39 protein-coding genes (1 of these 39 only partly in view) are annotated in these 40799 nt (G+C 69.0%); 16 read left to right on the top strand and 23 right to left on the bottom strand.

What is annotated here, in order from left to right; all coding sequences use genetic code 11:
* Positions 1 to 349: 349 nt before the first annotated feature.
* Positions 350 to 967, top strand: coding sequence for a GNAT family N-acetyltransferase (locus tag ACFRAC_RS08280; RefSeq protein ID WP_382922374.1), 618 nt, complete (start codon positions 350 to 352; stop codon positions 965 to 967).
* Positions 968 to 1085: 118 nt separating this feature from the next.
* Here ACFRAC_RS08280 and trxA read toward each other — a convergent pair whose 3' ends face one another.
* From trxA to ACFRAC_RS08245, 7 genes are all read right to left on the bottom strand, one after another.
* Entirely contained in the window at positions 1086 to 1418 is a 333-nt protein-coding gene (trxA, locus tag ACFRAC_RS08275; protein WP_361351561.1) for a thioredoxin, read from the bottom strand.
* Positions 1419 to 1459: 41 nt separating this feature from the next.
* The gene (gene trxB, locus ACFRAC_RS08270; RefSeq protein ID WP_382922371.1) at positions 1460 to 2428 is read right to left on the bottom strand and encodes a thioredoxin-disulfide reductase; all 969 of its coding nucleotides are present in this window, start codon (positions 2426 to 2428) and stop codon (positions 1460 to 1462) included.
* A gap of 169 nt (positions 2429 to 2597) precedes the next feature.
* Positions 2598 to 3518 carry a hypothetical protein gene (locus tag ACFRAC_RS08265; protein WP_382922369.1) on the bottom strand — a complete coding sequence of 307 codons (921 nt, stop codon included), beginning with the start codon at positions 3516 to 3518 and terminating at the stop codon, positions 2598 to 2600.
* Positions 3515 to 4249: an RNA polymerase sigma factor SigM gene (gene sigM, locus ACFRAC_RS08260; protein WP_382922367.1), complete on the bottom strand. Its 735-nt coding sequence runs from the start codon at positions 4247 to 4249 to the stop codon at positions 3515 to 3517. Before sigM ends, ACFRAC_RS08265 begins: the two co-directional genes overlap by 4 nt.
* 25 nt (positions 4250 to 4274) lie before the next feature.
* Entirely contained in the window at positions 4275 to 5999 is a 1725-nt protein-coding gene (locus ACFRAC_RS08255) for a serine/threonine protein kinase (protein ID WP_382922365.1), read from the bottom strand.
* A gap of 136 nt (positions 6000 to 6135) precedes the next feature.
* Positions 6136 to 8376: a murein biosynthesis integral membrane protein MurJ gene (gene murJ, locus ACFRAC_RS08250; protein ID WP_382922363.1), complete on the bottom strand. Its 2241-nt coding sequence runs from the start codon at positions 8374 to 8376 to the stop codon at positions 6136 to 6138.
* 45 nt (positions 8377 to 8421) lie between these two features.
* Positions 8422 to 10830, bottom strand: a complete 2409-nt coding sequence (locus ACFRAC_RS08245; RefSeq protein WP_382922361.1) for a DUF6049 family protein — start codon at positions 10828 to 10830, stop codon at positions 8422 to 8424.
* 268 nt (positions 10831 to 11098) lie between these two features.
* On the opposite strand from ACFRAC_RS08245, the gene ACFRAC_RS08240 reads away from it, so the two are divergent.
* Positions 11099 to 12541: a CCA tRNA nucleotidyltransferase gene (locus tag ACFRAC_RS08240; RefSeq protein ID WP_382922359.1), complete on the top strand. Its 1443-nt coding sequence runs from the start codon at positions 11099 to 11101 to the stop codon at positions 12539 to 12541.
* A gap of 125 nt (positions 12542 to 12666) precedes the next feature.
* Here ACFRAC_RS08240 and ACFRAC_RS08235 read toward each other — a convergent pair whose 3' ends face one another.
* From ACFRAC_RS08235 to ACFRAC_RS08220, 4 genes are all read right to left on the bottom strand, one after another.
* Entirely contained in the window at positions 12667 to 13155 is a 489-nt protein-coding gene (locus ACFRAC_RS08235) for a hypothetical protein (protein WP_382922357.1), read from the bottom strand.
* Positions 13156 to 13264: 109 nt separating this feature from the next.
* Positions 13265 to 14542 carry an MFS transporter gene (locus tag ACFRAC_RS08230; protein ID WP_382922355.1) on the bottom strand — a complete coding sequence of 426 codons (1278 nt, stop codon included), beginning with the start codon at positions 14540 to 14542 and terminating at the stop codon, positions 13265 to 13267.
* Positions 14543 to 14708: 166 nt separating this feature from the next.
* Entirely contained in the window at positions 14709 to 15791 is a 1083-nt protein-coding gene (locus ACFRAC_RS08225; RefSeq protein ID WP_382922353.1) for an inositol-3-phosphate synthase, read from the bottom strand.
* Between the two features lie 43 nt (positions 15792 to 15834).
* On the bottom strand, positions 15835 to 16518 hold the full coding sequence (locus ACFRAC_RS08220) for a PadR family transcriptional regulator (RefSeq protein WP_382922351.1): 684 nt from the start codon (positions 16516 to 16518) through the stop codon (positions 15835 to 15837).
* A 352-nt stretch (positions 16519 to 16870) separates the two neighbouring features.
* Between ACFRAC_RS08220 and ACFRAC_RS08215 the strand changes: the two genes are divergently transcribed.
* Positions 16871 to 19489, top strand: a complete 2619-nt coding sequence (locus ACFRAC_RS08215; protein ID WP_382922349.1) for a transglycosylase domain-containing protein — start codon at positions 16871 to 16873, stop codon at positions 19487 to 19489.
* Positions 19490 to 19767: 278 nt separating this feature from the next.
* Positions 19768 to 21270 carry a glycosyltransferase family 87 protein gene (locus ACFRAC_RS08210; RefSeq protein WP_382922347.1) on the top strand — a complete coding sequence of 501 codons (1503 nt, stop codon included), beginning with the start codon at positions 19768 to 19770 and terminating at the stop codon, positions 21268 to 21270.
* A 91-nt stretch (positions 21271 to 21361) separates the two neighbouring features.
* On the opposite strand, the gene ACFRAC_RS08205 is transcribed toward ACFRAC_RS08210, so the two are convergent.
* The 3 genes from ACFRAC_RS08205 to ACFRAC_RS08195 all read right to left on the bottom strand — a co-directional run bounded on the left by ACFRAC_RS08205 (position 21362) and on the right by ACFRAC_RS08195 (position 24139).
* Entirely contained in the window at positions 21362 to 22393 is a 1032-nt protein-coding gene (locus ACFRAC_RS08205) for an alanine racemase (protein WP_382922345.1), read from the bottom strand.
* 98 nt (positions 22394 to 22491) lie between these two features.
* A complete protein-coding gene (gene femX, locus ACFRAC_RS08200) occupies positions 22492 to 23610 on the bottom strand; it encodes a peptidoglycan bridge formation glycyltransferase FemX (protein WP_108707771.1) in 1119 nt (372 codons plus the stop codon).
* 220 nt (positions 23611 to 23830) lie between these two features.
* A complete protein-coding gene (locus ACFRAC_RS08195) occupies positions 23831 to 24139 on the bottom strand; it encodes a hypothetical protein (protein ID WP_382922343.1) in 309 nt (102 codons plus the stop codon).
* 260 nt (positions 24140 to 24399) lie between these two features.
* On the opposite strand from ACFRAC_RS08195, the gene rpsF reads away from it, so the two are divergent.
* The 4 genes from rpsF (at position 24400) to rplI (ending at position 26104) form a co-directional block, all read left to right on the top strand.
* Complete coding sequence (rpsF, locus tag ACFRAC_RS08190) at positions 24400 to 24690, top strand: 30S ribosomal protein S6 (protein ID WP_005482942.1); 291 nt, start codon at positions 24400 to 24402, stop codon at positions 24688 to 24690.
* A 68-nt stretch (positions 24691 to 24758) separates the two neighbouring features.
* A complete protein-coding gene (locus tag ACFRAC_RS08185; RefSeq protein WP_382922341.1) occupies positions 24759 to 25343 on the top strand; it encodes a single-stranded DNA-binding protein in 585 nt (194 codons plus the stop codon).
* Positions 25344 to 25402: 59 nt separating this feature from the next.
* Positions 25403 to 25639 (top strand): 30S ribosomal protein S18, encoded by a 237-nt coding sequence (gene rpsR, locus ACFRAC_RS08180; protein ID WP_003949403.1) that lies wholly within the window; start codon positions 25403 to 25405, stop codon positions 25637 to 25639.
* A gap of 18 nt (positions 25640 to 25657) precedes the next feature.
* Positions 25658 to 26104, top strand: a complete 447-nt coding sequence (rplI, locus tag ACFRAC_RS08175) for a 50S ribosomal protein L9 (protein ID WP_361351605.1) — start codon at positions 25658 to 25660, stop codon at positions 26102 to 26104.
* Between the two features lie 144 nt (positions 26105 to 26248).
* Here rplI and ACFRAC_RS08170 read toward each other — a convergent pair whose 3' ends face one another.
* Positions 26249 to 27586 carry an MATE family efflux transporter gene (locus ACFRAC_RS08170; RefSeq protein ID WP_382922338.1) on the bottom strand — a complete coding sequence of 446 codons (1338 nt, stop codon included), beginning with the start codon at positions 27584 to 27586 and terminating at the stop codon, positions 26249 to 26251.
* 457 nt (positions 27587 to 28043) lie between these two features.
* On the opposite strand from ACFRAC_RS08170, the gene dnaB reads away from it, so the two are divergent.
* Together dnaB and ACFRAC_RS08160 are read left to right on the top strand one after the other, a co-directional pair.
* Positions 28044 to 29522 (top strand): replicative DNA helicase, encoded by a 1479-nt coding sequence (gene dnaB / locus ACFRAC_RS08165; protein ID WP_382922336.1) that lies wholly within the window; start codon positions 28044 to 28046, stop codon positions 29520 to 29522.
* 104 nt (positions 29523 to 29626) lie between these two features.
* A complete protein-coding gene (locus ACFRAC_RS08160) occupies positions 29627 to 31018 on the top strand; it encodes a serine hydrolase domain-containing protein (RefSeq protein WP_382922334.1) in 1392 nt (463 codons plus the stop codon).
* An 80-nt stretch (positions 31019 to 31098) separates the two neighbouring features.
* On the opposite strand, the gene ACFRAC_RS08155 is transcribed toward ACFRAC_RS08160, so the two are convergent.
* Both ACFRAC_RS08155 and ACFRAC_RS08150 read right to left on the bottom strand, forming a co-directional pair.
* Complete coding sequence (locus ACFRAC_RS08155; protein WP_382922332.1) at positions 31099 to 31551, bottom strand: GNAT family N-acetyltransferase; 453 nt, start codon at positions 31549 to 31551, stop codon at positions 31099 to 31101.
* A 9-nt stretch (positions 31552 to 31560) separates the two neighbouring features.
* Positions 31561 to 32019 carry a MarR family winged helix-turn-helix transcriptional regulator gene (locus ACFRAC_RS08150; RefSeq protein ID WP_382922330.1) on the bottom strand — a complete coding sequence of 153 codons (459 nt, stop codon included), beginning with the start codon at positions 32017 to 32019 and terminating at the stop codon, positions 31561 to 31563.
* 140 nt (positions 32020 to 32159) lie between these two features.
* Between ACFRAC_RS08150 and ACFRAC_RS08145 the strand changes: the two genes are divergently transcribed.
* Both ACFRAC_RS08145 and ACFRAC_RS08140 read left to right on the top strand, forming a co-directional pair.
* Complete coding sequence (locus ACFRAC_RS08145; RefSeq protein WP_382922328.1) at positions 32160 to 33374, top strand: MFS transporter; 1215 nt, start codon at positions 32160 to 32162, stop codon at positions 33372 to 33374.
* Between the two features lie 83 nt (positions 33375 to 33457).
* A complete protein-coding gene (locus tag ACFRAC_RS08140; RefSeq protein WP_382922326.1) occupies positions 33458 to 33880 on the top strand; it encodes a heme-binding protein in 423 nt (140 codons plus the stop codon).
* Positions 33881 to 33965: 85 nt separating this feature from the next.
* On the opposite strand, the gene ACFRAC_RS08135 is transcribed toward ACFRAC_RS08140, so the two are convergent.
* The 6 genes from ACFRAC_RS08135 to ACFRAC_RS08110 form a co-directional block, all read right to left on the bottom strand.
* Positions 33966 to 34832, bottom strand: coding sequence for a GNAT family N-acetyltransferase (locus ACFRAC_RS08135; protein WP_382922324.1), 867 nt, complete (start codon positions 34830 to 34832; stop codon positions 33966 to 33968).
* A gap of 159 nt (positions 34833 to 34991) precedes the next feature.
* Entirely contained in the window at positions 34992 to 35474 is a 483-nt protein-coding gene (locus ACFRAC_RS08130; protein ID WP_361347772.1) for an NUDIX hydrolase, read from the bottom strand.
* An 88-nt stretch (positions 35475 to 35562) separates the two neighbouring features.
* On the bottom strand, positions 35563 to 36468 hold the full coding sequence (locus ACFRAC_RS08125) for a LysR family transcriptional regulator (RefSeq protein ID WP_382922321.1): 906 nt from the start codon (positions 36466 to 36468) through the stop codon (positions 35563 to 35565).
* 217 nt (positions 36469 to 36685) lie between these two features.
* Entirely contained in the window at positions 36686 to 37840 is a 1155-nt protein-coding gene (locus ACFRAC_RS08120) for a cystathionine gamma-lyase (RefSeq protein ID WP_382922319.1), read from the bottom strand.
* Positions 37837 to 38328 carry a low molecular weight protein-tyrosine-phosphatase gene (locus ACFRAC_RS08115; protein WP_382922317.1) on the bottom strand — a complete coding sequence of 164 codons (492 nt, stop codon included), beginning with the start codon at positions 38326 to 38328 and terminating at the stop codon, positions 37837 to 37839. Before ACFRAC_RS08115 ends, ACFRAC_RS08120 begins: the two co-directional genes overlap by 4 nt.
* Positions 38329 to 38335: 7 nt before the next feature.
* Positions 38336 to 38713: a phage holin family protein gene (locus ACFRAC_RS08110; RefSeq protein WP_382922315.1), complete on the bottom strand. Its 378-nt coding sequence runs from the start codon at positions 38711 to 38713 to the stop codon at positions 38336 to 38338.
* Positions 38714 to 38771: 58 nt separating this feature from the next.
* On the opposite strand from ACFRAC_RS08110, the gene ACFRAC_RS08105 reads away from it, so the two are divergent.
* The 4 genes from ACFRAC_RS08105 to ACFRAC_RS08090 form a co-directional block, all read left to right on the top strand.
* Positions 38772 to 39089 (top strand): cupin domain-containing protein, encoded by a 318-nt coding sequence (locus tag ACFRAC_RS08105; RefSeq protein WP_382922706.1) that lies wholly within the window; start codon positions 38772 to 38774, stop codon positions 39087 to 39089.
* A gap of 159 nt (positions 39090 to 39248) precedes the next feature.
* The gene (locus ACFRAC_RS08100; RefSeq protein WP_030857134.1) at positions 39249 to 39461 is read left to right on the top strand and encodes a DUF5326 family protein; all 213 of its coding nucleotides are present in this window, start codon (positions 39249 to 39251) and stop codon (positions 39459 to 39461) included.
* Between the two features lie 347 nt (positions 39462 to 39808).
* The gene (locus ACFRAC_RS08095) at positions 39809 to 40534 is read left to right on the top strand and encodes an IclR family transcriptional regulator (protein ID WP_382922705.1); all 726 of its coding nucleotides are present in this window, start codon (positions 39809 to 39811) and stop codon (positions 40532 to 40534) included.
* A 96-nt stretch (positions 40535 to 40630) separates the two neighbouring features.
* A protein-coding gene (locus tag ACFRAC_RS08090) for an SsgA family sporulation/cell division regulator (protein ID WP_382922312.1) crosses the window boundary here: on the top strand, positions 40631 to 40799 show its start. It continues 269 nt past the right edge of the window; 169 of the gene's 438 nt are visible here — the first part of the coding sequence; its start codon is at positions 40631 to 40633; its stop codon lies beyond the right edge, outside the window.

The following is a 40799-nucleotide window of genomic DNA, read 5'->3' as shown; positions in this document are numbered from 1 at the left end:
TCTCCGCGTGTTGTGCCCCCCGGGCCTCCCTTTAGCTGTCGGTTTTTGGGGTTCGGGGGGGTTTTGGGGGGTGGTGGGCGGGTGCCCCCCCCCCACGACCCGCACTTTGCTTTTATGCGGTATCGAGGGAATCGCATCGTGGATACGATGCGTTCGGGTATGGCGCATCCACTGGGCAAGACCTCTAAGGGGAGGCGGGGTCCATGCGAACGGTGAGCCGCACCGGATTGGTGAGCGCGGCCCTGGGCGTGGGGGCGGTCGGCGGCTTCGTCGGCAGCCTGCTCAAGGAGCGGAGCGCCTTGACAGCCGCCCGCGACGCCGCGGGCGAAGGAAGCGAGGAACAGGCTTCATGGGGCGTCGGCTCGTACCGCTCACGCTGGACAACCTTCCGGACATTCCCAAGCGCTGCCGCTCGTGCGTCTTCTGGGAGCTCGACCCGGTCAGCGGTGAGGCAGCGGTAAAGGCGGGTACCGCCGCTCTGGAGAAGGAAGCCTGGATCTCCGCCGTTCTGCTGGACTGGGGCTCCTGTGGCCGCGTTGTCTACGTCGACGAAGTTCCGGTGGGGTACGTGTTGTACGCACCTCCGGCGTATGTCCCGCGCTCGACGGCGTTCCCCACGAGTCCGGTGTCCCCGGACGCGGTGCAGCTGATGACCGCGTTCATCCTGCCCGGCTATCAGGGGCAGGGGCTGGGCCGGGTCATGGTCCAGACGGTCGCGAAGGATCTACTGCGACGGGGCTTCAAGGCGATCGAGGCCTTCGGGGACGCGAGGTGGAAAGAGCCCGCGTGTGTGCTGCCTGCCGATCATCTCTTGGCCGTGGGCTTCAAGACGGTCCGGCCGCATTCCTTGACGCCTCGTCTGCGGCTGGAGTTGAGGACGACGCTGTCGTGGAAGGAGGACGTCGAGATGGCGCTCGACCGGCTCCTCGGGGCCGTACAGAAGGAACCTGCGTTGCGGCCCCTCTAAGTGGCGTTCGTAGCTGGCGTCCGGGGCCGCGAGGCTATTCGGACCCGTAGCGCGGGCCACGTGACACGAAAATGGGCCAACCCTCTCGGGTTGGCCCATTCGTGTTTCACGTGAAACATCACTCAGCGATGAAGTCCTCGAGGTCGCGGACGATCGCGGCCTTCGGCTTCGCGCCGACGATGGTCTTGGCGACCTCGCCGTTGTGGTAGACGTTCAGCGTCGGGATGGACATGACGCCGTACTTGGCGGCCGTACCCGGGTTCTCGTCGATGTTCAGCTTGACGATCTCGATCTTGTCCCCGTGCTCGGCGGCGATCGCCTCGAGGGACGGAGCGATCTGGCGGCACGGACCGCACCAGGCGGCCCAGAAGTCCACCAGGACGGGCTTGTCGCTCTTGAGGACGTCCTGCTCGAAGGAGTCGTCGGTCACGTTCTTCAGGGTGCCGGCCACTGAGGGCTCCTTAACTAGTGATGCGTGGGGCGGGTGGGGGTTCAGACTGCGGTCTTCTCGGGCTCGGGCTTCTCCCCGTCCGCCAGAGCGGCGAGGAAGCGCTCAGCGTCCAGAGCGGCGGAACAGCCGGTGCCGGCGGCGGTGATGGCCTGGCGGTAGGTGTGGTCCACCACGTCACCAGCGGCGAAGACGCCGGTCACGTTGGTGCGCGTGGAGGGGGCTTCCACCTTGAGGTAGCCCTCCTCGTCGAGCTCCAGCTGACCCTTGAACAGCTCCGTGCGCGGGTCGTGGCCGATCGCGATGAACAGGCCGGTGACCGCCAGCTCCGAGAGCTCGCTGGTCTTGACGTTGCGCAGCTTCAGGCTGGAGAGCTTCTGCTCACCCTGGACCTCGGCCACTTCGCTGTCCCAGACGAACTTGATCTTCGGGTCGGCGAAGGCGCGGTCCTGCATGGCCTTGGAGGCGCGCAGCGTGTCACGGCGGTGCACGATCGTCACGGACTTGGCGAAGCGCGAGAGGAAGGTCGCCTCCTCCATGGCGGTGTCACCACCACCGATGACGGCGATGTCCTGGTCCTTGAAGAAGAAGCCGTCACAGGTGGCACACCAGGAGACGCCGCGGCCCGACAGGGCGTCCTCGTTCGGCAGACCGAGCTTGCGGTGCTGCGAGCCGGTGGTGACGATGACGGCCTTCGCGCGGTGGACGGTGCCAGCGGTGTCCGTGACGGTCTTGATCTCACCGGTCAGGTCGACGTTGACGACGTCGTCCGGGACCAGCTCGGCACCGAAGCGCTCCGCCTGGGTGCGCATGTTGTCCATGAGCTCGGGGCCCATGATGCCGTCCGGGAAGCCGGGGAAGTTCTCCACCTCGGTGGTGTTCATGAGCGCACCACCGGCGGTGACGGCGCCCTCAAACACCAGCGGCCTCAGCGACGCGCGCGCAGTGTAGAGCGCCGCCGTGTAGCCGGCAGGCCCGGAGCCGATGATGATCACGTTTCGGACGTCGCTCACAGCTTGATTCCTCGTCTCTGGAATACGTCGTCGAACCGGTGGGAGCTCCCTTCAGAGCTCTCACCCCACCCAACGGATCCTAAGGGGCGCGCATTCCCGCTGTGTCAGGGCACACGGTGATGCCCCCTCTACGGGTTGCCACGCCGGAGGACGACCAATCGCCGGGTGTTCAGGAACGCGCGTAGGACTTCGTCAGAAGGATCTTGGCCGCGCTCGCCGTCGGGTGCTTCACGCAGGTCGCATCCATCAGATAGGCGGTGACCCGGGTGACATCGGTGGCATCCGGCAGGACGACGAGCAGGGCGTCCTTGCCTTGGTAGACGCCTTCCTCGGCAGCGAGCGCGTTCTCGTCGCGGTCGATGCCCTTCTGGACACAGTCCGGGACGTCGACCTCGCGCAGGATCTTCGGGCTCTTGGTGTCGACCCCGCCTTCCACACCCATGCTCCGGTTGGAGCCCCGCGGGGACGGTGCGGCTGGCGCCGTTTTGTCGAGGAGGTCGGCGACCTTGCTCTCCAGCTTCGCTGCGGAGAACGTGTCGGAAGCCGTCTGATCCCCTTCGGCCGTGGGGCTGGACCCGCCGCCGTTCACCGCGAAAACCAGAAGCACCGAGCCGAGACCCAGTCCGACGGCCGTGAAAGCGGCCCCCAGGGCCACCCTGCGGTTCCCTGCCCTCTTCCGGCCCTTGCGGCCGGGGCCCGTGGTCGACGGGCGCGCGCGTCCCGCGGACCGGTCGGCTGCGGGCGATGTTTCACGTGAAACATAGGAGCCGGCGGAAGCGGGCTCGTCATCGCTGTCCTCGCTCAGAGCCGCCGTGGAGGAATCACCTGGCGCCGCGGAACGAGCCAGAGACTCTGCCGCCAAGGCGGCATCGATACGTGCGGCGACATCGTCGGGCATCCCCGAGGGGACCGGCACCGAGCCGAGCAGTCCCCGGATCTCCTCCAGCGAGTCATGGACGTCCGCACACAGCTCGCAGTCCTCCAGGTGCCGCTCTATGTCGGCGGCCCGGGAGGGAGAGAGCAGGCCCTCGGTGAGGTCGGAGATCTCGGTGACGTCCGGGTGCCCGGCCTTGCCCGTCGTGGATGTCACGCTCGCCCACCTCCGCCCTTCACTGCGGCTGAATCACTCGGACCGTTGTCGCGTGGCTCCGTGTCCTGATCCGTGGTGGCACGTGGACCCGCTGCCGATGGGACGGATGTCCCCTGCGCCCGGTTCCGCCTCTCGCCGGAGTCCTTGCCCGCGCGCTCGGGCCGTAGATGGGTGAGCAGAGGCAGCAGCCGGGCTCTGCCCCGCGCGCAGCGGCTCTTCACGGTGCCGGTGGGGACGTCCAGGACCTGGGCCGCCTCCGCGACCGGGTAGCCCTGCATGTCCACCAGGACGAGAGCCGCCTGCTGGTCGGGTGGCAGTGTGCCGAGCGCCTCCAGCAGCTGGCGGTGCAGATCGTTGCGCTCGGCGGGCGCCGAGGCCGACTCGTGCGGCTCCAGGAGCTGCTCGAGCCGTTCGGTGTCGTCGATCGGCGAGGTCTTCCGGGAGGCGGCCTTGCGGGCGCGGTCCAGGCAGGCGTTCACCGTGATCCGGTGCAGCCATGTGGTGACGGCCGACTGGGCGCGGAAGGTATGGGCGGCCCGGTAGGCGGAGACGAGGGCGTCCTGGACGGCGTCGGCGGCCTCCTCGCGGTCCCCGAGCGTGCGCAGTGCCACCGCCCAGAGACGGTCGCGGTGGCGTCGCACGATCTCGCCGAAGGCGTCGGGGTCGCCGGCCACGTGCAGGGCGAGGAGGTCCTGATCGCTCGCGTCGCCGTGAGCGGTGCGATCTGTCACGCGGACCCCCTCCCCTGGGACGCAGTCAGCCGGCGAACTTCACTTCGGTGATGGCCTGCTTGTATCCAGGCTGACTGTAGTTGGTGGAGTCGGCGCCGGAGTACGGCATCGCGGTCAGCCACACCAGCACGTAGCGGGTCTTCACCGGCTTGTCGACGCTCACCTTGGCGGAGGTGCCGCTCGTCGTCGCCCGGCCCAGCTCCTTCATCGAGCTCAGCGGCGTGGACGAGTCGAGTGTGTCGGTGGCGAAGAACTGGACGGTGGTGTGATCGCCGCCGTACCGGAGGGACAGCGTGGCGGCCGACACCTCCTGCGCGGAGCCGAGATCGTAGACGATGCCGACGCCGGGCTTGATCACTATCTTCGGACCGTCCTTGTAGCTGTTGGTCCGCCATCCCGTCGACGCGTTGTTGTCGTATGTCAGGTCGACGTCGTTGGGATGTTGGGCGTCGCCCTCGGCCACGTACTCCTGGGAGCCCGTGATCTTGAGTGGTTTGGACGGCTTGTTCTTGCCGCTGTTCTTCTCGCCGCCGTCGTTCGTCTGTGTCTGGTTGGGGTCGTCGGACTGCTTGCCCCGGTCCATGAGGGCGTCGGCGAGCTGCCAGCTGCCCAGGCCCAGGGCAGCGATCAGGAGGGCCGAGACGGCCCACTTCAGGGCCTTGCCGGTGCGGCTCTGCAGCGCTGGCGGCGGGGTGGGCATCTGCTGCGTGGCACCCGGACGGGGCGCCGGACGGCCGTAGGTGCCCTGCTGGTAGGTGGTGCGCTGGTAGTCCGGCGGGGCGGTGAACGCGGGCTCCGGCGGGCGGATGCGGGGCATCTCGCCGATGGCCTTCACCAGCTCCTCCGGAGTGGTGCAGGCGGCCTCGTGGCGGGAGGCGGTCGCGCCGTCGTTGGCGAGCGCGCGCATGGCGAGCTCGGACAGCCCGCGGTGGACGCCGGCCCGCACCTGGTCCGGGGCGATCAGCCCGACGTCCTTCGGGAGCCCGGACAGGCCGTAGGCGTCGCTCTCGTAGGGCCAGCGCTGGGTGAGCGAGGCGTACAGCAGGGCGCCGATGGCCTCGGTGTCCGCGCGCTGCGGGGTGTCGGAGCTGATGCCCCGCAGGGCGGCGTTCACCGCGAGGCCGCGGATGCGCCACTGCCCGGTGGACGTACGCAGCACGGCGTTCGGGTTGAGGCGCAGGTGGGCCAGGCCCTCACGGTGCGCGGCGGCCATGGCGGCGGACACCTGCGTGACCATCTGGTAGGCGTCGTACACCTCCAGCGGGCCCGCGGCGAGGAGGGTCGTCAGCTCGGTGGCGTCGGGGAGCCATTCGTGGACGACGTAGACGACGTCGTCCTCCTCGACGGCGTCGAGGACCTGGACGAAGCGGGGGTCGCCGAGCAGCGCGGAGGAGCGGGCCGCGGCCAGCACGGCACGGGCCCGCGCATGGTCCGCGGGCAGGATGTGGACGCCGACGGCGCGACGCAGTTTCTCGTCGACGGCACGCCAGCTGCTGAAACCGTCCAGACGGGTGACGCACTCCTCCAGGCGGTACCGTCTGGCGAGCTTGTGACCGCTGTGCAGCTCGGGTGCCGAGGCATTCCCGGGGCCCTCCGGCCCGCCACTCCCCTGTGCCTCGTCGATGTCCGTGCCCCGCTCCCGATTCGTGGCCACCCCGTCGGCCGTGGACGACTCGTCCGCCTGAGCGGTCAGCGGCTCGTCACCGCTGTTGTCTGCCACGTCGACGGCAGCCGTGCTCCGTTCTGCCACCGTCGTTCCTGCCTCCCCATTCAATGCGCGCCGCCACACCTCGTGCGCGCCGTCCGACGCCGAACCAATTGTGCCCACAGTCCGCCGCTATGCACGACACACGATGACGGACGATGGTTGTGCGCCTACCCCCACCTCAGCGACCCAGGCGCCCGCGGACCATGCCCACGAGCGAGTTCAGTTCCTCGATGCGCATCCGGCGGGCGGCCACGAAGAAGACGCCGAGCAGTACGGCCCCACCGGCCAGGAGGGCGACGAACGAGCCGGCGACGCCCTGGCCGAGGACCCGACTGATGCCGTAGCAGGCCGCCCCGCTGACCAGCGCGGCCGGGACCGACGCGATGCAGAGCCGCGCGTAGGTCCGCGTCACGCGGGCGCCGTCCAGATCACCGCCCAGCTTCACCCGCAGCCGTCGCCAGGCCACCCCGACGCCGATCGCGTACGCCAGGCCGTAGGAGGCCGCCATGCCCACCACGGCCCAGCGGGCGGGCAGGACGAGGTAGCACAGCCCGGAGGCCGCGGCGTTGCCGGCCGCCACGATGACCGTGTTGTAGAAGGGGGTGCGGGTGTCCTCGTACGCGTAGAAGGCGCGCAGGACGACGTACTGCACGGAATAGGGGATCAGGCCGAGGCCGAAGGCCATCAGCATGTAGCCCATGTTGGTGGCCTGGCTGGTGCCGGACGAGCCGAACATCAGGGTGCACATCGGGATGCCGAGCGCCACGAATCCGAAGGCGAGCGGCACGATCGCCACCGCGGTGGTGCGCAAGCCCTGCGAGATGTCGTCGCGAACGGCGCCGGCGTCGTTCTCGGCGGCCGAGCGGGAGATACGGGGCAGCAGGGCGGCCATCAGGGAGACGGTGATGATGGCCTGCGGCAGACCCCAGATCAGCTGGGCGTTGGCGTAGGCGGCGAAGCCGGTGCCCTCATCGTCCGACGCGATACCGGCCGCGGTGGACAACTGGGTGACGACGAGGGCGCCGGCCTGGTTGGCCAGGACGAACAGGATCGTCCACTTGGCGAGCATGGCGGCCTTGCCGAGGCCGTGACCCCGCCAGTCGAAACGCAGCCGCAGCCGGAACCCGGTCTCCCGCAGGTACGGGATCATGGCGAGGGACTGGACCACCAGGCCGAGCAGGATGCCGATGCCGAGGAGCCGCTGCCCCTCCGGCGGGATGCTCGTGACCGACATCCCGGAGCGCTCTGAGGTGCCGTACACCCAGATGAACATGCCGAGCGTCACGATGATGACGATGTTGTTCAGGACCGGGGTCCACATCATGGCGCCGAAGCGGCCGCGGGCGTTGAGGATCTGGCCCATCACGACGTGGACGCCCATGAAGAAGATCGAGGGCAGGAAGTAGCGCGTGAAGGTGACCGCCACCCCGTTGGCGGCGTGGTCGCTGGCGACCTTGGTCGACAGGGCGCTGACCAGGAGCGGCGCCGCGAACATCGCCAGTGCCGTGAGGGCGGCGAGCGCGACCATGACGAGCGTCAGCAGACGGTTCGCGTAGGCCTCGCCCCCGTCCTCGTCGTCCTTCATGGCGCGCACGAGCTGCGGCACGAAGACGGAGTTGAGGCCACCGCCGACGGTCAGGATGTAGATCATCGTCGGCAGCTGGTAGGCGACCTGGAAGGAGTCGCCGAGCAGACCGAGGCCGAGAGCCGAGACGATCAGCATCGACCGGACGAACCCGGTGAGGCGGGACACCATCGTGCCGGCCGCCATGACGGCGCTGGACTTCAGCAGACCGCCGACCCGACCGCCCTTCTTCGCGACGGGCGCCGGGGCCGGGGCGGGCGCCGGCTCGTCGCTCTCGGGGACCGCGACCGATGCGGCTGCCTGCTGCGGGCCCGGAGCGGGCGCGGGGGACGGACCGGGGACCGTCGTCTGCTGGTACTGCTGCTGGCCGCCGCCCTGCTGCTGGTCCCGGAAGAGGTGCGCGAACGCGTCGTGCTCCGGGCGCTCCTCCGACGAGTGCGAGACGAGGTCGTCGACGCCCACGTACTGGGTCGTCCGGGGGTCGTCCCCGTACGGCAGGTACCGGGTCGGGCCCTCCGGCTCGGGCGCCGGTGTCTGCGCCCACACGCTCGGGTCGGGGGCGTACGGCGACTGCGGCGGCTGGGAGTAGAGCGGCTGCTGGGGCTGGTAGGTGCCCGGCGGGGGTGGCGGGTGCGCGGCACGGTCGTACAACGCCTCGGCGACCGGGTCCTGGGCGGTGATGTCCTGCCCCTGGTAGGGGTCCTGGTCGTAGGCGTCCTGGAGGTACATGTCCGCCGGGTGCTGCGGCGGTACCTGGCCCTCGGGCGGCGGGCCCTCGGGGTGCCCCGAGCTGCCCGCGGCCTGGCCGCGGTCACCGTCGTACGGCGCGTTCATGGCTACCCCACCTCATCGTCCCGGGCCCACCGGCCACGACTTCGCTCAACGGTCCACTCTCTCACCCGCGCCGGACGGGTCGGCGTTTTCCGCTGCGGTGTCCGGGGTCGGGTCACTCGGCTGCTCGGAGGCGCTTCCCCGGGCTCCGGCGCCCGACTCCTCGTCGGCGAGTTCCTCGTCCGTGAGACGTCCCGCAGCGCTTTCCGGGTTCTCCGGATCGTCCTCGGACTCGTTCGTCTGCTCGGCCCCGTCCTCCGCGGCCGCCCGCGCCGCCGCGCGCTTGCGCTGCGTGTACATACGGAATCCGGCGAGGACGAGCAGCAGGAAGCCGCCGCCGATGACCAGCATCACCGTGGCCGTGAACTCGGTGACCTTCACGTCGAACTTGACGGGGTCGCCGTACTTCCGGCCGTCCTCGGTGTACAGCTGGGCGATCACGGTCGCCTTGCCGTTGGCCTGGGCGGACGCCGTGAACTTCACCGTCTGGCTGTGGCCGCCGGAGACCGCGACCTGCTGCTCGGTGTACGACTGGTCGTCGATCTCGAGGCGCCTCGGGGCGGTCGACGTGAGCCGCAGGACCAGGTGGTCGACCCCCTGCACCAAGTTGTTCGTCACCGTCACCGGGATCGTGGCGCTGCGGCCGGACAGCTTGGTCTCCGACTTGTCGATCAGCGTGACCTGGCCGGCGAGGGAGTCGACATACGCCTCCACACCGTTGCGGAAGTCCGCCGCCGTGCTCTCACGGCCGCGCCACGACGTCGACATCGTCCGGTTCATGGCCCGCCCGAAGGGGGTCACGACCCGTGACTGGTTGGTGAGGATGACCTTGAACCGGTCGAGCTTGTCCTGGGTGGTGGCGATCTGCGCGAAGGCGCCCCGGGGCAGCTCCTGCTTGCGCAGGGCGGAGGGGTACCGGGAGGCCGGCGGGACGCGTGTGGTGGCGGCCGGGTCGGGCTTGGCCGAGGCGGCTGCCGTGAGGTCCTGCGCCTGCGACCAGGAGCCGCCCTGCATGGCCCGCACGGCCTCGGCCACGGTCTGGGCCTGGCTCGCGGTCGGCATGCGCTGCGGAGCGACGACGATGTTGCGCTGCTTGCTCGTCTGGAGGTTCAGGGTCAGGCTCTGCGCGAGGAACCGCTGCACGGCGAGCGTCGAGGTCGACGCCCGGCTCAGATTGCCCTGGAACAGCGTCGAGAGGCGGGCGTCGGCGACGACGGCGCTGGTGCCGCCGCCGATCGGGCGGGCGGCGGAGGGGGTGTACGGGAGGCTGCTGTCCTCCGCCAGGCTGTCGCTGCGGGCGATCACCTTGTCCGCGCCGGCGGAGGTGGCGACCTTGACGATCGACGGGTCCACGGCGCCCTCGACCGGCCAGGCGAAGTCGGTGGCCGGTTCCACGTGGAGGATCGACTCGACGGTTTCCCCGGCCACGTCGGTCGCCTCCTTGAAGTGGTTCAGGGAGCCGGTGACGTTCGTGCCGTTGTGCGCCAGGGAGGCCAGGTCGGGGTCGCCGAAGGGCAGTGCCACGACCTCGTTGTCGTGTACCGCCTCCTGCAGGTCGGAGAGCCACTGCTTGGCGACACCCTGGTGAGTGCCCGGCGTCGTCGTCTCGCCCTCGCCCTGGATGCTGTAGCGATCCGTCATCGCGTCCACGGAGGCGAGCAGGTCGGGGTCGATCACCCAGGTGACGTCGAGTTCCTTACCCAACGCCACCATCTGCTGGAGGCGGCCGCCGGGGGCGATCTCCTTGGCGAGGTCGTCGTCACGGAAGACGGGCGTCTGTGACTCGTCCGAGCCGGTCTCGGCCGTCATGTGCGAGGTCGAGATCAGTGGCCACAGGACAGTCGTCCGCGTCTTGGTCTCCGCCTCGCCGGGCTGCCACGGCAGGAAGGTGCGCTGGATGCCGAGTACCTGCGACCAGGGCCGGTCCGCCGTCTCCCCGGACAGGGAGACGGAGAACTGGTACACGCCCGCATCGTCGAGGCTCAGCTTGTCGACCGGCACCGCGATGCTGAAGCGCTGCGAGATGCCCGGTGCCAGCTTGGCGAACTCCTTGACGTACTTCCCGCCCACCGGGGCGCCGTCGAGGGCGGGCCGGAAGGTGGTGCGGCGGGAGATCGTGTCGATGGCCGAGCGGGTGTTCACCGCCCGGCCCAGGATCAGATCCACCTGAGCGTCGGTGACCGTCCGCTTCCCCTTGTTGGTCACCGTGCCGGTGACCGTGACGGTGTCGCCCTCCCCCGGGACGCTGGGGGTGAGGGAATCCACAGCCACGTCGACCGAGCCGGGGCCCGATACGGCGCTCAGGGAGTCCTGTACGGCCGCCTGCGCGGACGGGGAGGCGGACAGCTGGAGCAGACCGGCCAGCAGAGGCGCGCCGGCGAGCAGTGCCCCGGTGCGCCGCAGCCACCGGCGGGCAGGTGAGGGACTGGTCCCCTGGAAGTCTGCCGCCTCGGCCACGCGCTCGTCCGTCCCTAGTCGTCGTGAGTGGTCGTCGGAATGTGCGTCCAGGCATGGTAACGATGCGCGCTGAGGGGAAGTGCCGCGGTCTCCCTCAGCAAGATCGATTCCTGCGACCATCCTGTCCTTTATATGCCTGTATAAGGGGGAGGGCTTCCGTACGGGGCAAGAGCAGACCTTGCGCCTGTATCGATGGAGGTGTCCGCCCCGCAGAGGGCGCACCACATAGGGAGCGGGCGGTCGCCCGGGCCACGTACCCTCTTCTGTTGTGCCGAACGCCAACGAAGACAAGCCCAGCGCCCTGAGCGAGGCGCAGCACCGTGCGGTCAGTGAACTGCTGCGGGTCGCGCCCGTCGCCGACGATCTCGCCCGCCGTTTCCAGGAGGCCGGGTTCTCCCTCGCCCTGGTCGGCGGATCGGTACGGGACGCACTGCTCGGCCGGCTCGGCAACGACCTCGACTTCACGACCGACGCCCGTCCCGAGGACGTGTTGAAGATCGTGCGCCCGTGGGCGGACGCGGTGTGGGAGGTCGGGATCGCGTTCGGCACGGTCGGGGCGCAGAAGGACGGCTACCAGATCGAGGTGACGACGTACCGCTCGGAGGCGTACGACCGGACCTCGCGCAAGCCCGAGGTGTCGTACGGCGACTCCATCGAGCAGGACCTCGTCCGACGTGACTTCACCGTGAACGCGATGGCCGTCGCCCTCCCCGAGAAGGAGTTCGTCGACCCGCACGGAGGGCTCGAGGATCTCGCCGAGCGGGTCCTGCGGACGCCCGGTACACCTGAGGAGTCGTTCTCGGACGATCCGCTGCGCATGATGCGCGCTGCGCGTTTCGCGGCCCAGCTGGACTTCGAGGTGGCGCCCGAGGTCGTCACGGCCATGACGGACATGGCCGGGCGCATCGAGATCGTCTCCGCGGAGCGGGTGAGGGACGAGCTGAACAAGCTGATCCTCTCCGACCACCCCCGCAAGGGCCTGACGCTGCTGGTCGACACCGGGCTCGCCGACCACGTCCTGCCCGAGCTCCCGGCCCTTCGGCTGGAGAGCGACGAGCATCACCGACACAAGGACGTCTACGAGCACACGCTGATCGTGCTGGAGCAGGCGATGGCCCTCGAGGAGAACGGTCCCGACCTGACGCTGCGGCTGTCGGCGCTGCTGCACGACATCGGCAAGCCGCGGACGCGCCGCTTCGAGAAGGACGGTCGTGTCTCGTTCCACCACCACGAGGTGGTCGGCGCGAAGATGACCAAGAAGCGTATGACGGCGCTGAAGTACTCCAACGAGCTCGTGAAGGACGTCTCGCGTCTCGTCGAGCTCCACCTGCGCTTCCACGGCTACGGCACCGGGGAGTGGACGGATTCGGCGGTGCGCCGTTATGTCCGTGACGCCGGCCCGCTCCTCGAGCGCCTGCACAAGCTGACCCGCTCGGACTGCACGACGCGCAACAAGCGCAAGGCGGTAGCACTCTCCCGCGCCTACGACGGCCTGGAGGGGCGCATCGCCCAGCTCCAGGAGCAGGAGGAGCTCGACGCCATCCGCCCGGACCTCGACGGTAACCAGATCATGGAGATCCTCGGCGTCGGACCGGGCCCGGTGATCGGCAAGGCGTACCAGCACCTGCTGGAGCTCCGGCTGGAGCATGGACCGATGGAGCATGACGCGGCGGTGGCGGCACTCAAGGAGTGGTGGGCCACACAGGACTGAGGGCTGCGGGGAGGCTGTGTTTCACGTGAAACACAGCTGCGGACGCACCGAGGGGCGATGTTTCACGTGAAACATCGCCCCTCGGTGTGGAAGTCCAGAGCACGAACTCGGAGCACAAACTCAGATCAGACGTCCTTCAGGCACAGCAGGAAGTTGTCGCCGTCGCCGGTCTGGGCGTAGAAGCTCGTCGCATCGCTGACCTTGCGGCACTCCGTCTCGGCGGTGAACGAGGTGTAGGTGCCGTCGATCTTCTTCAGGACCTTGGCCTCGGCCTCCGAGGACGTGCAGTCGACGACCTCCATCTCGTCACTTGAGGAGGAGGCGGACTTCAGGCAGTCGCCCACGTTCGCCTGGTTCGCGTCGTCCAGGCTCGTTATGTAGCCGACGACGATGGCCGTGACGATGCCGACGCCCACCAGGATGTTCTTGACCGTCTTGAAGCTGACCTTGCGACGGGGCTGCTCCGGCGGGATGGGGGCGAAGGGTGCGGCGCCCTGCGGGGGGACACCCGGTGCGCTCGGCTGCTGAGGGTACGGAGCCTGGCCCTGCGGAGCCTGGGCGTACGGGTTCTGGCCCTGGGCGAATGGATTGCCCTGGGGCGGCGGAGTCGACACTTGGGGGTCCCCCTAGAACATGGGTGCTGATCGCGAGCTATGCGCGATGTAAGACGCACGTAAGTTATCGGTCCGCACTGACAATTCCCCACCCGGGAGTGGCTCTGTGTCATTGCCGTGACACGGGCCGCCTCTCAAACCGGGCTATAGCAACCGCAACCGCCGTGTAGATAACGGCGACCGTGACAATGAGCGCAGCCGAGCGGCCGTCCGGAGGCAGTATCAGGGCCGCCACGGCCGCGGCTCCGACGAAGGCGACGTTGAACAGCACGTCGTAGACGGAGAAGGTCCGGCCCCGGAAGCCGTCGTCGACCGAGGACTGCACCACGGTGTCCGTGGCGATCTTCGCTCCCTGCGTCGTCACGCCCAGGACGAAGGCCGCCACCAGCATGGGAACGGTGGCGAAGGGCAGACCGAGTGCGGGCACCAGGACGGCGGCGATGCCCGCGCAGACGGCGATCCAGCGCCCCGGCCCGAGACGTCCCGCGGCAGCCGGCGTCACCACGGCCGCGGTGAAGAAGCCGGCGCCGGACAGGCCCAACGCCACACCGAGCAGGGCGAGTCCGTCCTCCGTGTCCGAGGTGAAGGCGTACCGGCACAGCATCAGCAGCATGACCAGCAGGGCGCCGTAGCAGAAGCGCATCAGCGTCATCGCCAGCAACGCCCAGGCGGCCTCCCGGCGCGGCGGGGCGGCGAGATGGCGTACGGCCGCCGCCAGGTCCCGCGCGGTGCCGGACAGCGCCGCCCCGAGGCGGAGCCGCACCAATGCGGGTTCGGGACCCAGCAGTTGCGGCGCCATCCGCAAGGAGGCCAGACCCGCGCACAGATACAGGGCGGCCCCGAAGAGCACCACGGCGGCGTCCGAGTCCCACACCACCAGCCGGACGACGAAGGCGAGACCGGCGCCCGTGGTCGCGGCGAGCGTCCCGGCGGTCGGGGAAAGGGAGTTGGCGATGACGAGCCGCTCGCCGTCCACCACCCGGGGCAGCGCGGCGGACAGCCCGGACAGCACGAAGCGGTTGACCGCGGTGACGCACAGGGCGGAGACGTAGAAGAGCCAGTCGGGCACGTCGGCGACGATGAGCACGGCCGTGGCCGCCGCCAGCACGGTGCGCAGCACACTGCCGTAGAGCAGGACCTGGCGGCGGCGCCAACGGTCGAGCAGGACACCGGAGAAGGGGCCCACCAGGGAGTACGGCAGCAGCAGCACCGCCATCGCGGCGGCGATCGCGCCGGCGGAGCTCTGCTTCTCCGGCGAGAAGACGACGTACGTGGCGAGGGCGGTCTGGTAGACGCCGTCGGCGCCCTGCGAGAACAGGCGTACGGCGAGCAGGCGCCGGAAGTCCCGGAAGTGCCACAGGACCCGCAGGTCACGGACGACGGACATGGGGCACAGCCTCACATACGGCGAGGGCCCCCGGGACGACCCAGGGACCCTCGGCAGCTCTGGCAGGAGCGTTCTGGTGCGGCACCGCGCGCTCGGGGCGCGGTGCCGCGATGTCTCACCGGCGCACGGACTGCTGTCCGGGCCGGAGGACGGGGTGCCGTCGTACTTAGCGCTCGACCTCGCCCTTGATGAACTTCTCGACGTTCTCCCGGGCCTGGTCGTCGAAGTACTGGACCGGCGGGGACTTCATGAAGTAGCTCGACGCCGACAGGATCGGGCCGCCGATGCCGCGGTCCTTGGCGATCTTCGCGGCGCGCACGGCGTCGATGATGACACCGGCGGAGTTCGGGGAGTCCCAGACCTCGAGCTTGTACTCCAGGTTCAGCGGGACGTCACCGAAGGCACGGCCCTCGAGGCGGACGTAGGCCCACTTGCGGTCGTCGAGCCAGGCCACGTAGTCGGACGGGCCGATGTGGACGTTCTTCTCGCCGAGCTCGCGGTCGGGGATCTGCGAGGTGACGGCCTGGGTCTTCGAGATCTTCTTCGACTCGAGGCGGTCACGCTCGAGCATGTTCTTGAAGTCCATGTTGCCGCCGACGTTCAGCTGCATCGTGCGGTCCAGGACGACACCGCGGTCCTCGAACAGCTTCGCCATGACGCGGTGCGTGATGGTGGCGCCGACCTGGGACTTGATGTCGTCACCGACGATCGGGACGCCCGCCTCGGTGAACTTGTCCGCCCACTCCTTGGTGCCGGCGATGAAGACCGGGAGGGCGTTGACGAAGGCGACCTTGGCGTCGATGGCGCACTGGGCGTAGAACTTCGCCGCGTCCTCGGAACCCACGGGCAGGTAGCAGACCAGGACGTCGACCTGCTTGTCCTTGAGGATCTGGACGATGTCGACCGGGGCCTCGGCGGACTCCTCGATGGTCTCGCGGTAGTACTTGCCCAGGCCGTCGAGGGTGTGGCCGCGCTGGACGGTCACACCGGAGCGCGGCACGTCGCAGATCTTGATCGTGTTGTTCTCGCTGGCACCGATGGCGTCCGCGAGGTCGAGTCCGACCTTCTTCGCGTCGACGTCGAACGCGGCGACGAACTCGATGTCGCTCACGTGGTAGTCGCCGAACTGCACGTGCATCAGGCCGGGGACCTTGGACGCCGGGTCGGCGTCCTTGTAGTACTCGACTCCCTGAACCAGCGACGCGGCGCAGTTGCCCACGCCGACGACGGCTACGCGAACCGAACCCATTCCGGTTGCTCCCTGTGTGTACGAGTGAGGTCCTGAGTGGATCTCACGTGGCGGTGTCGTCGGGCGGATCCGGTCGGGAGGTGTCTCCCGCCCGGGGCAGGCCGCCCGGCGTTCCATGAGTGGTGTCCGGCGAGTCGGGCTCCCCGGAGGCGGGACCCTTCAGGTCCCGCCCGGCCCGCTCGCTCTCGATGAGCTCGTTCAGCCAGCGCACTTCGCGCTCCACGGACTCCATCCCGTGGCGCTGGAGCTCAAGCGTGTAGTCGTCGAGGCGCTCCCGGGTGCGTGCCAAGGAGGCGCGCATCTTCTCCAGACGCTCCTCCAGCCGGCTGCGGCGGCCCTCCAGTACGCGCATGCGTACGTCCTGCGGGGTGCGTCCGAAGAAGGCGAATCGGGCAGCGAAATGCTCGTCCTCGTACGCGTCGGGGCCGGTCTGCGAGAGCAGCTCCTCGAAGTGTTCCTTACCTTCTGCCGTCAACCGGTAGACGATTTTGGCGCGACGCCCCGCGAGGGGTGCGGCGAGGGCGTCCTCGGTGGTGTTCCCCGGTTCCTCGATCAACCAGCCGTTGGCGACCAGCGTCTTGAGGCAGGGGTAGAGCGTGCCGTAACTGAAGGCACGGAACACACCCAGTGACGTATTGAGTCGTTTGCGCAGCTCATAGCCGTGCATAGGGGACTCGCGGAGCAGTCCGAGAACGGCGAACTCGAGGATCCCGGAACGCCGGCTCATCCGCTCGCCTCCTCGCCTTATCTCTCGCTGATGTATCGGCTCGATACATCAGCACGATAGAACGGCCTCTCGGAAGCGACAAGTGGAGAGAGAGTGAACGGGATCACATCACCGTCTCGTGTCGAGTGACTTGCCTGATTTGGGGTGAAGTTCGGGGTCGCGAGTACTTTGACGGTGCGTAGTCTGTGCGCCATGCACAGCACCGGGAACCAAGTGACGCCAGAGGACGTCGTCGTCCTTGGTGCAGTACGGGTGAATGCGAAACCGCTCACATCCGTATGTCGGGGGGACCGGAAAACAGCCGCCGTTGCCAGGCGCCCAGGGGTGCGCCTGTCCGAGGAGTAGTCGTTCGATGAGCGAGCACCGTCGCAAACCGCCGCAGCCGCAGGGAGGCGGACGTGCCGCGGCCCGACGCGGCCAGTCCGGCTCGTCCACCGGCCGCCGTGCGGCACCGCGAGGCGCCACCGGATCTCCTTCCGACCCGTACGGGTCGGGTGCCACCGGATCAGGAGGCGAGGACCGTCTGTACGGCGGCCGCGCCGAGGCGCGACGCGCGGCACAGAGAAACAGTGGAAGCCGCCGCAGGGCGCCCGAACCGACGAGGGGGGGCCGCCGCGCGGCTCCAGGGAGAGGACGTTCGGCACCGCCCGCGGAGAAGCGGTTCATCGACTATCCGCGCGCCGGCAAGTACGGCGCTGCGCGCTGGCTGCCGTCCTGGAAGCTCGTGACGGGCCTCTTCCTCACCTTCATGGGAGGCCTGATCGCGGCCGCGGGCATCGGTTACGCCATGGTGGGCATCCCGAAGGCCCAGGACACGGCCATGGCCCAGAACAACGTCTTCTACTGGTCCAACGGCAAGCAGATGGCCGCGACCGGTGGCCAGACGAACCGCCAGCTGGTGAGCGACGCGGAGATCCCGCCGGAGATCAAGAACGCGGTGGTCTCCGCCGAGAACGCGTCCTTCTACGACGACAAGGGCGTCGACCCGGCAGGTATCGGCCGCGCGCTCTTCAACATGGCCAGGGGCGGGGAGACGCAGGGTGGTTCGACCATCACCCAGCAGTACGTGAAGAACACCTACCTGAGCCAGGAGCAGACACTCTCCCGGAAGTTCAAGGAGCTGTTCATCTCCATCAAGGTCAACCAGAAGATGACGAAGGACGAGATCCTCGCTGGTTACCTCAACACCGCCTACTACGGCCGCAACGCTTACGGCATCCAGGCGGCGGCCCAGGCGTACTTCGGGGTCGACGCGAGGAAGCTCACGCCGTCGCAGTGCATCTTCCTCGCCTCGGTGCTGAAGGGCCCGAACTTCTACAACCCCGACGGCGGTGTGGGCGCCAATGCCAGGAAGAATCTGAACACCGCGCGCGTCAAGGAACGCTGGTCGTGGATCCAGGGCCGCATGGTCGAGGTGGGGCGCATGACCCAGGCCGAGCGGGCCAAGGTCGGTGAGTTCCCGAAGTTGAAGAAGCAGACCTCCAACCTCTCCGGTCAGACGGGTTACCTGATCGACATCGCCAAGGAGTACGTGGCCAAGAAGGCGAATCTGTCCCCCGAGGATCTGGAGAAGGGCGGCTACCGCATCTACACGACCTTCGACAAGGACAAGGTCAACGAGCTGGCGGCGGCCGTCGGGAAGACGGAGAAGAGCTTCCTCGACCCCAAGAGGCGCGAGAAGGACAAGCACGTCCAGTTCGGTGGCGCGTCGGTCGACCCCAAGACGGGTGCGATCGTCGCGATCTACGGCGGCGCCGGCTACAACAAGGGTCACTACTCCAACAACGCCAACACTCTGGGCGTGCCGGTCGGATCGACCTGGAAGCCCATCGTGCTGGCGGCCGCGATGAAGTACGGGACCTACGAGACCGACGGCGAGCCGCTCTCTCCGATGGCCCGGTACAACGGCGACGACCTCCTCGTCATCAAGGACAGGAACGGCGACCCGATCATGGGTGACAACGGAAAGCCGTTCCGCCAGAAGAACGAGGGCACCAGGGCCTGGGGCATGGTCACGCTTCGCAAGGCCATGGAGCAGTCGATCAACAGCCCGTTCGCCCAGCTGGGCATCGACGTCGGTCTGGCCAATACGCAGGAGCTCGCCCAGGACATGGGCATCTCGTCGGCCTTCTTCGACAAGGCGAACATCAAGAACGTGTCGTTCTCGCTCGGTACCTCGACCCCGAGCGCGATCCGGATGGCGGACGCGTACGGAAGCTTCGCCAACTCCGGGGCGCACTACGAGCCGTACTCCGTCACCAAGGTGATCAAGGACGGTGAGCCGGTCCCGGGCTTCGAGCCCCCGGAGAAGGAAACGGCCATGGACGCCAACGTCGCGAACAACGTGACGGATGTCCTCGAGAACGTGGTCCAGAACGGCACCGGTAAGAAGGTCGCGGACATCGGGTTCCCGGTGGCCGGCAAGACCGGTACGACCGACGAGAACAAGTCGGCGTGGTTCGTCGGCTACACCCGCGAGCTGTCGACGGCCGTGACGCTGTTCCGTACGGATCCGGACAAGGGCAAGCTGCTCTCCATGAACGGCACCGGTGGCGTCTCCTCCATCCACGGTGGTGACATCCCGGCGCAGGTCTGGAGGGACTACATGGCCGAGGCCATGAAGAGCTACGGCACGCCGGAGCCCTTCCCCGAGGCCGAGCCCATCGGCGAGATCATCAACGACACGCCCACGCCCTCCGTGGTGCCCACGCCCACGGAGACGGAGGAGGCGACTCCGTCCGAGACGCCGACCCCGTCCGAGACGCCCACGCTGACGCCGACCCCGACGGGTACGTGCGACCCGTTCGACTTGCGGTGTGAGAACGGCAACGGTGGGCAGAACGGTGGCGGCAACGGGGGTGTGACCCCCACGCCGACAGCCACCGCGACCGCGACCGATGCCAGCGGCGGAGGCAACAACAACGGCGGCGGCAACGGCGCCGGAGGCATCTTCGGTCGACCAGCCGGCTGACCGAGAGCCGAAGGGCTCTCTGCCGCGACGAGAAGGCCGATGGCCGGCACCCGAGGTATCGGGTGCCGGCCATCGGTTTTTGCCCCTCTGGCGGCCGTATGGAGGTCGTACGGGCAGTCCTGGAACCGAGGTGGGTGTGCCGTGCTGCGGCATCGAGTCTGAGCAGCCTCCTGCTGATCCCTGTTTCACGTGAAACGTCGGGTTTCACGTGAAACAGTCCCTGGTCACGGTATGGCTTCCCGGCGCTGTTCTCCGACACGTGCGGCAGGATGTGCCCCATGCCCAGTGCAGAGACGACGCCCATGAGCGCGCATGAGCCGGATCAGGTGCGGCCGACCAGGGAGGACAAGGTCGCCGCGCATGGCAGTGAGCTGATCGGTGGCCCGATCGGGCGGCGCGCCCTGCTCGGGACGTCCTGGTGGACGCCGGTACGGATCATCGCGCTGGTGGCCATCGGCATGTTCGCTCTCGGCCTGGTCCAGAAGGCGCCCTGCTACAACGGGGCCTGGTTCTTCGGTGCCAGCTCCCAGTACACGCACGCCTGCTACTCGGACATCCCGCACCTGTACCAGGGGCGGGGCTTCGCCGACGGCTTGGTGCCGTACTTCGACAAGCTGCCCGGTGACATGCAGTACCTCGAGTACCCGGTGCTGACCGGCGTCTTCATGGAGGTCGCGTCCTGGCTCACTTCGGACAGCGGCAGCATCCAGGACCAGGAGCAGTGGTACTGGATGGTCAACGCCGGGATGCTGATGGTCTGCGCCGCGGTCATCGCCGTCTGCGTGACCCGGACCCACCGCCGGCGTCCCTGGGACGGCCTGCTCGTCGCTCTGGCCCCCGCCTTCGCGCTGACCGCGACCATCAACTGGGATCTGCTGGCCGTGGCCCTGACGGCCGCGGCGATGCTGATGTGGTCACGTGGCCGGTCGCTCGCCTTCGGGATCCTGCTGGGCCTGGCCACGGCCGCCAAGCTGTACCCCGTCTTCCTGCTCGGGGCGCTGTTCGTGCTGTGCTGGCGTGCGGCCAGATGGCGGGACTTCGGGCGGGCGCTGGGCGGCACCGCGCTCGCCTGGGTGGTGGTCAATCTCCCGGTCATGCTGCTCGCGTGGGACGGGTGGTCGCAGTTCTACCGGTTCAGCCAGGAGAGAGGCGTCGACTTCGGCTCCTTCTGGCTGATCCTGGTCCAGAACTCCACGGACCCGCTGAGCACCGAGACCGTCAACACCTTCGCCACGCTGCTGATGCTGCTGTGCTGCGCCGGGATCGCGGTGCTGACGCTCACCGCGCCGCGTCGGCCTCGCTTCGCCCAGCTGGCCTTCCTGATCGTCGCGGCGTTCATCCTCACCAACAAGGTCTACTCGCCGCAGTACGTCCTGTGGCTGGTGCCCCTGGCCGCGCTGGCCCGGCCCAGGTGGCGGGACATCCTCATCTGGCAGGCCTGCGAGGTGGCGTACTTCCTCGGCATCTGGATGTACCTCGCCTACACGACCAGCGGAGACGCCCACAAGGGCCTGCCGCCCGACGGCTACCACTGGGCCATCGGCCTGCATCTGCTGGGCACGCTGTACCTGGTCGCCGTCGTCGTGCGGGACATCCTCATGCCGGAGCGCGACCCGGTGCGCCAGGGCGGCGAGGACGACCCCTCGGGCGGTGTCCTCGACCGGGCGGAGGACGTGTACGTGTACGGAGCGGCCGCCCACCCGCCGCGTCATGCCGCCCACGACGAGGAAGGCCCGCAGGCGGCTTGGGGCGATCGGGAGGCCGTCGACGGTTCGCAGTGAGCGAACAGAAGTCGGACGGCGGTGTGCAGAAGGCCGTACACGGTGGATTCCGTGTACGGCCTTCTGCAGCTGCCGCGCTGAACGGTTCGGCTCAGCGGTCCACGAGGCGGTCGAACTGCGTGGTGGTGTGCCGCAGGTGGGCGACCAGCTCGTCACCGACCTTCGGCTCGGGCGCGTCCGCCGGCACGAAGAGGATCGACACCTGCATGTGCGGGGGCTCCGCGAACCAGCGCTGTTTGCCGCCCCACACGAAGGGCGAGAGGTTCCGGTTCACCGTGGCGAGGCCGGCGCGGGCGACTCCCTTGGCGCGCGGCATGACGCCGTGCAGCGCCTTCGGCGCCTCCAACCCCACACCGTGCGACGTGCCGCCCGCCACGACCACCAGGAAGCCGTCGGAGGCCGTCTTCTGCTGGCGGTAACCGAAACGGTCGCCCTTGGACACGCGCGTGACGTCGAGGACCGCGCCGCGGTACTCGGTGGCGTCGTGGTCCCCCAGCCACAACCGCGTCCCGATCCGGGCGCGGAAGCGGGTCTGCGGGAACTGCTGCTGCAGGCGCGCCAGTTCCGCGGCCTTGAGGTGGCTCACGAACATGGTGTGCAGCGGCAGCCGGGCCGCCCGCAGCCGGTCCATCCAGCCGATGACCTCCTCGACGGCGTCCGAGCCGTCCGTGCGGTCGAGCGGCAGGTGGATGGCGAAGCCCTCCAGCCGGACGCTCTCTATGGCAGCGTGCAGCTGGGACAGCTCGTGCTCGCTCACTCCGTGCCGCTTCATCGAGGACATCACCTCGATGACGACGCGGGCACCCACGAGGCCGTACACGCCGTCCACCGACGACACCGAGCGGATGACCCGGTCCGGCAGCGGGACCGGCTCCTCACCGCGGCGGTACGGGGTCAGCACCAGCAGGTCGCCGCCGAACCAGTCCTTGATGCGCGCGGCCTCGTACGTCGTGCCGACCGCGAGGACGTCGGAGCCCAGCCGGGTGGCCTCCTCCGCCAGCCGCTCGTGCCCGAACCCGTAGCCGTTGCCCTTGCAGACCGGTACGAGGCCCGGGAACTGCTCCTGCACGTGCTTGTGGTGCGCCCGCCAGCGCGCGGTGTCGACGTAGAGCGTGAGCGCCATGGCCGGACCTGGAACCTTTCTCGTGGCTGCGGTGTATCAGAGGTGTGGAAGCTATCGACGGTGCAGCTATTGACGGTATCGAAGCAGGGCGCGCGGGGTCAGCGACGCGACATGTAGATGTCCAGCGCCTTGTGCAGCAGCTTGTTCAGCGGGAAGTCCCACTCGCCGAGGTACTCGGCGGCCTGCCCGCCGGTGCCGACCTTGAACTGGATCAGACCGAAGAGGTGGTCGGTCTCGTCCAGCGAGTCGGAGATGCCGCGCAGGTCGTAGACCGTGGCGCCGAGCGCGTAGGCGTCGCGCAGCATCCGCCACTGCATCGCGTTCGAGGGCCGGACCTCGCGGCCGATGTTGTCGGAGGCGCCGTAGGAGTACCAGACGTGGCCGCCGACGATGAGCATCGTCGCCGCCGACAGGTTCACCCCGTTGTGCCGCGCGAAGTACAGCCGCATGCGGTTGGGGTCCTCGGTGTTGAGGGCCGTCCACATGCGCTGGAAGTACGACAGGGGACGCGGCCGGAAGTGGTCGCGCACGGCCGTGATCTCGTAGAGACGCTGCCACTCCTCCAGGTCCTGGTAACCGCCCTGGACGACCTCGACGCCGGCCTTCTCGGCCTTCTTGATGTTGCGGCGCCACAGCTGGTTGAAGTTCTTGTGGACCTCTTCCAGCGAGCGGTTGGCCAGTGGCACCTGGAAGACATAGCGGGGCTGTACGTCGCCGAAGCCCGCCCCGCCGTCCTCACCCTGCTGCCAGCCCATACGGCGCAGCTTGTCGGCGACCTCGAAGGCACGCGGCTCGATGAAGTCGGCCTCGATGTCGCGCAGCCGCTTCACGTCCGGGTTCTGGATGCCCTGCTTGATGGAGCCCGCGTCCCAGCGTCGGATGATCACCGGCGGGCCCATCTTCACGGAGAAGGCGCCCTGCTGCTTCAGGTGCGCGAGCATCGGCTCCAGCCACTCGGTCAGGTTCGGCGAGAACCAGTTGATGACCGGACCCTCGGGCAGATAGGCGAGGTAGCGCTTGATCTTGGGCAGTTGGCGGTAGAGGACGAGACCCGCTCCGACCAACTGGCCGCTGCCGTCGAACCAGCCGAGGCTCTCCGAGCGCCACTCCGCCTTGACGTCAGCCCAGGCCGGGACCTGCATGTGGCTCGCCGACGGCAGGCTCTGGATGTACGCCAGATGCTGCTCGCGACTGATCGTCCTCAGGGTCAGGCTCATTCGGGGCGCTCCTCGGGCTGGTGTGTCCCCATGGGAACAGGGGCTCCGGCTCTAGCGCCGAAGCCTACTGCGCCCGGGGAGCGCCTCGACCGGGCGTACGAAAGCTCCGCCCCGGCGCCGGGCGCCTCCGGGGCGGTCGTGGGTGTTCTATGCGGTGTTGTGACGATGTCCGGTGGCCGGCCTCCCGGCCACCGGTTCGAGGAGGGCTGTCGCAGGCGTGTCAGACGCCGCCGAAGAGCCCGCCGTGTGCCATGCCGAGGAAGAAGCCGACTCCCGATGCGCCGAGGCCCACGATCAGGCCGAAGCGCTCACGGGTCGTCACCGAGATCCAGAGGCCGTAGGCACCGGCGGCGATGCCGATCAGACCGGTCCAGGAGCTGAGCAGGTGCAGGCTGTGGAACTGGGCCGTGACGAAGGACGTGATGCCGAGCACCAGGGTCACCACGAGGAGGGTGTCCTGGAGGGGATGGGCCTTTCCGTCCGTGGCGAAGAGGCCTCCGGCGGTGTTGGGTCGCAATGCCTGTGCCATAGGGCACCTCCTGCGAAAAGCGGCGCATCGTAGCGCCATACACACCTGATGTGTACAGATTGTGGCCGACGGCGGCCGGATTTCAACCGGAAGCCGGTGTGCAGGTACTGTGTACCGTCTGCACCGGTGTCTGCCCGACCTCGGGAGAACCGCAAGGTCACCCCCGATTGTCAGTGGCGGCCGATACCGTTGCGTACGCATCACGACCCTCCTGCCACGGAACGACCGTGGCCGCTGAGTCCAAAGGAGGTGGGTTCCACATGCGTCACTACGAGGTGATGGTCATCCTCGACCCCGATCTGGAGGAGCGCGCTGTCGCCCCCCTGATCGAGAACTTCCTCTCCGTCGTCCGTGAGGGCAACGGCAAGGTCGAGAAGGTCGACACCTGGGGCCGTCGTCGTCTCTCGTACGAGATCAAGAAGAAGCCCGAGGGCATCTACTCGGTCATCGACCTGCAGGCCGAGCCTGCGGTCGTCAAGGAGCTCGACCGCCAGATGAACCTGAACGAGTCGGTCCTCCGGACCAAGGTCCTCCGTCCCGAGACCCACTGAGCTCCGCTCAGCTGGTTTCGGGATTCGAGTAGCAAGCAGCCAGAGCAAACCCGCCGAGAGGTTCCCCCATGGCAGGCGAGACCGTCATCACGGTGGTCGGCAATCTTGTCGACGACCCCGAGCTGCGCTTCACCCCGTCCGGTGCGGCGGTCGCGAAGTTCCGTGTCGCGTCCACTCCCCGCACCTTCGACCGTCAGACGAACGAGTGGAAGGACGGCGAGAGCCTCTTCCTCACCTGCTCGGTCTGGCGTCAGGCGGCGGAGAACGTCGCCGAGTCGCTCCAGCGAGGCATGCGCGTCATCGTGCAGGGCCGGCTGAAGCAGCGGTCCTATGAGGACCGTGAGGGTGTCAAGCGCACGGTCTACGAACTGGACGTCGAGGAAGTCGGCGCCAGCCTGCGCAACGCCACGGCCAAGGTCACCAAGACCTCCGGTGGCGCTCGCGGTGGCCAGGGCGGTGGCGGCGGCCAGGCCGGCGGCGGCTGGGGCGGTGGCTCCGGCGGCGGTCAGCAGGGCGGCGGCGCTCCCGCCGACGACCCGTGGGCGACCGGCGCTCCCGCCGGTGGCAACCAGGGCGGCGGCGGCTGGGGTGGAAACTCCGGCAGCGGCGGCGGCGGCGGTGGCGGCGGCTACTCGGACGAGCCCCCCTTCTAGACCTTCGGGTCCAGGGGTGGGTCGTACCCCACACTTCTTGATCACACAGGAGATACACCATGGCGAAGCCGCCTGTGCGCAAGCCGAAGAAGAAGGTCTGCGCTTTCTGCAAGGACAAGGTCACGTACGTGGACTACAAGGACACGAACATGCTGCGGAAGTTCATTTCCGACCGCGGCAAGATCCGTGCCCGCCGCGTGACCGGCAACTGCACGCAGCACCAGCGTGACGTCGCCACGGCCGTGAAGAACAGCCGTGAGATGGCGCTGCTGCCCTACACGTCCACCGCGCGATAAGGGAAGGGTGACCGACACATGAAGATCATCCTCACCCACGAGGTCTCCGGCCTCGGTGCCGCGGGCGACGTCGTCGACGTCAAGGACGGTTACGCTCGCAACTACCTGATCCCGCGGAAGCTCGCTATCCGCTGGACCAAGGGTGGCGAGAAGGACGTCGAGCAGATCCGTCGCGCTCGCAAGATCCACGAGATCCAGACCATCGAGCAGGCCAACGCTGTGAAGGCCCAGCTCGAGGGTGTCAAGGTCCGCCTGGCCGTCCGCTCCGGCGACGCCGGTCGGCTCTTCGGCTCCGTCACCCCGGCCGACGTCGCTTCGGCGATCAAGGCTGCCGGTGGCCCCGAGGTCGACAAGCGCCGCATCGAGCTCGGCACGCCGATCAAGACCCTGGGCGCCCACGAGACGTCCGTGCGTCTGCACCCCGAGGTGGCCGCCAAGGTCAACATCGAGGTTGTCGCGGCCTGATCGCCGCACTCGGCTTGATGAGCTGAAAGAAGGGGCCGCACCCGGATGGGTGCGGCCCCTTCTTCGTGGGCCGGTCTCGCGAGCGCAGCTCGTACGACGCCGCGGGTTCGTTTCACGTGAAACACGCTGTTCCACGTGAAACCGTCAGCGGGTCGCTCCCGTGACGATCCAGCGGCCGGAGCGAGCCCGCAGCCAGAGCGTCAGCATGCGGACCGTCATCATCAGCGTCATGGCTGCCCAGACCCCGGTCAGGCCGCCGCCGATGACGGGGATCAGCAAAGCCACGGGGGCGAACACGGCCAGCGTGGCCACCATCGCCCAGGCGAGATAGGGGCCATCGCCGGCCCCCATCAGGACACCGTCCAGGACGAAGACCACGCCGCAGATCGGCTGGGAGAGCGCCACCACGAGCAGTGCGGGTAGCGCGGTGTCCTGGACGGCGCCGTCACTGGTGAACAGGGGCAGGAACAGCGGGCGGGCGGCCACCACGAGCAGTCCGAGGCCGATGCCGGAGGCGATACCCCACTCGACCATGCGACGGCATACGGCCCGGGCTCCTTCACTGTCACCAGCGCCCAGATACCGCCCGATGATCGCCTGTCCCGCAATGGCGATGGCGTCGAGCGCGAAGGCGAGCAGGCTCCACAGCGACAGGATGATCTGGTGGGCCGCGACATCGGTGTCTCCCAGCCGGGCGGCGACGGCCGTGGCGATCATCAGGATGGACCGCAGTGACAGTGTGCGGACGAGTAGCGGCACACCGGCGTGGGCGGAGGCGCGTATGCCCGCCGCGTCCGGGCGCAGGGAGGCCCCGTGTGCGCGGGCTCCGCGAATGACGACCAAGAGGTAGACGGCTGCCATCCCGCACTGCGCCAGGACGGTTCCCCAGGCCGAACCGGCGATGCCGAGGCCGGCGCCGTAGACCAGGCCGACGTTGAGCAGAGCGTTGGCGATGAAGCCACCGACGGCCACATAGAGGGGTGTGCGGGTGTTCTGGAGCCCCCGCAGCACTCCGGTGGCAGCGAGGACGACCAGCATCGCGGGGATGCCGAGCGCCGAGATACGCAGATAGGTGGTCGCGTACGGGGAGGCTGTGTCGGAGGCGCCGAAGAGTTCGACGAGGAACGGTGCCGTGGGCAGGACGAGCGCTACGACGGCGGCGCCCAGGAGAAGTGCCAGCCAGATGCCGTCCATGCCTTGGCGGATGGCCGACGGCAGATCACCGGCGCCGACGCGGCGGGCGACGGCCGCCGTGGTGGCATAGGCGAGGAAGACGAACACGCTGACGGCTGTCACGAGGAGGGCCGACGCGACACCGAGTCCGGCGAGCTGCACGGTGCCGAGATGGCCGACGATCGCACTGTCGGCCATGACGAAGAGGGGCTCGGCGACCAGTGCGCCGAAGGCTGGGACGGCCAGGGCGACGATCTCTCGATCGTGCTGTCGGCGGGCAGCCTTGGGAGACGCGGGGGCCTGTGTCATGGCCATCAATGTAATCGTCCACAGGTAAGTGATGCAATCTCATTGCGACCCTTACTGACCGCCTGGTGCTGTGAGTCGTCGCGCACCGTTCGAAGGGAACTTGGCCCGACCGGCAAACTTTTTCTTCTGCACAGCCGGTGGACGGCAAATGACCAGGTCAGCGCTGTGGTGTGGGGAAGGTCGCAGGCTTGTTCACAGGGCTGTCCACCGTATCGTGCACAGGTTTCGCGGAGTTCTCCACAGCATCTGGGCCGTCGTCCACATGGCCTGTGGATAACCAGATTGGCTGACGCCCCCCGCACCTCTACCGTGGTCCGGCGCCCCCTCCGTCCGACGGCTGGAAAACCGCCGCAAACCCGACGTGACACAACCGGAGGTGGGGCTCTCGATTGTCAGAGGCGTGCCGTAGAACTGAGGGCATGCGAGGTCCGCTCGGCGGACGGGAGGAGGTGGCTCGGTGAGTATTTCCGAGCCCTTGGACGACCCCTGGGCCGACAGCGGTCCCAGTGATCGTCTTCCAGCCTCCCGGCGCCGCGGTGACAGCATCCGTGTCCGTGACGAGCAGCATGACCGAGGCAGGGACAGCGGGGAGTGGGACGGCGGAGGAGCCACCTTCGAGCGTGTCCCGCCCCAGGATCTCGACGCCGAGCAGTCCGTCCTCGGCGGCATGCTGCTGTCGAAGGACGCGATCGCCGACGTCGTCGAGGTCATCAAGGGTCACGACTTCTACAAGCCCGCACACGAGACGATCTTCCAGGCGATCCTCGACGTCTATGCGAAGGGCGAGCCGGCCGACCCGATCACCATCGCCGCGGAGCTCACCAAGCGCGGCGAGATCAACAAGGTCGGCGGTGCGGCCTATCTGCACACCCTCGTGCAGACGGTGCCGACGGCGGCGAACGCCGAGTACTACGCGGAGATCGTCCACGAACGGGCCGTCCTGCGCCGCCTGGTCGAGGCCGGGACCCGCATCACGCAGATGGGATACGCGGCCGACGACGACGTCGACGAGATCGTCAACCGCGCCCAGGCGGAGATCTACGCGGTCACCGAGCAGCGCACCAGCGAGGACTACCTACCGCTCGGCGACATCATGGAGGGCGCCCTCGACGAGATCGAGGCGATCGGCTCCCGAACCGGCGAGATGACCGGCGTCCCCACGGGATTCACCGACCTCGACTCGCTCACCAACGGACTCCACCCAGGTCAGATGGTCGTCATCGCGGCCCGCCCCGCCATGGGCAAGTCCACGCTCGCGCTCGACTTCGCCCGGGCGGCGTCGATCAAGCACAACCTGGCGAGCGTCATCTTCTCCCTGGAGATGGGGCGCAACGAGATCGCGATGCGTCTGCTCTCGGCCGAGGCTCGCGTGGCCCTGCACCACATGCGCTCCGGCACGATGACGGACGAGGACTGGACGCGGCTGGCCCGCCGGATGCCCGAGGTATCGGCGGCTCCGCTCTATATCGACGACTCCCCGAACCTGTCGATGATGGAGATCCGCGCGAAGTGCCGTCGCCTGAAACAGCGCAACGACATCAAGCTCGTGATCATCGACTATCTCCAGCTGATGCAGTCCGGCGGCTCCAAGCGGTCCGAGAGCCGTCAGCAGGAGGTCTCGGACATGTCCCGTAACCTCAAGCTGCTCGCCAAGGAGCTCGAGGTCCCGGTCATCGCCCTCTCGCAGCTCAACCGTGGTCCCGAGCAGCGCACCGACAAGAAGCCGATGGTGTCCGACCTGCGTGAGTCCGGCTCCATCGAGCAGGACGCCGACATGGTCATCCTGCTGCACCGCGAGGACGCCTACGAGAAGGAGTCGCCCCGCGCCGGCGAGGCCGACATCATCGTGGGCAAGCACCGTAACGGCCCGACGGCGACGATCACCGTGGCGTTCCAGGGACACTACTCACGCTTCGTGGACATGGCGCAGACCTGACGGGACGCCCGCCGTCGCCTCCGGTGCCGGCAGAAGGGGCGGCCGAGGACCGGTCGGGGCGAATGCGCTCGACCTGGGCCCGGTCGGCGGGGTGGACTGGGGGCATGACGACATCCCAGGAAGAGCTCCTGCCCGCCACGCGGCGTGCGCTGTTGCACCGGATTGCCGTGGCCCAGGCCGAAGGGCGGGCGCCCTCGTTGGTCGCGGCGGTCGTCCGGGGTGGCCGGGCGGTGTGGCACGGCTCGCGCACCTCCGTCGACGGCCACGGCCCGGACGAGAACGTGCAGTACCGGATCGGCTCGATCACCAAGACGTTCACGGCGGTGCTCGTGCTGCGCCTGCGGGACGAGGGCCTGCTCGACCTGAGTGACCCGCTGGAGAAGCATCTGCCGGGTACCGGTGCGGGGGAGGCCACGATCGCCCAACTGCTCGCGCACAGCAGCGGGCTGGCGGCCGAGTCGCCCGGGCCGTGGTGGGAGCGAACCTCCGGGGCGCTGCGGCCCGAGCTAGCCGACGTCCTGGGCGAGCAGCCGTTCCTGCATCCGTCGGGTCGCCGGTTCCATTACTCGAACCCCGGCTACACCGTGCTGGGGGCGCTGGTCGAGAGGCTGCGTGGGGGGCCCTGGGAGGACGTGCTGCGCAGGGAAGTGCTCGAACCCCTCGGCCTCTCGCGCACCACCACCCGGCCACAGGCCCCGCACGCCGGCGGCTGGGCCGTGCACCCCTGGGCCGATGTGATGCTGCCCGAACCGGTGGAGGACCTGGGCAGGATGGCTCCCGCAGGTCAGCTGTGGTCGACGACCGGCGACCTGGCACGGTTCGCCGTCTTCCTGGCCCGCGGGGACGAACGGGTCCTCAGCGCCGACACCTTGCGGGAGATGAGAACGCCCGCGGCCCCGCACGAGACGGCGGATGTGGCGAGCGGTTACGCCTACTGTCTCGGCCTGGAGACCCGGCACCAGGACGGCAGGACGCTCGTCGGGCACACGGGGTCCCTGCCGGGCTTTCTCGCCTGTCTCACCATGAGCGTGGACGACGATGTGGCGGCGGTGGTCCTCGCCAACTGCACGTCCGGCCCACTGCCGTTCACGGTCGCCGCGGACCTCGTCCGTATCGTCGCCGAGGCCGAGCCGCGCATTCCCGAGCCCTGGCGCCCGATGCCCGATGTCGAGCCGGCGGTGCTGGAGCTGGCGGGGCCCTGGTACTGGGGCACCCATGCCTTCGCCCTGCGTCTTACCGCGGACGGGATGGTGGTGCTGGAGCCGCTGTCGGGGAAGGGGCGTGGCTCGCGCTTCCGGTCCAACGGGGACGGCACCTGGACGGGGCTGGAGGGCTACTACGCGGGCGAGCGCCTGAAGGCCGTACGGCGGCCGGACGGCACCGTGGACCACCTGGACCTCGGGTCCTTCGTCTTCACGCGGCAGCCGTACGACGAGGGGGCGGCCGTGCCGGGTGGTGTGGACCCCAAGGGCTGGCGGGGGATCGGGAGCGTCTGACGGACGAGCGAAGCGCCTGTTTCACGTGAAACAGGCGCTTTTCGTTGTGCGGTCCACCGCACGGGTACGAGTTCGAGCCGTCAGAGCTGGAGCTTGAAGCCTGTGTGCGAGGCGGTGAAACCCAGACGCTCGTAGAAGCGGTGCGCGTCCGTGCGGGTCTTGTCGGACGTCAGTTGCACCAGATGGCAGTCCTGACGCCGGGACTCGTCCACCGCCCACTCGATGAGCCGGCTTCCGAGACCGCTCCCGCGTTCGTCGGCATGGATGCGGACACCCTCGATGATCGACCTCGTCGCACCGCGACGCGACAGTCCCGGAACGATCGTGAGCTGGAGTGTGCCGACGACGCGGCCTTCGCGGACGGCGACGACCACATGCTGGTGAGGATCGCCTTGGAGGCGCTCCAGGGCAGCCAGATAGGGGGTCAGATCGTCCGGTGACTCGCGCTGAGCGCCCAGCGGATCGTCGGCGAGCATGGCGACGATGGCCGGGACGTCGTCGGCGACGGCGGGGCGTATCTCAAGATCTCCCATGCTCGCACCCTATGCGGGGGACGGAAGCGACTCCACCACGCGGACGAGGGGGGCGAGTTCGGGGTTGCGGGCGGCGTCGTCGAGTGCTTCGCGCAGGGCTGTGTCGTGGGTGGGGCGGGCCTGGCCGAGGAGGCGGAGTCCGGGGTCGGTGACGTCGGTGTAGATGCCGCGCCGGTCGGTGGGGCAGAGGTAGCGGGAGAGCAGGCCGCGGTCCTCGAGGCGGGTGACGAGGCGGGTGGTGGCGCTCTGGCTGAGGGCGACGGCGTCGGCGACCTGTTTCATCTGCAGGTGGCCGCCTTCGCCGCTGTGCTGGCGGCTGAGGGCGTCGAGCAGGGAGTACTCGCGGACGCTGAGGTCGTGGTGGCTCTGCAGGGCGCGTTCGATGTGGGCCTCGATCCTGCCGTGCAGCAGGGAGAGGGCGCCCCAGCCCTGCGTGAGGGCGGTGAGTGCGGGATCCGTCGCTGTCATGGCATGTCCTCTGTCCCGGGGTGGGCTGCAACCAGAGTAGAGCAAGAGCGCAATAGTCCGCGCTTGCAAGTAAAGCGCGTCTGCAAGTATTGTCCTCACTCGTAAAGCGCACCTGCAATCGTTTGGGAAGGTACCCCTTCATGCCTCTCGCGCTTCTGGCCCTCGCGATCGGGGCCTTCGGCATCGGGACGACCGAATTCGTGATCATGGGCTTGCTTCCCGAGGTCGCGGGTGACTTCGGGGTCTCCATCCCCACGGCCGGACTGCTGGTGACCGGCTACGCCCTGGGCGTGGTCCTCGGCGCCCCGCTGATGACCGTGCTCGGCACCAAGGTCTCCCGCAAGCGGATGCTGATGCTGCTGATGGGACTGTTCGTCCTCGGCAACCTGCTCTCCGCGGTCGCACCGTCCTTCTCGGTCATGCTGATCGGCCGCGTGGTCGCCTCGCTCGCCCATGGCGCCTTCTTCGGCATCGGCTCGGTCGTCGCGGCCGATCTGGTCGCCCCCGACAAGAAGGCCGGCGCCATCGCGATGATGTTCACCGGTCTGACGGTCGCCAATGTCGTCGGCGTCCCGCTGGGCACGTTCGTCGGACAGGCCGCGGGCTGGCGGATCACCTTCACCCTCGTGGCCGCGCTCGGGCTGATCGGCCTCGCCGGTATCGCCAAGCTGGTCCCCGACATGCCCAAGGCGCAGGACGTACGCCTGCGCCACGAACTGGCCGCCTTCAAGAACGCCCAGGTGCTGCTCGCCATGGCGATGACGGTGCTCGGCTTCGGCGGCGTCTTCGCGGCCATCACCTACATCGCGCCGATGATGACCCATGTCGCCGGCTTCGCCGACGGCTCCGTGACCTGGCTGCTGGTCCTGTTCGGGCTCGGCATGGTCGGCGGCAACCTGATCGGCGGCAAGTACGCCGACCGTGCGCTGATGCCGATGCTGTACGTGTCCCTGGGCGCGCTCGCCGTCGTGCTCGCCGTGTTCACGGTCACCGCGCACAACAAGATCCTCGCGGCCATCAGCATCGCGCTGATCGGCGCCCTGGGCTTCGCCACCGTGCCCCCGCTGCAGAAGCGCGTCCTCGACCAGGCGCACGGCGCCCCGACGCTGGCGTCGGCCGTGAACATCGGCGCCTTCAACCTCGGCAACGCCCTCTCCGCCTGGCTCGGCGGCATCGTGATCGCCGCCGGCTTCGGCTACACGGCCCCGAACTGGGTCGGCGCCGCCCTCGCCACGGCCGCGCTGCTGCTCGCGTTCTTCTCTGCGGCGCTGGAGCGCCGCGGCGGGACGTCCGCGGGCAGCGCCGTCACGAGCCGCCCTGCTCCCGTCGAGGCCGAAGCCGTCGCCCACCCCTGAGCCGATCCGTGCGCGGGGTCAGGGCCGCCCCGCGCACTCGGCCACCCGACTCTCCCCTCAGTACCGCACCACAAGGAGAAGCCATGACCACCGCGACCGCGGTCACCCCCCTGACCAGTCAGGACGCCGACGCACTCGTCCTCGCCGCCCAGCGCGCCGCCGTGGCCGCCGGAGTGCCGGTCAGCGTCACCGTCCTGGACGCCGGAGGGCACCTGCTCGCTTTCCGCCGCGACGACCGCGCCGTGCTGATCTCCGGCGAGACCAGCACCCGCAAGGCCTACACGGCGCTTCAGCTGGGCACCCCCACCGCCGATCTCGTGGACGCCGTCCAGCCCGGCGGTCTCTTCCACACGCTGCCGACCGCGCTGGACCGGCCGCTGCTGTTCATCGCGGGCGGCCTGCCGATCCACCGTGACGGCCGGCTGATCGGTGCGATCGGTGTCGGCGGCGGTGCGCCCGAGCAGGACCACGGGTTCGCGGCCACGGCCGTCGACTCCGTCCTCTGAGGGCACACCCGCCACACGGACGGACGAAGCGCCGGTTCCCGACGGGGGACCGGCGCTTCGGCGTGCGGGACGCGGCGGTGACGCCTCAGCCGGCGGCCACCGTCAGCGGGGCGAACCGCCGGCTCCAGTCGCCCGGCAGCTCCGGGATGCCGTACGTCATGACCGCGTTGAAAGCCACGGAGCCCAGACCGTGCCGCTTCAGCCAGGCCAGCAGCTCCTCATGGCGCACGTCGATGTCGGTGCGCAGGGGCCGGTCGGTGTGGGTGGCGAGGGACGCGACCAGTGCCTGGGCCGTCTCCGTGTCCCGGGCGATCAGAGGGCCCACCACGTGTGTGGCCATGTTCGGCCAAGCGCCCGCGTACCCGATGATCCGGCCGCCGTCCTCGGCGACCCGCAGCTGGTCGGTGAAGGCGGGCAGCCGCGTGATGATGTGGGTGCGATCCATCCCGAACACCTCCTCGTCCAGGCGGATGATCGCCGGAAGGTCCTCGGCGGTCGCCGCACGGGTGGAGACCGAGGGCCGGAAGCCGCCCGGGACGAAGTGCCCGCTCACCATCTCCGCCCTGGCGGTGGTCTTGAAGCCGAGCTCCTCGTACAGGGGCCGGCCGTTCGGGGTGGCGTGCAAGGTCAGCGGCGTCGTGCCCATCGCGGAGACGACGTGGCGCATCAGGCGCCGGCCGACGCCCTGGCGGGCGTACCGCTCGGCGACCAGCACCATGCCGATGGCCCCCAGGCCGGGCCGCTCCCGCGGCCCGTACTCGGTGACGGCGCAGGCGCTGACGAGTCCGCCGTCGGGTGCGTCGATGCCGTATCCACGGCCGGCGGTCAGCAGCAGCCCCCACTTGTGTTCCTCGCGGGGCCTGCCCCGGTCCTGGGACAGGTCGGCACAGGCGACCAGATCGCGGTGGGTGAGACGGCGGATGGGGAGAGCGGCGAGGGTAGGTGTCGGCACGCAGGTCAGGCTGTCCGACGAGTGCCCTGGTCGTCCACCTGTTTCGGGGGAGACGAACGCGCTTCCGGCCATGCCTTCGAGGATCGGCATGACAGGGGTGACGGCGCAGGAGGTTTCACGTGAAACGCGGACGAACGGCGGCTGATCGACCGGGTTACGTCAGCCCAGATCAGGAGCGTGCAGGGCGCGCACGCCCTCGATGTTCCCGTCGAGGTAGTGCCGCAGCGACAGCGGTACCAGGTGCACGGACGCGATCCCGACCCGGTTGAACGGCACCCGCACGATCTCGTACTCGCCGATGGGCTCGTCCATCTCGGGACCGTGCCGCAGGGAGGGGTCCATGGACTCCAGATGGCAGACGAAGAAGTGCTGGACCTTCACTCCAGTCGACGCCTCGTCCTGGCCGATGTGCTCGACGGTGTCGACGAAGCAGGGGACCACATCGATGATCTTGGCGCCCAGTTCCTCGTACACCTCGCGGTGCAGCGCGTCGACGACGGTGGAGTCCGTTGGTTCGACGCCGCCGCCGGGCGTGAGCCAGTAGGGATCCATGCCCGGCTTGGTGCGCTTGATCAGGACCAGATCGTCGCCGTCCAGAAGGACGGCGCGTGCGGTGCGCTTGACCACGGGTCGGACGGTCATGGAGGGAATGTGGCCCGGCTGGTTCCACGTGAAACATCGCATCCCGTCACCGCGCGAGCCCATCGGGTGACGGTCGCAAAACCCCTGCTCAGGCCCAGTCCGCCGCCGCCCGCAGCAGCCACTCGTGAGCCCGTGCGATATGCGGCATCGCCAGGGTGCCGGTACGGACCGCCAGGAAGTACGTCCGCAGGGGCGGAACCGGCGGATCGTGCAGGGCGACGACCTCGCCATGGTCGAGGGCGTCCCCGCACAGATACCGCGGCAGCACCGCCAGCCCCGCCCCCGCGACCGCACAGGCGAGAACCGCGCGCAGATCGGGGACGATCACGGTGCCGGGTGCCGCGGGGCGTGAGTCGAACACGGAGGCCCAGTAGCGGGAGACGAACGGCAGGGACTCGTGCACCTCCACCACGGGGACGTCTTCCAGGGCGTGCGCCCCCTTGTGGTGGAGATGGCCCGCGCCGATCCGCTCGATCCAGTGGGGAGCCGCGACCAGGACGTGCTCCTCGTCGCAGAGCGCAGTCGCCGTCAGCAGAGCGCCCCGCGGACGGGCCGTGGTGATGGCCAGATCATGATGTCCGGCGGCCAGCCCTTCGAGGGTCTCCTCCGCGGTGCCGAAGGAGGCGCGCAGCGCGAAGCCCTGGGTGTCCTCGCCCGTCAGACCGGTGAGTGCGGGCAGTGCGCGCTCGGCGGTGAACTCGGGAGGGCCGGCGAGATGCAGCGAGCGTAAGGAGGACTCGTCGTCGAGGCCGGTCTCGGTGATCTCGACCAGGGCGTCGAGATGGGGGGCGGCCTTGTGGGCGAGCTCGTCGCCGATGGTCGTCGGGGTGACACCTCGCGCCTGCCGGAGGAACAGGGGCCGCCCCAACTGTCGTTCCAGTGTCCGGATCTGCGAGGTCACGGCCGGCTGGGACAGACCCAGCAGCGCCGCGGCTCGGGTGAAGGAACCGGCCCGGTGCACGGTCACAAAAGTGCGCAGCAAGGCCAGATCCATGCCACCGTCCTCCCCTTCCCCGCCCTTCTCCCCACCCTCAGGGCAGGGCCCCACTATAAATATGTCGATAGGTCGCTGTCGCTACTGTGATTGGACACTGACACACAGTCAACTAGCCTTGTTCGCGCGGTTCTTCGCGCGCAGAACCGGGGGCGGTCCGAGCCACGAGGGGGGAGGCTCGGACCGCCCGTCCCTCCCCGACGGCTCCCGGCGCCGGTCACCGCGCCGATTCGTCCAGGGCTCGCAGCACATCCGCCACCAGGTCCTCCGTGTCCTCGGCGCCGACCGACATCCGGATGAAGCCCTCCGGCACGTCGTCCCCGCCCCAGCGGCCACGCCGCTCGGCCGTGGAGCGCACCCCGCCGAAGCTGGTGGCGTCGTCGACGAGCCGCAGCGCCTCCAGGAAACGCTCGGCACGCGTGCGCGTGGGCAGCGTGAAGGACACGACGCAGCCGAAGCGCCGCATCTGCCGGGCGGCGACGGCGTGCGACGGGTCCTTGGGCAGCCCCGGGTACCGCACCGCGAGATCCTCCGGCCAGTCCCGCAGGGCCTCGGCGACGGCCAGGGCACTGGCGTTCTGCCGCTCCACCCGCAACTGGAGCGTGGCCAGGGAGCGATGCGCGAGCCACGCCTCCATCGGACCCGGGATCGCGCCGACGATCTTGCGCCAGCGCCGTACGGCCGCCATGGCCTCAGGGTCGCGGCCGGTGACATAGCCCAGCAGCACATCACCGTGGCCGGTCAGCTGCTTGGTGCCGCTGGCCACCGAGAAGTCGGCGCCCAGCTCCAGCGGCCGCTGCCCGAGCGGTGTGGCGAGGGTGTTGTCGACGGCGACGAGTGCCCCGCGCGCGTGCGCCTCCTCGACGAGGCGCCGGACGTCGCACACGTCGAGACCGGGGTTGGAAGGCGTCTCGATCCACAGCAGCCTGGCGCCGTCGAGGACACCGAGCTGGGCGTCGCCGCCGGTCGGCGCCGTGCGCACCTCGATGCCGTACGCCTCCAGTTGCTCGCGCACCAGGGGGAGCGCCTGGTAGCCGTCGCTGGGCAGGACGACGGCTTCGCCGGACCGCAGCTGGGAGAAGAGCACCGAGGAGATGGCGGCCATGCCGGACGCGAACACGAGCGTCTCGACGTCGCTCTCCCCCGGCGCCTCCAGGCCGCCGATGGCCCGCTCCAGGTGCGTCCAGGTCGGGTTCTCGTCCCGGCCGTAGGTGTACGGACCCGTGGGCTCGCCCGGCAGGTGGAAGTGGGCGGCGAAGACCGGTCCCGGCAGGGTCGGCTCGTACTTGACCGGTTCCGGCAGCCCGGCCCGCACCGCGCGCGTGCCGTCTCCCGCTCCGGGAACCGGTGCCTGCCCCTGCGTACCGCTCATGCCGTCCTGCCCTCCACCTCTTCGCGGACCGCTGTGAGCAGGCCCGTACTCGCCGACTCCACCATGGTGAGGCATTCCTCGAAGCCGTCCCGGTCACCGTAGTAGGGGTCGGGAACGTCGAGGTCCTCGCCGGCGGCGGGGTCGTAGGAACGCAGCAGCCGGACCTTCGCCGCGTCGTCCGCCGTCGGGGCGAGTCGGCGCAGCGCTTTCCTGTGACCGGCGTCGAGGGCGACCACGAGGTCGACGCGTTCGAACCAGGAGGTCCGGAACTGCCGGGCGGTGTGCTCGCTGTCGTAGCCGTGCTCCTCGAGGACGGAGACGGTGCGCGGGTCGGCCGGGTCGCCCTCGTGCCAGCCGCCGGTGCCGGCGCTGTCGACCTCGACCAGACCGTCCAGCCCGGCCTCTTGGATCCGGGCGCGGAAGACGGACGCGGCCATCGGGGAGCGGCAGATGTTGCCGGTGCAGACGAAGCAGACGCGGTAGGTCATGGGGCGCTCAGTCACCGTCGGGCAGGACGACGTTCAGCGCCCAGGAGACGATCGAGATGATCAGAGCGCCCAGGACGGCCGTCCAGAAGCCCTCGACGTGGAAGCTCAGGTCGACCTTGTCGGCGAGCCACGAGGTCAGCAGCAGCATCAGGGCGTTGACGACGAGAGTGAACAGGCCCAGCGTCAGGATGAGAAGCGGCAGGCTGAGAAGCTTCACGACCGGCTTCGCGACGACGTTGACCAGGCCGAAGATCAGCGCGACGAGCAGCAGGGTGGCGATCTCCTTGCCCGTGCTGTCGCCGGTCAGGGTGATGTTGTCTATCAGCCAGACCGCCACTGCCAGGGCGCCCGCGTTGGCGATCGTCTTGACTACGAAATTCTTCATGTGTCTGATCGTGGCAGACGAGATCGGCGAAAAGCACTGACGAGGGCGGATGACTGCGATGAAGGCCTTCCGGCTGGACGAACTGGAAGCGGAGCGTGCCGCCAACGACGGTGCCTACCTGCAGTTTCTGCGCGAGCGGAACATGTCGGTGGGGCTGTACGCGATCGACGCGGGCGCGCACGATCCACAACAGCCGCACGACCAGGACGAGGTCTACTTCGTCGTGAGCGGTCGCGCACAGATCACCGTCGGCCTGGAGACCACCCACGTGGCACGGGGAAGCGTCGTCTACGTCCCGGCCGGGGTCGCCCACAAGTTCCACCACATCAGCGAGGACCTGAGGGTGCTCGTGGTGTTCTCTCCCCCGGAGAGCTGACCTCGCGTCTCGGGGTTCCCTAGGGGTTCGATCAGGGGAGGACAAGGGCTGCGAGGTCCCCGCCGGACCACCTCCCGGTCCTAGCATCGAGTGCAGGGAATCAGCAGATTCGACAGTCAGGACCCGCACTGGACGGGCGGAGAGGTAAGGACGAGGGCGATGCGTGAGATCTTCGCGGGACTGCCGTGGTGGGTGAAGTGGATCGCGGTGCCGGTCATCGCCCTGGTGGTGTTCGGCGGGCTGATAGCCAGCGTCGTCGGCTTCGTGATCGGACTGCTCTTCAAGCTGCTGGTCTTCGTGGCCCTGGTCGGCGGACTGATCTATGTCGTCAGGAAGTTCACGTCGAGCTCGTCGTCGCGCAGCGACTGGTGACCTTCACGGGGGGCCGGTGGGCGGTAACAGGAACCACCGGTTCCCTCGGGCGAGGGAAGTTTTCCCGGCCGTGCGGCCGTCAGGGGTGACGGGCCAATAGGCTCCGTGAATCGCGGGGTCGCCCCCGCGAGCGGCGTGCACCCCTCCCGTGTTCCCCCGCACGGGCTTCCCCTCGCCCTTCGGGAGTGACCTTGGCCACGGTTGACACCGCACCCCCCTCACCGACCCTCCACCCCCTGGAGCAACCGCGCTCCTCCGTGCCCCAGGTCCCGCGGCAGGCGTCACCGGCGTCCGAGGCGGCCCCGGCCTCCCCCGAGCAGCCGCCGTCCGCGACTCTCATCGGATCGGTGCAGCGCGCCATGCGGCTGCTGGAGTGCGTCGCGGGTCACGCGTACGGCGCTCCCGCCAAGCAACTGGCCCGGGAGACGGGGCTCGCGCTGCCCACGGCCTACCACCTGCTGCGCACGCTGGTGCACGAGGGCTATCTCCGCCGCGACAAGGGGCTGTTCTTCCTCGGTGACGCCGCCGTGCGGCTGAGCAGCAGCAGCGCCCAGCAGAAACGTCGCAGCACCATGGTCGACGCACTCGCTCAATGGCGTGACGCGATCGGTGCCCCGGTTTACTACGCCCAGTACCGCGACGGCGAGATCGAGGTCATGTGCGTCTCCGACACCCCGGGCAATCCGGCGGTGCACGAGTGGGCCGACTTCCGTGAGACCGGCCATGCCCACGCCGTCGGCAAGTGCCTGCTCTCCCAACTGGACGAGGAGGCCCGCCGGGACCATCTGGACCGGTATCCCGTGCGGGCCATCACGCCCTACACGGTCGCGGACAGCCACAGCCTGCTACGACGTCTGGACCAGGCCGGGCACATGGCCCCCGTGACCGAACGTCAGGAGTACGCGCTGGGCACGGTGTGCGCGGCCATCCCGATCACGGTGGGCACGACGGCCGCGACGATGGCCCTGTCCCTCCCCCTCCACCAGGCCGACCGGCTGCACTCGGCGGTGCGCCAGCTGCAGGTCGAGATCGGCCGGCTCCTGGGGTCACTCGCGCTCTCTATCAGCATCTGAAAACTCACTCCTTGTGATCTCTCGTGTACGTTCAGCAAGATTCCACCAGTGTCGGGGTCCGTCCCGGCCAGTCGAAGGCAACCGGCGGGGTAGGCGATGCGCGAGTCCGTACAGGCAGAGGTCATGATGAGCTTTCTCGTCTCGGAGGAGCTCTCCTTCCGCATCCCGGTGGAACTGCGCTACGAGACCTGTGATCCCTATGCCGTGCGCCTGACGTTCCATCTGCCCGGTGATGCCCCGGTCACCTGGGCCTTCGGTCGCGAGC

This window comes from Streptomyces sp. NPDC056628, assembly GCF_042792555.1.
In the GTDB taxonomy this organism is placed as follows: domain Bacteria; phylum Actinomycetota; class Actinomycetes; order Streptomycetales; family Streptomycetaceae; genus Streptomyces.
Note: the sequence above shows the minus strand (reverse complement) of the source record. Positions and strands in the feature narration are given on the sequence as shown.

Coding starts and splice junctions, on each gene's coding strand:
- ACFRAC_RS08280 (WP_382922374.1), top strand. CDS start 350: ATGGGGCGTCGGCTCGTACCGCTCACGCTGGACAACCTTCCGGACATT.
- murJ (WP_382922363.1), bottom strand. CDS start 8,376: ATGAACGCGCCGTACGACGGTGACCGCGGCCAGGCCGCGGGCAGCTCG.
- ACFRAC_RS08230 (WP_382922355.1), bottom strand. CDS start 14,542: ATGTCCGTCGTCCGTGACCTGCGGGTCCTGTGGCACTTCCGGGACTTC.
- ACFRAC_RS08225 (WP_382922353.1), bottom strand. CDS start 15,791: ATGGGTTCGGTTCGCGTAGCCGTCGTCGGCGTGGGCAACTGCGCCGCG.
- ACFRAC_RS08220 (WP_382922351.1), bottom strand. CDS start 16,518: ATGAGCCGGCGTTCCGGGATCCTCGAGTTCGCCGTTCTCGGACTGCTC.
- ACFRAC_RS08215 (WP_382922349.1), top strand. CDS start 16,871: ATGAGCGAGCACCGTCGCAAACCGCCGCAGCCGCAGGGAGGCGGACGT.
- ACFRAC_RS08210 (WP_382922347.1), top strand. CDS start 19,768: ATGCCCAGTGCAGAGACGACGCCCATGAGCGCGCATGAGCCGGATCAG.
- ACFRAC_RS08205 (WP_382922345.1), bottom strand. CDS start 22,393: ATGGCGCTCACGCTCTACGTCGACACCGCGCGCTGGCGGGCGCACCAC.
- femX (WP_108707771.1), bottom strand. CDS start 23,610: ATGAGCCTGACCCTGAGGACGATCAGTCGCGAGCAGCATCTGGCGTAC.
- ACFRAC_RS08195 (WP_382922343.1), bottom strand. CDS start 24,139: ATGGCACAGGCATTGCGACCCAACACCGCCGGAGGCCTCTTCGCCACG.
- rpsF (WP_005482942.1), top strand. CDS start 24,400: ATGCGTCACTACGAGGTGATGGTCATCCTCGACCCCGATCTGGAGGAG.
- ACFRAC_RS08185 (WP_382922341.1), top strand. CDS start 24,759: ATGGCAGGCGAGACCGTCATCACGGTGGTCGGCAATCTTGTCGACGAC.
- rpsR (WP_003949403.1), top strand. CDS start 25,403: ATGGCGAAGCCGCCTGTGCGCAAGCCGAAGAAGAAGGTCTGCGCTTTC.
- rplI (WP_361351605.1), top strand. CDS start 25,658: ATGAAGATCATCCTCACCCACGAGGTCTCCGGCCTCGGTGCCGCGGGC.
- ACFRAC_RS08170 (WP_382922338.1), bottom strand. CDS start 27,586: ATGACACAGGCCCCCGCGTCTCCCAAGGCTGCCCGCCGACAGCACGAT.
- ACFRAC_RS08160 (WP_382922334.1), top strand. CDS start 29,627: ATGACGACATCCCAGGAAGAGCTCCTGCCCGCCACGCGGCGTGCGCTG.
- ACFRAC_RS08155 (WP_382922332.1), bottom strand. CDS start 31,551: ATGGGAGATCTTGAGATACGCCCCGCCGTCGCCGACGACGTCCCGGCC.
- ACFRAC_RS08150 (WP_382922330.1), bottom strand. CDS start 32,019: ATGACAGCGACGGATCCCGCACTCACCGCCCTCACGCAGGGCTGGGGC.
- ACFRAC_RS08145 (WP_382922328.1), top strand. CDS start 32,160: ATGCCTCTCGCGCTTCTGGCCCTCGCGATCGGGGCCTTCGGCATCGGG.
- ACFRAC_RS08140 (WP_382922326.1), top strand. CDS start 33,458: ATGACCACCGCGACCGCGGTCACCCCCCTGACCAGTCAGGACGCCGAC.
- ACFRAC_RS08130 (WP_361347772.1), bottom strand. CDS start 35,474: ATGACCGTCCGACCCGTGGTCAAGCGCACCGCACGCGCCGTCCTTCTG.
- ACFRAC_RS08125 (WP_382922321.1), bottom strand. CDS start 36,468: ATGGATCTGGCCTTGCTGCGCACTTTTGTGACCGTGCACCGGGCCGGT.
- ACFRAC_RS08120 (WP_382922319.1), bottom strand. CDS start 37,840: ATGAGCGGTACGCAGGGGCAGGCACCGGTTCCCGGAGCGGGAGACGGC.
- ACFRAC_RS08115 (WP_382922317.1), bottom strand. CDS start 38,328: ATGACCTACCGCGTCTGCTTCGTCTGCACCGGCAACATCTGCCGCTCC.
- ACFRAC_RS08110 (WP_382922315.1), bottom strand. CDS start 38,713: ATGAAGAATTTCGTAGTCAAGACGATCGCCAACGCGGGCGCCCTGGCA.
- ACFRAC_RS08105 (WP_382922706.1), top strand. CDS start 38,772: ATGAAGGCCTTCCGGCTGGACGAACTGGAAGCGGAGCGTGCCGCCAAC.
- ACFRAC_RS08100 (WP_030857134.1), top strand. CDS start 39,249: ATGCGTGAGATCTTCGCGGGACTGCCGTGGTGGGTGAAGTGGATCGCG.